Origin of the sequence: Thiorhodococcus mannitoliphagus (assembly GCF_010915725.1) — a bacterium.
Lineage (GTDB): Bacteria > Pseudomonadota > Gammaproteobacteria > Chromatiales > Chromatiaceae > Thiorhodococcus > Thiorhodococcus mannitoliphagus.
In genome coordinates this window covers 1-43,085 of record NZ_JAAIJR010000040.1, presented here as the reverse complement: position 1 = coordinate 43,085, position 43,085 = coordinate 1, and the positions used below count along the sequence as shown (strand labels likewise).

Here is a 43,085-nt window from a genome sequence, read left to right as displayed (position 1 = left end):
TCACTCCCGAACCACGCCACACTCGGTTCCGGTGGATGGCCAATCCTTACCGGCTCGGGACTTGCACCCGGTGGGCCACAACAAGGAGTTTCCGATTCGCTTATCCGTCCGCTATCTTCCTCTCCTTCCAGGCTTTGCCTGGCGCAACGAAACGATGATCAAGGCCATCAACAACTTCCCCCCTTTAACTTCCCCCCTTTCGCAAAGGGGCCAGGGGGGGATTTCGGACGGGATCGCTCACATCAGCAAACAATTGATGAGCGCTTTCTTAGCAAGTTATTGAGTTAAAAATGAAAATGGCTAAGCGGGATACCGACGAGGGCAACCTCCTTGTGCTGGCTGTGCTGGCAAGTCTGGTCGGCCTTGGTGCTGGGCTGACCGGCGGCCTGTTCCGGATGTCATTGCAATGGGCAGATAGGGAACGGAACGCGCTGATCGAATGGGCCCATGGGCAGTCGTGGCTCGGGGTCGCGGTCATCGTCGGAGGGGCTGCGACAGCCACCTGTATCGCTGCATTTCTGGTGCGACGGCTTGTGCCGACCGCAGCGGGCAGCGGTATCCCACATATCGAGGGCGTACTCAAGGGCGGGCTCACGCCTGCGCCGCTACTCCTTGTCCCGGTCAAGTTCGTCGGCGGCGTGCTTGCGATCGGGTCCGGGCTGGCCCTTGGCCGAGAAGGGCCGAGCGTTCAGATGGCGGTCAGCCTGGCGCATTGGGTTGGACAGACCTTCCGGCGCACCCAGGCTGATTGCCTGGTATTGATGGCCGGTGCGGGCGGTGCCGGGTTGGCAACCGCTTTCAATGCGCCACTGGCCGGGGCGATCTTCGTACTCGAGGAACTGGTCGGACGATTCGATCCCAGAATCGCTGTGGTCGCGTTGGGCGCCTCTGCCAGCGCCATCAGCGTTGCGCGCCTGCTGCTCGGGGACGCGACCGCCTTTGTGTTGCCCGACGTGACCGCCGGCGGCATGGTGGTCAAGCCGTTCTACATCCTTCTCGGCCTTTTCACCGGGGGGTTGGCCATTTTTTACAACCGAAGCCTGCTTGCATCGGTTGCAGCAATCGAGCGCCTGGGCTGGCAGCCCGAGACACGGGCGTTTGTGATTGGCGCCAGTGTCGGTGCCCTGGCATGGTTCGCACCGGACCTCGTCGGCGGCGGTGATCAGATCACGCAGCGGACCTTGAACGGCGCCGAAGTCATTTTGATGCTCCCCTTGCTGTTTCTTTTGCGCCTGGCGCTCGGAGCCGCCTCCTATTCAGCAGGGACGCCAGGCGGGCTGCTGGCGCCGATTCTTGTGCTCGGCGCTCAAGCCGGCTTGTTCTTCGGGCTCGCCTGCCGCCTCCTGTTCCCGAGTATCGAGATCGACCCCGAAGCCTTCGCCGCTGTTGCCATGACGGCTTTTTTCGCGGGCGTCGTGCGCGCACCGGTGACAGGGATCGCGCTGGTCACCGAAATGACCGGCAGCGCGACCCTGTTGTTGCCGATGGTCGCCGCCAGCTTCACGGCGATGGTGGTCCCGACATGGGTCGGAAATCCGCCGATCTACGATTCGCTGGGACGCCGCGCCGCGCGGTCAAATCCTTCACCGACGCCTCAATGATAATCGGCGCTGGATCCAGGCCGAATTCCGCGAGCAGGCTGCAGACGGGCAGGATCGGCGCCATGCGCAGCGCCCGCCGCACCAGCTGCGGATCACTCCATGTATAAGGAGGGCGGAACCTGCACTTCTTGCGTGAGGGGAGCGCCCGGCGGGCGCGTGCAAGCCCTCTACCTTTTTCGATGAAGCGTCCGACCATCCAAGACCATCGGGATCGGGATCGGGATCGGGATCGGGATCGGGATCGAACCGACGATAGCGATCCCGATTCCGATAGCGATTCCGATGGCATGAGTCGTCGGTCTGAGGCGCAGCCTGGCTAGAATCCTTGAGGGCGCAAAATGCTTGCAGATGAGTCAAATTTCGATGAAGCGTCCGACTATCCAAGACCGTCGGGATCGGGATCGGGATCGGGATCGAACCGACGATAGCGATACCGATTCCGATAGCGATTCCGATGGCATGAGTCGTCGGTCTGAGGCGCAGCTTCGCTAGGGATTGCGAAAGGCGGATTGCGAAAGGCGATCAGGGGATTCTTGGCGTCTGCCTCCAAATCGCTATCGCAATCGGGACCGAAATCCTTCACTTAGAAAGCGTCCATCAACAACTTCCCCCCTTTCGCAAAGGGGGGCTAGGGGGGATTTCGGGCGGCATCGCTCGCATCGGGAAACAATTGATGGACACTTGCTTACCAGCGGAAGGTCGCCCCCAGCGTTGGGCCAGTCATGCGCAGATCCACGTCATGCTTGTCGTTGAAATCATAAGAGAGGCTACGGATAGAGAGGTTGACATCGCCCCAGTCGAAGGCGTAGCCCAGGCCCAGCAGTGCCTGCCAGGTCCAGTTCGATGAGCCAGTGCCAACGTCCAGGTAGTAGGGCATGTACCAGCGACCCTCACCGAACCGGACCTGGCCCTTGACCCCGATGATGCCGTCCCACTCGGTCAGTTCGCGGGAGCTTCGCGCACTGGTATCGATAACACCGTCGGAGCCAATGATGTCCAGCTTGAGTTCGGTATCGATCCCGACGTAGCGAAACCCGGCCAACAGATCGAGGTTGAATTTGGGATCGTGCACCATGGTTCGGGCACCGGCCATCGTCCAGACGGTTGCCGAGAGGCTGGTGGTGGCGTTGCGGTCGATGCTGCTCAGGGACCGCCCCTCGAGACCGGTGATGTTGCGTACATGCGAGCGCTGATCGCCGAAATCGATGTAGATGATGTCGGTGAACACCGACCAATCGCCCTTGCGTACCTCGCCGGTGGCCATAGCGCCGAACTTGAGGTTTTGCAGATAGTCGTTTGGACCGATCTCGGTGCTGGCGCTGAAATCGCCGAGATCAGACCCGAGCACGTGTCCGTTGATCGTACCGTTGGCATTCGGCAGCCAGAGGTAGGGCGTTAGCGTGAAATGCCAGCCACCGTCGTAGGGATCGACCTTGTCCGCTGCTGGGGCGATGGCCGGAGACGCCGATAGGCCGAGCACCGCTAGGGCGGTTAGCGTCCGATGGAGGGGTATGGTTACGAGCATGACTTATTCCGTTAACGCGTGGATCAATGAGGCCGCCCCGAGCGCCAAGTGTTGCGCTATGCAGGCGTTGTCGCTCAGGGCTGGGATAGAAATTTGGAATCATCGCTATGATAGCCAGATGTCGACCAGATATGGTCTTAGGTTTCATCGCCTCGGTCTAACCATTTCACGACAATCTGCCGGGTGTCCCCGTCCGAGCCCACCACGGAGACAGCGACCTGAATATCCCCGTCGTACGGGCGCAGCATCTGATTCACGCGATCGGAGTCCTCCGAGACCTTGGCGTGCCGGTCGAGCGAGCGCTGGAGCGCTCGCGGGTCCCTGTTTTCATTGAACAAAGGCCCGACGCTTACGTCAGCTTTCCAGGCGCCCTCGACGGGGTTTGGCGGCCGTGTCCAAGCACATGCATCGGGAGAATCGCGCTCAGAAGATCATCGTAGCGGCCCCGATGGACGGGTGCAGGTGCGACTTCAGTCCCCGAGTTTCCAGACAGCTTCTAAAGTTGCTGCGCCCATACATGCTGCAGGATCACGAACAAGAACGCCGTCGAACAGCCGAACAACAGCACCCCGTGAATGGCGATCAAGGGCCCGAGTTGTCGCCAAGGCCTTGGCAGCACGACATCGCCATAGCCAAGCGTGGTGGCGGAGGTGGCGGCAAAGTAGATGCCTTCCAGCGTGCTCGGGAATAGCCGGGTCCAGCGCAGAAAAAGGCCCCATGCCGCCGCTTCGATGAAGTGGGCTGCGAACAACACAAAAAAGCAGCCGAGCAGGGCGGCCTCGCCAGCAAGGCGACTAAGATGCGCCAACAGCCATGCCTCGTGACCAAACAACTCGCCCACCACATCCAGGATCACGACAACGTGAAAAGAGAACAGCAGGAGCGCGAGCAGTAATGCGAGGAGATAGACGCTACCAGGCTTGCTTGGCGGAAAAGGGCGATTTCTGTCAAGGTTCGTTCCCCCTGACGGGTCTTGGCGCCCGCGTTCGGTATCGGGGAGGGAGGCAGTCTGCTTGCTGGGCTCACCCTTGGTTTCCTTGAGGGCAGGCGTCAACCCCGCGCCATCGATCACAGGGGTCTCCGTCAAGCCTTCAGGTTCTTCCTTGCCCATGCTCGCCTGAGGCCGATAGCGATCGAACGTCTGACGACGCAGCCAGCGCCAAGCCACGACGGAAATGGTGATAGACAACGCAGTCACCAACCAGAAGCCAAGCGGATTATGTTCTTCGGGGATACCTCCGATGTTCATCCCAAGCAGGCCGGTAATGAAGCTCAGCGGCAGGAAAACAGTCGCGACGATGCTCAGATCGAGACTGGAGCGTGTCATGGTGTCCGAGCGTTGCGCCTCGATCTGATCCGCCAGCATCTGTAACCGCGTGCGGCATTCATCCAACCCGCCCAAGTAGCGCGTCACGTGCCTCGACGCCCGATCCAGCGTTTCACGATCGTCGGCATCCAGCGCCAGGGCAGGATCGGTGGTCATGGGCGCGAGCACCTGCTGGGTGGAATTCAATTGCCGTCGGGTGCGAAAGATTCGGCGCCGAATCGCGCTCAGCGTCTGCGGGGCTGGCATTGAACCACCGTCGAGCAATGCATCCTCGAGGTTATCGATGTCTTGAGTCAGGTCGTAGATGACCGCTTCCATCCGGTTGGTCATTGCCGACACCATGAACCCCAAGAGATCGACTGCCGTCACCAGCGACCTGTCCGACAAGAGGTTCTGGCGTAACTCATCCACGGCGGTGAGCGCCCCGGATCTTACCGTGACCGCACGGCTGGCGCCGATCAGCAGCTTCAAGTCAGCGAGATCGATGACATCTTCAGTCGCACCGGGACGCGGGGTTTTCACGCGCAGCAAGGTGCCGTCAGGCACTTGTTCATAATGGTTGAAGCGCACAGGCTCCAACAACGCCTGTCGGGTCTGCTCCGTGATCTCCTGCCACGCCATCAGCCATTCGCGATCAGCGTCGACGGCCATATCGATATCGAACCAGGTGACGCCGCCGGCGGCGCCGTGATCTGCGGCTTTTCCGGGACCGAAACGGGTGATCTCAGGCATAGCGGATGATCTTGGGCTGATTGGAAAACAAAACGCTAGAGTTTGGTGTTGCCTTCAGGGCCGCGCTTGCCAACGCAAGGCAGCATCTGGGCCTCGGCCTCAGGCTGCGCCAAGAAGGCACGGCCGATCTATCGATGGTTTCCCGATGCGAGCGATGCCGCCCGAAATCCCCCTAGCCCTCCTTTGCGAAAACAAGGGGGGAAGTTGTCGATGGACACTTTCATCAGTCCCCGCATGGCCACGCCCGGTTGAATCAGAAGCACGCAAACGGCCGAGATTGCGAGAACTGACGGGACCATCAAGATCAGGGCAATTTGCCCTTACCCCGAATCAGCGCGCCCGGGTTGCGTTCGAGGTAGTCGGCAAGCACGCGCACCGAACGGGCGGCGCGTGCCACCTCTTGCAAGGCCTTGCTCAACTCTATCTGGGCGGGGGCATTCGGCCCGAGCAAAGTGGCATCGGTGTTATTCAACACGCGCTCGGCGGATGCTAGGGCGCGCCGGAACTCGACGAGGCCGGACTTCAACTCCGGGGTGACGCCGGTATCGATGTGATCCACGGCCTTGTCGATGTCCTTGATCGCGTTATCAAGCGTCGCTAGGACCTCTTTGATCTCGTTACCGATCGCCTCGAATGGGATCTTATCGACCTTGTCCAGAATACCCGTCACCTTGTCCTCGAGATTGGGTAGGGTACTTGGGACAGTCGGGATCACCGGCATCGGTACGTCCCAGTCGATCTCGACCTTGGGGGCATCCGGGACGTAGTCGAAGGCGATGTAGAGTTGCCCCGTGACCAGGCTACCGCTGCGCAAGTGGCCGCGCAGTCCACGCTCTTCGATCAGCCGTTGCAAGAAGGCGTGGCTTTGTTGCTCGTCACCGAGGATCTGCTTCGACTGCTCGGCCTGCGCACTGCGCAGGCGTGCGACGAGCCGCTCCGGATAGGCGACAACCTCGACACGGCCGCGCAGCACCAGGGTCCCGGGGTCCATCTCAAAGCCGACGTCGATTACCTCGCCGGCCTCCAGACCGAGCAAGGTCACTGGCGCACCCACGGACAGCCCACGTAGGGAGTCGTCGAAATAGAGCACATAGTGTCTGGCGATGGCATCCGGTTGCTTCATCGCGGTGGTCCGGTCCGCAAACAGGGGGAAAGCGCTGTCGGCGACGGCAGGCTCACCGGCGGTGAGGAAGGTCGGCGTCTCAAACGCAACCCCGCCGATCAGCAGGGACACCAGTGATTGGGTGCGCACGTCGACCCCATCCGCGCCGAGCGAGACGTCCAGGCCGCTGGCATTCCAAAAGCGTGTCTCCGCGCTGATGAATCGATCATAGGGGGCGTTGACGAAGACCTTGAACTGCACTGAATCGCCGTCGGCGGCAAGCTTAGAGGCAATGACCTGGCCGACCTGCAGGCGACGGAAATAGAGCGGCGAGCCAATCCCCAAGGAGCCCATGTCCGCAGCCGTCAGCTCAAATTGCTTGCCCGGCTGATCCATGGTGATCACTGGCGCGACCTCGAGCCCGATAAAGCGACGCTGGCTCTCTGTGGACTTGCCCTTTTCGAAGCCGATGTAGTTGCCTGATAGCAGTGTGCCCAGACCGGAGACACCGCTCAGCGTGACGCGCGGCTGAACCACCCAGAAACTGGCGTCTTGCACCATGAGATCCTCGGCATGCTTGTCGATCTTCGCCGTGACCAGCACCTTGGAGAAGTTATCGTGCAGTTCCACCGCGGAGACCTCGCCGATCTTCACGTCCTTGTACTTGATGAAGGTCTTGCCGGCCTCGACGCCCTCGGCGGACTTGAACAGGATGGTGATGGTCGGCCCCTCGTTCAGGATCCGATTGACCGCGATGCCGACCGCAACGAGCGCGGCAAACAGCGGAATGAGCCAGACCGCCGAGACCCGGCCACGCCGTTTGGGTGTCAGGGTTGCGCGCGGCAAGCTTTGGCCATCAATGACTTCAGCCAAGGTTGGACTCCTGTTGCGGACTGTTCTCTTCCAATGGGATCGATTCAGAACCGGCACCCGAAAGGGCATCCCAAATCAGGCGCGGATCGAAGGTGCTCGCCGCAATCATCGTCAGCACCACCACGGCGGCGAAAAACAGCACACCAGGTCCGGGCTGCACAGACATCAGCGGGTCCAGTTGCACCAGCGCGACCGTGAAGGTGTCGACGAAGACATCCAGCATCGACCAGCGGCCGATGAACTCTACCATGCGGTAGAGCCGGGTTCGCTCCCTGCTGCCCTGCATCGAGCCGCGCTGAACCGTGATCAGCAAATAACTCAAGGCAACCAACTTGCCCAGCGGAACCATGACGCTCGCGATCAAGACGATCAGCGCCAGCGGCCAGGACCCGGAGGTAAATAGGAACACCACACCGCCCATGATGGTGTCGTACTCGGTCGAACCGAGCGTGGTGGTACCAAGCACGGGCAGCATGTTCGCCGGGATGTAGCAGATTGCGGCAGCGATGACGAGCGCCCAGGTCCGCTCGATGGAGCGGTGACGGCGTGATTCGAGCGCGCTTCCACAGCGCGGACAATAGCCAGGCTCGGCCACGCTCGCCGGCTGGGCCAAGAGTCCGCAGGTCTCACAGGACAGCAATCCGGCCTTGTTCGCGGTCAGGGGGGCTGACGTCATGCAGCGGACCCTGCGGATGGGGTCTCACCGGTGCGGGGTTCTGAGCCGCCGATCACATCAGGCGCTGGCTGGGATGCGAGTTCCCCTTCGGGAGCGGGGCCGGATTCTGGATCAGATGCGTGCCAGGCCACCCTCGCCCAGAGTTCCTCGGTATCGACGCTGCTCAGGATCGCGGGAAAGAGCAGCATCAAGGCACCGACGGCATACATCCCGATACCGGCCTCCACCTTGGCCAAGTCCGCGATCTTGATCAGCGCCACCATGATGCCAAGCATCATCACCTCGGTCATCGCCCAAGACCGCGCCCGCTCAGCCCAGCGCAGCATGCCGCCGACCCAACTGGGGGCTGGCGGTCGACGCACCGCGAACAGCACGATCAACAGGAAAAGCAGATATCCGGCAGGGGCGATGACCGCGCAAAAGGCCACGATCACGGCGGTCACCTCCTGTCCCTCGAACCACATCTGATAGGCGCCGCCGATGATCGTCGTACTCGCATGCCGACCGACGGCAGACAGCCCCATCAGCGGCGTCGTATTGGCCACGACCAGGACCAGCAAGGCAGCCAGTCCGAGCGCGAGAGGGCGTTCGATCGGATCGGCTGGACGGGTGGCAAGCGTGCAACCGCAACGACAACAGCTTGCCTTGCCTCCAGGCGGAAGGTCGGGCAGCACCTGCAAGAGGTCGCACTCATGGCAAGCGACTGGCGTCATCTCGCCACCGATGCGACTACCCTCGGGCATGCTGCGGCCCGGTCGGCCCACGCTCGATCAAAAGTACCAAAATTGCAAAAACCACAGTCAAGACAGCGGGATCTCGATGGCTATAGCGTCTGACACCTCTGCAACCGCGACGCCTAGCAGATTGCTGAAGCTGAATCTATTGAAACTGCTCGCTCAACATTCTATGCCACATCGCCCAAACTGACACAAGCGGTGCGTCCATTTGCCCTGAAATGGTCGATCCTGACCGAGGACGGCACGGCAAACTCCAACCATCATTTTTGCAATCCAACCAGCTGATCGTCTCTGATGCGACGCTGAAACTCAGCGGCGGCGGGCACCCCATGCAGAACTCCTGACATGCGCTGCTGAATAATTCACAGCCAAGGTGTCTCCGTTTTCCTGATGCCACGAGCCGCATTACTGATGCGATGAAGGGTTTGCGATGGGTCTCGCCGGATTCCGCACGATCGCTACCGAAACGCTCCTCGACGATCGCTTTAGCAAGCGCCCGGCGGACGTTAGCGAAGGCATACTCGATGGTGCTGAGTGAGGAAGGTGAGACGGGGTCAGGCCGAGCAGGTACTTCGTTTATGCACCAGAACAAAGGATGCCTGCGTTCGATCTTGTCACCTTGCGCGACATGGCACTGGAACTATTCTCTCTAAGCAAGCGTCCATCAACAACTTCCCCCCTTTCGCAAAGGGGGGCTGGGGGGATTTCGGGCGGCATCGCTCGCATCGGGAAACAATTGATGGACACGTTCTAAGAGGATATCCGGTTCAGAACTTGCTTCTAAAGCACAAGCATCTGTAATTTCTTGAATATATCGCTGTACTCTAACACCACAACGATTCGGCGATTGATCCTTTAGATGTTGTAAATTATATAATTTCCAGGCTTAGGCATATTCTGTTCCGGATATCCTCTAAGGCAAGGGCTCACCCGCGCCTGCCTTCGGTTTGGAACCGCCCTGCTCGGAGCCGTCCTGCCGGAGTCACGTCGCTCGACGCTGGCCTGTCTTTGCGCCCTGAGCTTGCCCGCATTTGCTTCACGAGGGAAACGCCATGCATCAGCCGAATCCCATCAACATTCGCTCGATCGACCATGTCGTGATCCGCGTCACCGACCTCGATGGCATGATCGCCTTCTACAGGGACGTGCTGGGCTGTCGGCTCGAGCGCGGCCCCGGCGAACTGCGGCTTGCGCAACTGCGCGCCGGGCAGTCGCTGATCGACCTGGTCGATAGCAACAGCGCGCTGGGTCGACAAGGCGGTTCTGCGCCCGATCACGGGGCACCCAACATGGATCATGTCTGCCTGCAGGTACAGCCCTGGGATGCCGACGCCATTGGCGAGCATCTGCGGCGTCATGGCGTGGCAGTGGGTGAGGTCGTTACGCGCTACGGCGCCGCCGGTACGGGCCCCTCGCTCTATCTCCAAGACCCCGAAGGCAATAGGGTCGAGCTGAAAGGCTGAGGGGTCGATGTAGGCGATTGCTGCAGGGCCGTCGTCCACCGCGTCCGCGACAGCATGCGTGGCGGCCCGGTCGCGAGCCAAGGCTCAAGCGCCTCCGTCCATGACGCGAGCGCGATGCTCGCGCGGACTGATGCCGCGCACCCGCTTGAAGGCGCTGCTCAGCGCATACGGCGTGCTGTAGCCGACCCTCGCAGCCACCGAGCCCAGGGTTGCCTTCGGCGCGCTCAGCAGATCGGCGGCCAGCGCCAAGCGCCATTCGGTCAGAAAGGTCATGGGCGGCTGGCCGACCACCTCATGGAAGCGCCGCGCAAGGGCCGCCCGCGAGACCCCAAGCCGCTGCGCGAGACGCTCCAGCGTCCAGGGATGCGCGGGATCTGCATGCAGCAGCCGCACGGCGTGGCCCACCACCGGATCGGCTTGGGGCGGAGATGCCCCTGGTGTTGATGCCTCGGGTCGGGCAAACCAGGTGCGCAGCACGGCGGTCAGCAGTAGGTCGAGCAGGCGATCCAGCACGGCGGCTTGACCGGGCCTGTCCTCGCTCATCTCGTCGCAAAGCAGTGCGACCAAGGGCGAACTCCATTCATCCCGCGTCAGCGACAGCAGCGGCGGCAGCGCCTGGCGCAGACGCGCACTGATGTCGCCCGTCGCCTCATAGGCTCCCACCAGCATCAGCGTCTCACCCTGAGGATGATTGCCCCAGGTCCGCACGCCGAGCGTCATCCGCTCGGATAGCGATTCACCCTCCGGCGAGCGGCAGTGCTGCCCCGGGTGGATCACGACCCTGGTCGGCGTACTCGGGTCATCGGCGACGCTGTAGTGGTCGGGACCGCGGGTCACCGCCACGTCGCCCATCGCTAGCCGCACAGGCGCCCCCGCATCGGGGATCACCCAGGCATGTCCCCGCACGACGGCAAGCAGGGTCAGTGGCGACTCGGCCAGGATGCGCAGTGACCAGGGCGGCGACAGGCTGGCGCGCAGGGCAAAGGCGTCGCGGGCGCGGGGGCCGCCGAGCAGGCTGGTGAAGGGGTCCATGCGCGCAAGTTTAGACGATGGCGTATGAATCTGAGCCGCTCAGCCATGGGCCAAGCGGACAGCAGCGTCCAGACTTGTTCTCCAACAGATACGCGTTTGATCAACCCTCTGGAGGAGACCACTGATGACCCCGCACACAACGGCCGCACAGACTGGAACCACAGTCGTCATCGGCGCCGGTAGCAAGACCGGACGCCGGGTCAGCGAGCGCCTGATGGCCGCAGGGATGCGCTTGCGTCCCGCCTCGCGCTCGACCGCGACAGGCTTCGACTGGGAGGACCCGGGCACCTGGGATACCGCCCTGACCGGTGTTGCGGCCGTCTACATCACCTATCACCCCGATCTGGCGCTGCCCGGCGCCGCCGACACCATCGGCGCTTTCGCCGACCTCGCGGTGGCCCGCGGGGTGCGACGCTTGATTCTGCTCTCCGGACGTGGCGAGGCCGGTGCTCGGGCGGCTGAACGGCGCGTCCAAACCTCAGGCGCCGACTGGACAATCTTGCGCTGCGCCTCCTTCAATCAGAACTTCGAGGACCTCCTGCGCGAGGCGGTACGCCACGGGGTGCTCGCCATGCCTGGCGGGCAGACCTTAGAGCCCTTTGTCGATGCCGAAGACATCGCCGATGTGGTCTACGCGGCCCTGACCGACGACCGCCATCTCGGACAGCTCTACGAACTCACCGGCCCGCGCCTAATGACGCTCGCTGACGTCGCCACGGAGCTGAGTGCCGCCGTTGGACGTGCGGTAGGCTATGCGCCGGTCACGCCAGCTGGATTCGCGCAGGCGCTCACCGCTCAGGGCCTCCCCGGGGACCTGAGCGATTCCATCGCACAGCTGGTCGCGGAGGTGCTCGATGGGCGCAACGCCTATCTCAGCGACGGTGTTCAGCGTGCGCTCGGGCGCCCACCGCGCGATTTCCGCGACTATGCCCGTGCCACGGCGGCGGCCGGTGTCTGGGACCGAGACGAGGTGGCGGCGTGAGCGTCCTCGCGCCGGTCCTCGCCATCCTCTGTGCGCTGGGCGCGGCGACCGTGGCAGGAGTCTTCTTCACCTTCTCGACCTTCACCATGACGGGTCTCAAGCGCCTGAGCGCAGCGCATGGGATGGTCGCCATGCAAGCGATCAACGCCGCCGCGCCGAGCCCCGTATTCATGTTGCTGCTCTTCGGGACCGGCGCCGCCTGCCTGGCGCTCGGCGCACACGCGGGCCTGAATCTCGACCAGCCCGGCGCTGCGCTGCGGGTGATCGCGGCGGCACTCTATATCGCAGGCGTCGTGCTGCTGACCCTGGGCTACCACGTGCCCCGCAATAGGATCCTGGCCGGTCTCGATCCGGACAGCAGCGAGGGTGCCGCCTACTGGGCGCGCTATCAGCGGGAATGGGTGCGAATGAATCACGTGCGGACCGTCGCGCCGCTGTTCTCCGCGCTCCTGCTGATCCTGTCTTTGTAGCTCGGCTGGATCCCGGATTTCAGACAGCCTCTCAACACAAAGGGCAGACTCGAGCGGGACAGCAAGACGCAGAGGGTTCTTGCATTACAGCCATTGCAGCATTCCCAATCGGCCGTCGCAGGTTTCCGGGACTTGGCTGATTGACTTCCCCTGGAAGTGCCGGCTCTGCAAAGCGCTTCTCTCGGCCTTGCCTCGACGTGATCCGCCTCAACCTCCTCAACAGAGAGGGTCTGAACTGCTCACGTCGCGCTCGTCAGAGGTGATCGACGAGGCAGTTCAGGCCAAGATTCCGAGCGCGACGCGACCGCCGGGGTACGACGGATCGGCCGCGCCAGGCAACAGGTAGCCAGTTATGACTGAGACCGACGCCGACGCCAACCCATTGATGACCGGCCGGAGCGAGGAACTCTTTCCACAGGCCTGCACCCTCGTGATCTTCGGCGGCGCCGGCGATCTCTCGAAACGCAAGCTGATCCCGGCGCTCTACAACCTCGCGCTGGACGGCCTCTTGCCGACGCAGTTCGCGGTGATCGGGTTCGCCATCGATGAGCTGAGCGACGAGGCGTTTCGCGACTTCGCGCGTGACGGCATCGAACGCTTCTCGCGTCGCCAGCTCGACGAGGAGGAGTGGCAAGATTTCGCCGAGCATCTGTTTTATCAGCAAGGGGATTTCGGCGAAGCCGCCGCCTACGCCGCGCTCAAGGCAAGGGCCGCAGAGATCGAGCCGCGCTTCGGCATCGCCGGCAGCCGCCTCTACTATCTTGCGATCCCTCCGAGCTTCATCGACACCTGTGTATTCGGGCTCAGGGACAGCGGCTTGGTCGCACCTGCGGATCAGGATCTACCCTTCACCCGTCTCGTCGTCGAGAAGCCCATCGGGCGGGATCTCGAGAGCGCGCGCGGCGTGAACCGGTCGCTGCAGGCCTGCTTCGCCGAGCATCAGCTGTATCGCATCGATCACTACCTCGGCAAAGAAACCGTCCAGAACATCCTCGCGATGCGCTTCGGCAACTCCATCTTCGAGCCGCTGTGGAACTCCAAGCACATCGATCATGTGCAGATCACGGTGGCCGAGGCGGAGGGTGTCGGCACCCGTGCAGGTTACTTCGAGACCGCCGGGGTCCTGCGTGACATGGTGCAGAATCATATCCTGCAGCTGCTGTCGCTGGTGGCAATGGAGCCGCCCTGGAGCATGCGCGCCGATGTGATCCGCGACCGCCGTCTCGACCTGCTGCAGTGCCTGCGTCCGATGCTGAGCCACGAGGTCGACCGGCAGGTGGTGAGGGCGCAGTACGCCTCAGGCTTCTTTCGCGGCAAGGACGCTCCGGGCTACCGCCGCGAGGAGCGCGTCGCGGCGGACTCCACGACCGAGACCTTCGTCGCCCTGCGCCTCTTCATCGACAACTGGCGTTGGGCCGGCGTGCCGATCTACATCCGTACCGGCAAGGCGATGCCGAAACGCGTCAGCGAGGTGGCGGTGCAGTTCAAGGCGGTCCCGCACATGCTGTTCAACACCGACACCGACCATCCGTTGGAGCCGAACGTGCTCGCACTGCGCATCCAGCCGGACGAGGGATTGTCCCTGCGCATCGGCACCAAGCTGCCGGGCCCCAAGGTCAAGATCTATCCGGTGAAGATGGACTTTCGCTACGGATCGACCTTCGGCGATCAGTCGCCGGAGGCCTACGAACGCCTGCTGCTCGATGTCATGGCCGGTGACGCCACACTCTTCATGCGCGACGACGCGGTCGAGGCCTCTTGGCACTGGATCCAGCCCATCCTCGATGCTTGGGCTGCCAGTGGGGAGCGCTGGCTGCCGGAATACCCGGCGGGCAGTTGGGGTCCGATCGAGGCCGATCGGCTGATCGACGCCGACGGCCACGCCTGGCGTCGGCTCTGACAACGGCTGGAGTGTCATGAACCATTCCGTTGAGCACTACATAGACCCCGTCGAGATCGAGCGCGAACTCGCCGCGATCTGGGCGTCGATCAGCCGCCATCAGAAAGATGGCGGCACGGTGACACGGGCCTCGATGTCCAACGTGATGATGTTCTGCGATGGCGAGGAGCAGGCATTGGACGCTGCCGAGCGGATCCCTCGGCTGGTGCAACATCACCCGGCGCGGGTGCTGGTGCTGGCACTGATCGATGAGCACTCTACCGATGAGGTGCGGGCTTGGGTGACGTCGCACTCTCGACAGACCGGCGACGGCCAGCAGGTGTGCGCCGAGCACATCGAGCTTCGCTTCGGCGCGGGCGGCGCGGAGCGCGCGGCGTCGATCGTGCGCTCGCTCTTGATTAGCGACCTGCCCGCCGCGCTCTGGTGGCTCAGCCCGCGGCCGCCGGCGCTCACCGGCCCAGTGTTCGACGCCTTTGCCCCGATGGCTAACCAGATCATCTACGACAGCATCGGCTGGGCGGACCCACCGCGTGGCGTCCTGGCGATGACCCAATGGTCGAAGAACAATCGCACCGTGATCTTCAACCTGGCGTGGCGCCGACTGAAACCCTGGCGGCGGATTCTGTCCCAAAGCCTGTCCCCGACCATAGTCCCAGGCGCGCTGCAGCGTATCGATTCGATCGAGCTGCACCACGGACCACATGCGCTGCCGCTGGCATGGCTACTCCTTGGCTGGCTGGCCTCGCGTCTCGACTGGAAACCCCAAAAGGGCCTGGCCACATCGGGCAAGCAGCTGATCTGGCAGTTCACGTCGCCCAACGGGCCGATCCGGATCGCGGTGCATCGCCGTGACGAGGGGCCACCGCGCATCGATCGGATGCGGATCGCCTGGCGGAGTGGTGATGGTCAGCCTGCCAGCCATGCCGACTATCAGCATGAGGGCCATCACATCCGCCACTTCCCGGGAGACACCACCTTGCGTCCGTCATCGATACCCACCGTGGATCAGCGCCTCGAGCAGATGGTTGCCGCCCAACTCGCGCACCGCGCCGGTGATGCCCTATTCACCGCGTCGATTGCGTTCTCCGAAGCCATGGCCAAGGTCGTCAAATCGGCCAACGCACCGACAGCAAGCCAATAAGCCTGTAGGCGCCACCGCCTGACGCAAGCAGATCGGAGGGGTTGAGGCTTGCATGGTGTTGGCGAGATGAAGCCTAGGGCACTCTATGGTGATTGGGCTACAGCGGACATTTGCCTCGCGAGCGCGGCCGACCGCTGTTACGGCACGCCGGTCAGTCGGGTGGCCTGGCTCAGTGGCTGATCTGGGTCGGAAACCGTCCCTCGAAACTGAATGGTCGCCACTGCTATTTGCTCAAACCCTCGGAGGGAACAGACGATGTCGACGTCAAACACTCGGCACGCGCGTCCCACCGGCCATCTGCCGTGGAACAAGGGCAGGCAATCGCGTGCGGAAGAAGCATATGGATTTTCAGCGATCTAGAGTGTCAATGGTGGGACAACATATGCGCAGAAGGGCTTCGAATGCGGCCCCAAGGGCAGATGGAGCCAAGACGCCCCGGTCCCTGAGCGAAGTCGCGAGGACCGGGGAAGAAAGACCTAGCGCATGTGCTGTTGCATCAGGGCGAGAATGCGCTGACCGTTTGCCGACTGCTCAGGCTTGCCATTCTCATCAAGCACGGTCACGCGCGACTCCGCACCATCCCCCGTGACCTTGATTTGGTACTTACGCACCTTGTCGGGATCGTCATCCTTACGCCAGAAGGCCAGGCGAGAGAGCATACCCGGCTTCTTCTCGCCGCGCGGAGGTGGCCCGCCCTCGGGGCCACGCCGGCCGGCGTAGCGCACATAGTAGACGCCACTGCTCTGGTTGCGGTCCTCGACGGCAAAGCCCGCGCGATCCAGCGCCAGCCCAGTCCTGCGCCACGCGCTCCGATATTCCTCGGAGAGCACCAGCACTGGGACACCGCCCTCGGTCACCAAGCGTGCATTTGGACCCGCCGGCGCAGCACTGTCACCCGTCGCGGCGACGGCCGTCGAGGCACGCTGCTGCGAGGCACCGAGGTAGACCATCAGCCGACGCAGCATCTCGGCCTCTTTCTCCGTGTCTGTCCCGCTGGGCTCCCAGATGGTGCGACTGCCGTCTCCGATGGCGTTGGTCACCAAGCGCTCGGTCATGCCGCGCTGCGTCAAATGGATGTCCGTCGTCCCGGCCTTGACCCCTTTCTCGATCCTCAGCGTGTATTGATCCCGCGTCGACGTGGAATAGGCGCCCTCGACGACCTTGCTGACCATGCGTGTCACGAAGTCCTTGCGAATCTCCGCGCGGTTGTCCAGCCAGTCGGTCCGCATCAGCCCAATGGTTGGATCCTGCTCGACGAGGAGAATCCCCTGCTGACGCCAAAAGGAGACCGCCTTGGGCCAAATGGCTTGCGGGGAGGCATCGGCCTGGATCCAGCGATCGTTACCGCGCCGCTTCAGCTCGACGCTCGGAACCTCAGGCAGGACGTCTCCGCTGGTGGCGACGCGTTGGCGTTGCGCACGGCCTCCGCTGTACTCGGAGTATGTGGTCGGGGCACCGCTGCCATCCGGGATGTCGAGCGCGTCATTGTAAGTTCCCGCAGTCAGGTCTGGCGGGATCTCGAGATTGTCGGCGGCCTCGCGTTGCTGTTTGTACACGAGCCGCTGATCCGGCACGGCATCACTGATCGAACTTGAGCTACAGCCCATGAGCTGGGCGAGCACCACCAAGGTCGCGAGCAGGGTAAGGCGCTTGAAACGCGGTCTAAGAATCATGGTTATCTCAATGGCAGTGGCCATCCAGCGCTCATCAGCGCCCCAAGCCTCAGAGCAGACCTGCATGGCTCATGGCGCGGCGGACTCTTTCGTGGCAATCATCGCTCAGCCAGGTCAACGGCAGGCGAATCCCTTTCGAACACAGGCCCATCTCGGCGACTGCCCATTTTACGGGAATGGGATTCGACTGCACGAAGAGGTCGTGATGGAGCGGATCGAGTTTGGCGTTGATGGCTAGCGCGCGCTCGCGGTCACCACGCAGGGCGGCCTCGCACATATCCTGCATTTGGCGCGGCGCAAGGTTGGAGGTCACCGAGATCACGCCGTCGCCGCCGAGCAGCATAAACTCGCACCCGGTCGCGTCATCCCCACTGTAGATCGCGAAATCCGGACCGCAGCGCTCGCGGATCATCCGCACGCGGCTCAGGTCTCCCGTTGCCTCCTTCACGCCGATGATGTTGTCGACCTCGGCGAGCCGCGCCACGGTCTCCGGCTGCATATCACAGGCGGTCCGACCGGGAACGTTGTAGAGGATCTGGGGAATGTCGACGGCCTCGGCGATGGCCTTGTGATGGAGATAGAGCCCCTCTTGGGTGGGCTTGTTGTAGTAGGGCGTGACCAGGAGCGCGGCGTCCGCGCCTGCTTCTTTGGCGCAGCGCGTGAGCAGGATGGCCTCGCGCGTCGAGTTGGCGCCCGTTCCAGCGATGACCGGGATCCGCCCCGCAGTCAGCTCGACGGTCCGGCGAATCACCGCGCAGTGCTCGTCCTCGTCCAGGGTCGCGGACTCGCCGGTCGTGCCAACGGAGACGATGGCGACCGTTCCCTCGGACACATGAAAATCGACGAGACGTTTCAGGCTCGCGTCATCGACCTCCCCCTCTGCGTGCATGGGGGTAACGAGCGCAACGATGCTGCCGCGAAACATGCTCCAACTCCACTTATCGAAGGCGTAGAACGAAAGTGGCCATGGTAGCTTGCGCGGCTAGGCGGAGACAACTCGCTCAGGTGCTCGGGATCGGCGAGCGAGTTCCGCAGGCCTGCCCCTGAGCAGTGCTGAAAGCCCCTTGCCCTCAGGCAAAGGCGTCCTGGCAGAGCGTTAGCAAGGCCGCCGGAAAGACGCCGAGCGCGAGCAAGACAAGCCCGTTGATGGACATGGCGACACGTACGCCGCCGGTGGTCACCAGCAGGGGTGCGTCGTCGGCTGGCTTGTCAAAGTAGATGAACTTGACGACACGCAGATAGTAGAAGGCACCAATGATGGAGAAGAAGACGGCGACGAGCGCAAGCCACACCATATCGACGCGCACCACGGCCTCGAGCACCAGCAGCTTCGCCATGAAGCCAACGGTCGGCGGCACACCAGCCATGGAGAACATGACGAGCGCCATCATGGCTGCATACCAGGCATCGCGATCGTTCAGCCCCTTCAGATCTTCGAGCCGCTCCGCGTCGAAACCCTCGCGGCTGAGGATCAGCAGAATCCCGAAGGCACCTGCCGCCATGACGGCGTAGACGATGGAGTAGAACATCGCGGAGGCATAGCCTTGCTCCGACCCAGCCAGCAACCCCAAGAAGATGAAGCCGACATGAGAAATGGTCGAATAGGCCAGCATGCGCTTGATGTTCGATTGCGCGATGGCGACCAGATTACCCAAGCCCATGGAGAGCACGGCCAGGATGACCAGCATCTGATGCCAATCCGGATGCAAGCTGCCCAAGCCATCGACCAGCATACGGATGGCGAGTGCAAAAGCGGCGATCTTGGGCGCGCTGCCGAGGATGAGCACCGAGGGGGTTGGCGCGCCCTCATAGATGTCGGGGACCCACATATGGAAGGGCACGGCACCGAACTTGAAGCCAATCCCAATCACCAGGAAGGCGATGCCGAACACCAGCACCTTATTGGACATGCCCTGCTCCGCCACGGCCTGTGCGACAGGCGCGAACTCGATGGATCCGGTCGCGCCATAGATCATGGAAACGCCGTAGAGCAGCATGCCGGAGCCCAGCGCACCCAGCACGAAGTACTTCATGGCCGCCTCGGCGCCCTTCTTTGAGTCGCGGTCGAAGGCGACGAGGGCATAGAGCGAGAGGGCCTGCAGTTCCAAACCGAGATAGAGCGGCAGGAAGCTGTTGGCCGAGACCATGATGAGCATCCCGAGAATCGCGAAGAGGCCCAGCACGTAGAACTCGCCGACCAGCATGCCGCGATCCTGGAGCCAGGCGCGGACATAGACGAATGCCAAGAGGCTAACGATGAGGATGGCGCCCTTGAGCAGATCGCTGATGTCGTCGCGAATGAGGTTGCCGTCAAAGAAGACCTGAGGCTCACCCCCGCCGACGGCCCCGGTCAGGACGATCGCGATGGCGATGCCGATCAGTGTCAGGGTGTGATTGAGCCCCTTTTCGTGCTCCTTGAGATAGAGATCGACCATGAGGACCAGGCTCGCGGTGATCAGGAGCGTGATCTCCGGCAGGATCGGGATCAGATTGGCGGCGTCGAAATGCATGTTCTTAGTCCGATTCGATTAGGCTCGATGCGTCGGCAATGGCCGCGGCACTATTCCTGATTCAGGCTCAAGGCCACCCGTTCAGACACGGGAAGCACGCAGTCGCCGCGTTCGGCGGCGGGCAGTTTGCAGACCCTGACCTGCTCGACCAGGTTCTCAACCGTCGCATGCATGACATTCATCAGCGGCGCGGGCCAGAGACCGAGCGCCAGCACCGCGGCCGCCAGCACGCCCAGGTTGATCCGCTCGCGAAGATTGAGATCGCCTAGTGCGGCGACCTTGTCGTTCTTCACCTCGCCGAAGACGACCCGCTTGACCATCCACAGGGTAAAGGCAGCGGCCAGGACCAGCGTCGTCGCCGCGAGAACGGCCCACCAGAAATCGGCCCGGAAGGTCGCCAGGATCACCATGAACTCGCCGACGAAACCGGAGGTGCCGGGCAGGCCCGCGTTGGCCATGGCGAAATAGACCATGAAGGCGCCGAACCAAGGCATGGTGTTGATGACGCCGCCGTAGTCGGCGATCTCGCGCGAATGGACACGATCATAGAGCACACCGACACAGAGGAAGAGCGCCCCGGAGATGAAGCCGTGCGAGATCATCTGCACCATGCCGCCCTCGATGCCCATGACGGAGCCACCCGAGACATTGGGATTCATCACGATGGTGAAGACGATGAAGAAGCCCAGGGTCACAAAGCCCATGTGAGCGATCGACGAATAGGCGATCAGCTTCTTCATGTCCTGCTGCACCAGCGCGACGAAGCCGATGTAGACGATGGCGATGAGCGACAGGGCGATGATGAGCCAATCCAGCGAGGCACTCGCATCCGGCGTGATGGGCAGCGAGAAGCGCAGGAAGCCATAGCCGCCGATCTTCAGCATGATCGCCGCCAGGATCACCGAGCCGCCCGTCGGAGCCTCGACGTGCGCGTCCGGCAGCCAGGTGTGCACCGGGAACATGGGCACCTTGACCGCGAAGGCGAGTAGGAAGGCGATGAAGATGAGGGTCTGCGCCTTCATCCCGAGTTCCAGCGTATGGAAATCCAGGATGCTGAAACTGCCGGACTGGAAGTACATGTAGATCAGCGCGATCAGCATGAAGACCGAGCCGAAGAAGGTGTAGAGGAAGAACTTGATGGTCGCGTAGACCCGGTTCGGCCCTCCCCAGACCCCGATGATGATGAACATCGGGATCAGCATCGCCTCCCAGAAGACATAGAAGAGCACGGCATCCAAAGCAGAGAAGACGCCCACCATGACGCCTTCCATGATCAGAAAGGCCGCAAGGTACTGGGTCGGCTTATAGGTGATGACCTCCCAGCCCGCGATCACCACGAAAATGGTGATGAAGGTGGTGAGGACGATCAGCGGCATGGAGATGCCGTCGACACCCAAGTAATACTCGACATTGAAGCTAGGGATCCAGGCCGCGCGCTCGACGAACTGCATCTCGGCGGTGCTGGAATCGAAGCCGATCCAAAGTCCGAGACTGACGACGAAGGTCAGGATCGCGAAGGCCAGAGCCGTCCACTTGGACAGTTCCTTCTCCTTGTCGCCGCTGGCCAGGACGACCAGACCACCGATGATCGGCAGCCAAATCGTCAGCGTCAGCAGGGGAAGCTCATTCATGCTGGGTCGCCTCCGTTCGGCGTCAAAGCGTTACGAAGAGCGTCAGGAGGCCAACCAGCCCGACGATCATCGCAATAGCATAGTGATAGAGGTAACCGGTCTGCAGATGACGGAAGCGTTGCGCCATTCGACCAACCGAGCGCGCTGAGCCATTGACGATGGCGCCGTCGATCACTGCGCGATCGCCGGTGGTCCAGAGCACGCGGCCCAGGCTGCGGCTGCCGCCGGCAAAGACACGCTGATTGAAGTCATCGAAGCCGTACTTGTCCTGCAGGATGCGCGTCACCGGGCCGCCCAGGGCTTGGAGCTGCTCGTCGATGCGCGGATTCCACTTGTGGAACAGCCACCAGATGATCGTGGCCAAGGTCAGCCCAGTCGCGGCCAGGACGAATGGCAGCGCGCCGAGACCGTGATGCACGAAGGCCGCCTGCCCCTCCCAGTGCTCGCGCAGGTGGTGCAGGGTGTCGTGATCATGGGCGACGACGATGGGATTCCAATCGCCGGAGACCCACCAGTCGTTCACCAGCATGGGCTCGATGGTGTACCAGCCGATGAAGACGGACGGAATCGCCAGCAGCACCAGCGGCAAAGTGACGACCCAGGGTGACTCGTGAAGGTGGTGCTTGGTGTGCTCGTCCATCCGTTCCCGGCCGTGGAAGACCAGGTAGTACATCCGGAAGCTGTAGAGCGCGGTCACGAAGACCCCGGCGGTCAATAACAACGAGGCATAGCCGGACCCGGCCACATGCGAGGCCCCAACCGCCTCGATGATGGCATCCTTGGAGAAGAAGCCAGAGAAGCCGGGGAAGCCGATCAGCGCAAGGCTCCCCAGGAGCGCAGTCACCCAGGTCAGCGGCATGCGCCTCCAGAGGCCACCCATGTCCCGAATGTCCTGCTTGTGGTGCATGGCGATGATGACCGAGCCTGCCGCCAGGAAGAGCAGTGCCTTGAAGAAGGCGTGGGTCATGAGATGGAAGATGCCCGCGGCGTAGGCCGAGGCACCCAAGGCGGTGACCATGTAGCCAAGCTGGGAAAGTGTCGAGTAGGCGACCACGCGCTTGATGTCGTTCTGCACCAGGCCGATGAGGCCCATGAAGAAGGCCGTGGTCGCGCCGATGATGAGCACGAAGCTGAGCGCCGTCTCCGAGAGTTCGTAGAGCGGCGACATGCGCGCCACCATAAAGACGCCCGCGGTGACCATGGTCGCGGCGTGGATGAGCGCGGAGATTGGGGTTGGACCCTCCATGGAGTCCGGTAGCCAAACGTGCAGAGGAACCTGCGCGGACTTACCCATGGCGCCAATGAAGAGCAAGATGCAGATCAGCGTCATCAGCGAGACACCGCCGAAGACCTGGACCTGGGTATCCGCATGCTCGGGCGCGGCGGCGAAGACCTCCGCGTAGTCCATCGAGCCGAAATACATGCCGACGGCGGCGATGCCCAGGATGAACCCGAAGTCGCCAACGCGGTTGACCAAGAAGGCCTTGAGGTTCGCGAAGATGGCGCTCTCGCGCGTCGACCAAAAGCCGATCAAAAGGTAAGAGACCAGGCCGACCGCCTCCCAGCCGAAGAACAACTGCATGAAGTTGTTCGACATGACCAGCATCAGCATGGAGAAGGTGAACAGCGAGATATAGCTGAAGAAGCGCTGATAACTGTTCTTGCCGGAGAGCGCCCCGTGCGGCCAGTTGTGCTCGTCATCGGCCATGTAACCGATGGTATAGATATGCACCATGAGCGAGACGAAGCTCACCGTCGCCATCATGACGGCAGTCAGCTTGTCGACCAGGAAGCCGACTTCGAAGCGGATCCCGTCGGAGACCATCCAGGTATAGACGGCGTCGTTGAAGACGGCCGCATCGCCCCAGATGAAGCGAGACAGCACCCAGAGCGAGAGTACAGCCGCGACGGCCACACCGCCAATGGTGACCGAATGCGCGCCCCGGCGACCGATTCGGCCACCGAAGAATCCGGCAACGATGGCGCCGATGAGCGGCGCGAGCACAATGGTTATGTAGACGTTTTCCATCTTCTGGTATCGGCTCTTTCGCTAGCGTAAGTGGACGGGGCAAGAAGCCTTCGGACGCTCGGCTCGCTCCTCATCCCTTCAGCGCATCCAAGTCCTCGACGTTGATGGTCTTCCGGTTGCGGAACAGGACCACCAGAATAGCCAGGCCGATGGCGGCCTCAGCCGCAGCGACCGTGAGTATGAAGAAGACGAAGACCTGCCCCGTCATGTCGCCGAGAAAATGGGAAAAGGCGACGAAGTTCATATTCACCGCGAGCAGCATCAGCTCGATGCACATCAGCAGCAGGATGACGTTCTTCCGGTTGAGGAAGATCCCCGCGACGGCGATGGAGAAGAGCAGCCCCCCCAGGATCAGGTAGTCCGAAAGCGCGATCATGAGTTCTCCTCCACCCCAGGCTGAGCACTGCTAACTGCGGCCGGAACCGCGACTTCCGCAGCCATCTTAACGAGCCGGATCCGCCTGGGCCCCTTCTTGACCCGTACCTGACGCGACGGATCCACGAATTTGGTCTCCGGGCGGCGTCGCAGTGTCAAACGGATGGCCGCGACGATCGCGACCAAGAGGATCACAGCGGCGATCTCCACCGGGTACAAGTAGAGGGTGTAGAGCACGCGCCCCAAATCCGCGGCGTTGCTGGCATCTGCGGCAGCAGGCTCGGGCGCAGGGAAGGCCTCGAGACCGAAATTGCTTGGCCCGACGATGAGGAAGATCTCGACGGCCATGACCGCCGTGATCAGGATCCCGATCGGTAGGTAACGGATGAACCCGGCCCTCAGCGTGGCGATGTCGATATCGAGCATCATGATCACGAAGAGGAAGAGCACCATGACGGCACCGACATAGACCAGCACCAGGACGATGCCTAGGAACTCAGCCTCCAGCAACAGCCAAAGCGCCGCGCTGCTGACGAAGGCGAGCACCAGGAAGAGGACCGAATGGACCGGGTTCTTCCGCGTAATCACCATCCCCGCGGCCCATAGGGTTATTAGCGCGAAGACGTAGAAGAGGAATTTTTCAAAGCCCATATTTCTTCTCGTTTGGCGACAGGGCGCATCTAGCGATACGGCGCATCGGCAGCGCGGGCAGCCGCGATATCGGCTTCGTACTTGTCACCGATCGCCAGCAGTTTGTCCTTGGTCATGATGTTCTCGCCGCGGCTCTCGAAGTGATACTCGTAGACGCCGGTCTCGACGATGGAGTCGACCGGGCAGGACTCTTCGCAAAAGCCGCAGTAGATGCACTTGAAAAGGTCGATGTCGTAGCGCGTCGTGCGGCGCGTCCCATCCTCGCGCGGCTCGGCCTCAATGGTGATGGCAAGCGCGGGGCAAACCGCCTCACAGAGCTTGCAGGCGATGCAGCGCTCCTCGCCGTTCGGGTAGCGGCGCAAGGCATGCAGACCACGGAAGCGCGGCGAAATGGGCGCACGCTCCTCGGGGTACTGGACGGTGAACTTCCGCTTGAAGAGATAGCCGCCCGTCAGACGGAGCCCCTTGAAGAGCTCCGTCAACATCAGGCTTTGGAGGTAATCGCGTGTGGTTCTCAGCATCCTTCCTCTCCGGGTCAAGCGGACCACCAGGGCGGTAGCCGATAGACCACCGCGAGCGCCACGACCAGGATCCAGACGATCGTGATCGGGATGAAGACCTTCCAACCCAGGCGCATGATCTGGTCATAGCGGTAGCGGGGAAAGGTCGCCCGCAGCCACAGGAAGACGAACATGAAGAAGAAGGTCTTGAGCAGCAGCCAGTGGAAGCCGTCCTGCAGGACCCAGATGCCTCCAGTCCAACCCTGCGGCAGCGGCGACAGCCAGCCGCCCATGAAGAGCAAGGCGCTCAGGGCCGCGATGAGGATCATGTTGGCATACTCGGCCAGGAAGAAGACCGCGAAGGCCATGCCGGAATATTCCACGTGGAAGCCGGCCACGATCTCGGACTCGCCCTCGGCGACGTCGAAGGGCGCGCGGTTGGTCTCAGCGACGCCGGAGATCAGGTAGACCCCGAACAACGGCAGCAAGGGCAGCCAGAACCAGGTGAGGACATTGCCCTGCTGCGCCTCGACGATGGCGCCCAGGTTCAGGCTCCCTGCGGCGACCAGCACGCCGACCAGGGCGAAGCCCATGGCGATCTCATAAGCGACGATTTGAGCCGCGACACGCATGGACCCCAAGAGCGCATAGCGCGAGTTCGAGGCCCAACCGGCGATGATGACGCCGTAGACACCCACGGAACTCAAGGCCAGGATGTAGAGGAGTCCGGCATTGATGTCGGCCAGCACCAGTCCCTCATCGAAGGGAAAGACCGCCCAAACGGCCATGGCTGGCGCAATGGTGATCATGGGCGCGAGCAGAAAGAGCGTCTTGTCCGCCTTGGTGGGGATGACGATCTCTTTCATCATCAGCTTCACCGCATCGGCGATGGGCTGCAAGAGACCGCGCCAGCCGACGCGGTTCGGACCGATGCGGACCTGCATATAGCCGATGACCTTACGCTCGGCGTAGGTGTAATAGGCCACCATGCCCAGCAGCGGCAGGAGGATTGCGGTGATCTTCAAAAGGATTTGGATCACCAGCGGGAGCGCGTTCCAAAGCTCAATCATCTTTGTCGTCTCGTCACTTCTCGCGAGTGGCCTAAGGGTTCTTCACACGTTCGAGACTGACCGGACCCACCAGCGGCCCCAGTGACTCGCTACCGGCCAGCGCGCCGGAAATACGCGCGCAGCCCATGGGGACATGGTCGTCGAGGATCACACGCAGCCGAGCGCCTTGATGCCCCTGCTGCGCGTAGACGATGTCACCCGGACCTAAGCTGTCGGCCGCGGCCTGCTGCGGATGGAGATAGACCGCAAGCTCGCAGCGCGGCATCGGCATCTGTTGCAGCGGAGTTGATCGCCGCACCAATGGATCCGCAGCATAAATCGGGATGGTGCCGACGCGCATGAGACCGCTGCCGGATGCACTCGCCGGAGACGCATCGAAGTCCCCCCGAGGCGCGTTGTCGAGCGGCGAATCCGTGCAGAGCGCTGCCAGCTCGGCCTGCACCTCGGCACCGTCGCGGTACTCGAACCCCTCGAGATCAAGCAGATTGCCGAGCACCCGCAGCACCTTCCAGCCTGGACGGGCTTCACCGGGAGGCGCGACCGCACCCTGGAAGCGCTGCCAGGTGCCGTTCGCATTGACGAAGGTCCCAGAAGTCTCTGCGAAGGCGGAGATGGGCAGCAGGACGTCGGCCATCTCGTCCAAGGCTGCGCTGCGAAACGCCGAGCAGGCGACGACGAAGTCAGCCTTGCCGATCGCCTCCATGCCAGCCGCGGTATCGATGAGATCGCGATCGGGCTCGAAGCCCCAGAGCACCAGCGTCTTGGAGGTGCCGTCCAAGATCTCGGCGACCGCGCCGCCCTTGGTCTCACTCGGCTTGGCACCGGGCAACCGATCGGGGTGGGCCCCCGCCAGATAGGCACCCAGCGAATTTGCTGCCGCTGGCAAATAACCGATCCGGCATTCGGCGGCGGCTGCGATGGCGTGGGCGAGCCCCTTCACCAGCGTGAAGTCGGGGTGCGCTATCGCCAGCGCACCCAAGAGTACCACCCCGCCCCCTTGGCCTCCCGCTTCACGCAGCGCCGCGGCAGCAGCCGTCTGCGCATCGGTTGGCTCGGCCGCCCCGATGAGATCGTTGGCCGCTGAAGAGCCACGTGCCCCCAGCACCTTTGCAATGGCCGCGAGATCGGACAGCATCTGTGCCGGCGATCCCATAAGCTGGGTTGCCGGATGGTTCAGCTCCAACTTGATGGGGTTGACGCACACGACCTGGGCGCCGGCCAGGGCCGCCTTGCGAATGCGGTGCGCAAGGAGCGGCTGCTCGTGCCGGATGTCGGAGCCGATCAGCAGAATGGCCTGTTGACGCTCCAGCTCAGATGCGGTGACGCCGAGCCAAGGCAGCAGCGGGTCGGCGGCATCGCCACGGAAGTCTTGCTGACGCAGGCGGTGATCGATGTTGGCGCAGCCTAGCCCGCGCGCCACCCGCGCCGCGAGATAGAGTTCCTCAAGCGTCGCATTGGGGGCCATGAGCCAGCCCGTGTCTGCGGCGTCAGCGGCCTTCAGGCGCTCCGCCACCAGGGTCAGCGCATCCGTCCATTCAACCTCGCGCCAGCTCCCGTCCTGCTTGAGCATGGGCTTGGTCAGGCGGTCCTCGCTATAAAGGCCGGCGTAGCTAAAACGGTCACGGTCGGAGATCCAGGTCTCGTTGACCGCCTCGTTATCGCGCGGATGGATGCGCATCACTTGGTTACGACGCACGTGCAGCCGAATGTTGGAGCCGAGCCCATCATGCGGCGCGATGCTGTCGTGCATGGTCAGCTCCCAAGGCCGCGCCGTGAAACGGTAAGGCTTGGAGGTCAGCGCGCCGACCGGACAAAGGTCGATGACATTGCCGGACAGCTCGTGCTCGACGGTCTGGGCGATGAAGGTGCCGATACGCATCTCTTCGCCGCGGCCGGTTGCGCCCAGCTCGCGCACACCGGCAACCTCGGCGCCGAAGCGCACGCAGCGGGTGCAATGGATGCAGCGCGTCATCTCGGTCGCGATCAGGGGGCCGAGGTCTTCATCCTTCACCACACGCTTGCGCTCGGCGAAGCGAGAGACGTCGCCGCCGTAGCCCATGGCGACATCCTGCAGCTCACACTCGCCGCCCTGATCGCAAATGGGGCAATCGAGCGGGTGGTTGATCAGCAGGAACTCCATGGTGCCCCGCTGGGCCTCGATGGCCTTGGGAGAACGCGTCCAGACCTTGAGCCCATCGCCAACCGGCGTCGCACATGCCGGCACCGGCTTGGGAAAGGGACGACCGCCTTGTTCGGCCTCGACCAGGCACATCCGGCAGTTCGCCGCAATGGACAGCTTCTTGTGATAGCAAAACCGGGGGATCGAGATGCCCTCACGGTCCGCGACCGCGATGATCATCTCTCCCGGCGCCGCCTCACAGACGCGGCCGTCGATCTCGATGTTGAGCTTGTCCGTCATTTAGGTCTCTCGATCGGCACCAATTGCGCAGACCCTCCAGGCACGCCCAGCGGAGTCTATTGGACACCCGGCAGCAGCGACTGCGGCACCCGCCGTAGCGAAATTCTGCCTAATTGCGCGTTAAGTTGACGAAGCGCCATGCCATCGCGCGCTTCACCGCGAAAAGAACGGTCGAGCCGGGTCAAGCGGCCATCATGCTGCGGCCATGCTCGATCATGTAAGCGAATTCGTGCCGATAGTGTTTCAGGAAGCTCTGCACAGGCATGGCAGCAGCATCGCCCAAGGCACAGATGGTCCTGCCGCCGATGCGACCCGCGACGCTATCGAGCAGGCCGAGGTCTTCTAACCGTCCCTCGCCATCCAAGATGCGGTGCAGCACGCGGGCTAGCCACCCGGTCCCTTCGCGGCAGGGCGTGCACTGACCGCAGGACTCGTGCATATAGAAGTGCGACAGGTTGTAGAGCACCTTCACCATGCAGGTCCCCTCGGCGATCACGATGACCGCGCCCGAGCCCAGCATGGAACCGGCCTTGGCGATGGAGTCATAGTCCATGTCGACGTCCATCATGAGGTCGCCCGGAACCACGGGCACCGACGAACCACCTGGGATGACCGCCTTGAGCGCCTTGCCGTCCTTGACGCCGCCGCTCATCTCCAGCAGCGCGCGGAACGGGGTGCCCATGGGCACTTCGAAGTTGTTCGGGTTGTTGACGTGACCCGACACGGAAAACAGCTTGAGCCCGCCGTTGTTGGGCCGTCCTTGCTCAAGAAACCATTTACCGCCCTTCTCCAGGATGACCGGCACGGAGGCAAGCGACTCTGTATTGTTGATGGTCGTCGGCTTGCCGAAGAGACCATACTGCGCAGGGAACGGCGGCTTGAAACGCGGTTGACCCTTCTTGCCCTCGATGGACTCCAGTAGCGCGGTCTCTTCGCCACAGATGTAGGCGCCCGCCCCCATGTGGCTGTAGCAGTCGAAGTCGATCCCCGAGCCCTGGATGTCCTTGCCGATCAAGCCAGCCGCATAGGCCTCTTCCAAGGCGCCCTCGAAGCGCGCGATCGGCTCGTAGAACTCGCCTCGAATATAGTTATATCCAGCGGTCGCGCCGATGCAGTAGCCCGCAATCGCCATGCCCTCGATCAACTGATGCGGGTTGTAGCGCAGGATGTCGCGATCCTTGCAGGTGCCCGGCTCGCCCTCGTCCGAGTTGCAGACGATGTACTTCTGTCCCGGCGCGTTGCGCGGCATGAAGCTCCACTTCAACCCGGTCGGGAAGCCCGCGCCGCCACGGCCGCGCAGGTTGGAGATCTTCATTTCCTCGATGAGGTCGTTGGGATCCGGCCGCTCGCGCAGGATCCGCTCCCACTGGGCATAGCCTCCGATGCCGCGATAGCTCTCCAGCGTGTGGCGCACCGCCTCGTCCAGGTGCATCGTGCGAAAGCAGACGCTGTTCTGATTCTGGGTGTTCTGGCTCTCGACCATGCGCTTACTCCAAGTCGTCGATCAGCTTGTCCAGCGCATCCGGGGACAGTTTCTCATGGTAGGTCTTATCCAAGAGAACTGCCGGAGCATCACGGCAGGCGCCGAGGCACTCGACCTCTTTCAGGGTGAAACGCCCGTCGGCGGTGGTCTCGCCCGGTTTGACGCCGTACTTGTGCTCGACGTGCTCGATGAGTTCCTCGGAGCCCTGCAGCATGCAGGAGATGCTGTTGCAGACGCAGACTTTGTGACGCCCCTGAGGCTCGAGGTCGTACATCCCGTAAAAGGTCGCAACCTCGTAGACCGACATGGGAGGCATGTCCAGATAGACGGCGATGTCGTCCATCAACGCCTGCGTCAGCCAACCGCCGTTCGCGTCCTGGACCAGGGTGAGCGCTGGCATCACGGCGGACTGCCTCCACTCCGACGGATACTTGGCGATATGCTTGTCGATCGCGGCACGGATCTCCGGGGTGAAGAGGGTCGATTTGTCGCGCTCGTGATCAATGGCGAGGGGAAGGTTACGGAAGCTCATCAGCGATCGATCTCCCCGAACACGATATCCAAGGTCCCGATGATCGCGACGACATCGGCTAGCATGTGCCCCCTGGACATCTCGTCAAGCGCGGCCAGGTGCGGGAAGCCTGGTGCGCGAACCTTCAGACGATAGGGCTTGTTGGCCCCGTCCGAGACGATGAAGCAGCCGAACTCGCCCTTGGGCGCCTCGACCGCTGCGTAGACCTCGCCGGGCGGCGGACAATAGCCTTCCGTGAAGAGCTTAAAGTGGTGGATCAGGGCCTCCATGTCCTCCTTCATTTCCTCCCGCCGGGGCGGCACCACCTTGTGGTCGTCGATCGACACAGGCCCCGGGTTGGTACGCAACCAGTCCACGCACTGCTTGATGATGTGGTTGGACTGGCGCATCTCCTCCATGCGCACCAGATAACGGTCGTAGCAGTCGCCGTTGACGCCAACCGGAATATCGAAATCCACTTTGTCGTAGGCCGCATAGGGCTGCTTCTTGCGCAGATCCCACTCGACCCCCGAACCACGCAGCATGGGGCCGGTGAAGCCGAGCTGCAGGGCGCGCTCCGCCGAAACGACGCCGATATCGACCGTGCGCTGCTTCCAGATGCGGTTGTCGGTGAGCAGCGTCTCGTACTCGTCGACGAGCTTGGGGAATCTCTGCGTGAAGTCCTCGATGAAGTCGAGCAGCGATCCCTCACGCGCGACGTTACGCTTGGCGATCGCCCGCTTGGAATGCCACTTCGACTTGCCGGCGTATTGCGGCATGCGATCGGGCAGGTCGCGATGAACGCCGCCGGGACGATAATAGGTCGCATGCAAGCGCGCACCCGAGACCGCTTCGTAGCAGTCCATGAGATCCTCGCGCTCGCGGAAGCAATAGAGGAAGACGCTCATGGCACCGATATCGAGCGCGTGCGCACCCAGCCACATCAAGTGATTTAGGATGCGGGTGATCTCGTCGAACATGGTGCGGATGTAGTGCGCGCGCTCCGGCACCTCGACGCCTAGCAGCTTCTCGATGGCGCGCACGTAACCGTGCTCGTTGCACATCATGGACACGTAGTCCAGACGATCCATGTAGCCGATGCTCTGGTTATAGGGCTTGTACTCGGCCAGCTTCTCGGTCGCGCGATGCAGCAGACCGATGTGCGGGTCGGCGCGCTCAATGACCTCGCCATCCATCTCCAGCACTAGACGCAGAACACCGTGCGCCGAAGGGTGCTGAGGCCCAAAGTTCAGGGTGTAATTACGGATCTCAGGCATCGCCCGCCTCCTTGCTCACACCATCCCCGACATAGCGACTGTCATCGCGAATCACCCGTGGCACCAGGACCCGCGGTTCGATGGAGACAGGCTCGTAAACGACGCGCTTTTGCTCGGGGTCATAGCGCATCTCGACTTGACCGGTGAGCGGAAAATCCTTGCGAAAGGGATGCCCCACGAAACCGTAGTCGGTGAGGATGCGACGCAGGTCCGGATGCCCCTTGAAGAGGATGCCGTAGAGGTCGAAGGCCTCGCGCTCGAACCAGTTCGCGGCGGCCCACACAGGAATCAGCGAGTCCACCATCGGCTGATTGCCGCCAACATAGACACGCAAACGCAGGCGGCAGTTGTAGGCGAGCGAGAGCAGATGGACGGCCACTGCAAAGCGTTTGGGATCGTCGGCGGCCACGTCCAGATCGCGATCGACGCCGCGACCGAAACCACTGAAGGAAGCCTCATCCGTCTCCCATTCGGAATGGCCGTAAGCCGCATAGTCGACGCCACAGAGGTCGATCAGCTGCTCGAAGCGAAAGGCCGCGTCATCGCGCAATGTCCAGCAGACATCGAGCAACTGCTCCGCAGGCACGACCAAGGTCAGCTCGCCGAAGCCGTCGATGAGTTCGCAGTCATGCGCCGCGAGCTTCTCGCGGATCGCGGCGGCGAGCGCGTCCAGCCTGGCATTGCGAGTCAGGGAATGTTTCACCATGTTCTCTGGGTACTACTCAGCGGGCGATGGTATTGGTTCGGCGAATCTTGCTCTGGAGTTGCAAGATACCGTAGAGCAACGCCTCCGCCGTGGGCGGACAGCCGGGAACGTAGATATCCACGGGCACGACACGGTCACAGCCACGGACGACAGCGTAGGAGTAGTGATAGTAGCCGCCGCCGTTCGCGCAAGAGCCCATCGAGATCACCCAGCGAGGCTCGGCCATCTGGTCGTAGACCTTGCGGAGCGCCGGAGCCATCTTGTTGACCAGCGTGCCGGCGACGATCATCACGTCCGACTGACGCGGACTGGGCCTGAAGATGATACCGAAACGGTCTAGGTCATACCGCGCCGCCCCGGCGTGCATCATCTCAACGGCACAGCACGCAAGCCCGAATGTCATCGGCCACAAAGAGCCGGTGCGCGCCCAGTTGATGAGCTTGTCAGCCGAGGTGGTGACGAACCCCTCTTCGAGAAGACCTTCTATTCCCATTCCAAAGCCCCCTTTTTCCACTCGTAGATAAAGCCAACGACCAGGATGCCTAGGAATACGACCATGGCCCAGAAGGCATAGATCCCGAGTTCTTGGAGCACAAGTGCCCAGGGGAAGAGAAATGCAATCTCTAGATCGAAGACGATGAAGAGAATAGCGACCAGGTAGTAGCGGACGTCGAACTTCAAACGTGCCGTTTCAAATGCCTCGAATCCGCACTCGTAGGGCGAATCTTTTTCGCTATCCGGGCGACGTGGTCCGAGGAGGTAACCGATCACGAGTGGCCCAACCCCTACCAGTATCCCGACCAGGATAAAAATCAGGATCGGCAGATAGTTGTCTATCACTGTCCCCTCTCTATCGTTTTTCTAATATAAGCCAGCAGCGTTGGGAGTCTAGTGCACCCTTCCGCACAGTGTCAACCTAACGAGCAATTCAAACTATTATATTTTTCAAAGCCTTAGACACAAACTCTAGGCGCAAAAAAACGGCATGCCACTCGTGCGGCATGCCGTTTGCTGTTGGTGCCGACGGCCAGACTCGAACTGGCACGGCTTTCGCCACTACCCCCTCAAGATAGCGTGTCTACCAATTTCACCACGTCGGCGTAAATCATTCCGAACTCTCTTGACCCTTCTCCGCCCCCGACTCATCAACCGCAGCCGGAAGGCTCTGATCTGCGGGCTCGCCCTCGACACCCGGCCCGGGCGCAGCTTCTACGGGCGCTACCGGCACATCCGAGCCAACCACGGCCTCAAGCGCACTTGGACCGCCTGGCACGACCGGAATATCGGTCGGCGCAGTCGTCACCGGAGGCTCAACTTCAGGCGGCGCCATGATGGTCGCGCCATCCACTGCATCCATCAAGCCCGCAGGCTCTGGACCCTGCGCCGCAAAGAAGGCCAGGCCCATGCTCGTCAGAAAAAATAGGGTCGCAATAATAGCAGTCAGGCGGGTCAAAAACGACCCCGAGCCTTGCGCACCGAATACCGTCGAAGAGGCACCGCTTCCGAAGGCTGCCCCAGCGTCCGCACCTTTCCCGTGCTGCATCAGAACCAGTCCGATGAGCCCCAACGAAAGAAAGACTTGGAGTACTGTTAAAATCGTTTGCATGTATCACTCACAGGCCAGGACATCAGCCCGCAGCGGCTTCTCCGGCCCGGCAAATCGCTAGAAAATCTTCAGCGGCCAAGGCAGCACCACCAATCAAGCCACCATCGATGTCCGGCTGGGACAGCAGATCGCTTGCGTTACCGGGCTTCATACTGCCGCCATAAAGAATCCGAACCTTGGCGCCAATCGCTTGATCCTGACCAGCGATCCGCTGCCGAATGAAATCGTGCACTTCCTGCGCCTGCTCTGGCGTAGCCGTCTTCCCGGTCCCAATCGCCCAGATGGGCTCGTAGGCGATTTCAAGCTCCGCGAACGAAGCGATACCGTTTTGCGCGATAACAGCATCGATCTGCTGAGCAATGACCTCCTGGGTCTTACCTTGCTCCCGCTGATCAAGCGTCTCTCCAACGCAGAGAATCGGCTTCATGCCATTCTCGACGACGATCGCCAATTTCTTGGCAACGATCGCGTCGGTCTCACCGTAGTATTCGCGCCGCTCAGAGTGACCGCAGATAACATAACTGCAACCGAACTCTGCCAGCATGGCAGCGGAGACTTCACCGGTATAGGCCCCGCTCGCCTCCGTGCAAACATTCTGCCCGCCAAGACGCACTGAGCTGTTGGCGACCAGGCGCTCCCCAGCCTCCAAGAAAGGGAAGGGCGGACAGATGGCGATCTCCGCCTTGCCGAGCTTCTCCGCACCCTCAAGCACACCCTTGATCAGCGCTTCTGCGCTCGATCTGGTGCCGTTCATCTTCCAGTTACCTGCGATAAGAGGCTGACGCACAACGGTACTCCTTCAGGTGAGCTGCGCATCATAGCCATTTCTGAGCGGATTTCAAGCCCAAGTCGTGACCGAAAACGGAATCCGCACCACAGACCCAGCTGCCGAGACGGCTAGCGGCGGGCAGACCAAGGCGGCGACAAGGGCTGCCCCACGACTCGTGGGCCTTAGCCGGTCCGGCGCGCTTCAGGCTTATTCCAATCTCCGCTTTCCGCTAAACTGGCGCAATGGCCAAGAGCAGCAAGAAAAAGCCCAACAGCGGGTCGACCATCGCACTCAATAAGAAGGCGGGGCACGACTATTTCATCGAGCAACGGATCGAAGCAGGCATCGCCCTGGAGGGCTGGGAGGTCAAGAGCCTCCGCGCCGGGCGCATCCAGCTCAAGGAAAGCTATGTCAAGATCCTGCATGCCGAGGCATTCCTGATCGGCACCCACATCTCCGCATTGCAGAGCGCGTCGACCCACGTCAACCCGGACCCAACCCGAACACGCAAGCTGCTGCTCAAACGCTCCGAACTGAGCCGACTGATCGGCTTGACCGAGCGTTCCGGATACACGCTCGTTCCCACGGCGATGTACTGGAAGCGCGGCAGAGCAAAGCTCGAGATCGGCCTCGCCAAAGGTAAGAAGCAGCACGACAAGCGGGCCACTGAGAAAGACCGCGACTGGCAACGCGAGAAAGAGCGCATTTTCAAAACGGGCTGACCTTGCCGGGGAACCAATGCTCCCCTATAGTGACCAATCCAGTACCTGGGGGCGACATGGCTTCGACGTGGGTTACGAAACCTGAGGTGCATGCCGAGGTGCGGTTTACCTCGTAAATCCATCCGCAAACTTATAGTTGCCAACGACGACAACTACGCTCTCGCTGCTTAACCCAGCGGGCCTCTGACCGTCTCTTGCCTATGGGCGGCGGATTCCAGGGGTAAAATCACATGGGATCGCAGTGACGGGAGTCCGGACCTGATCTGCTAAAACCTAACGGAATCGCTGACTGATCGCCCTGCCCTTCGGGCGGCGGAAGGCTAAAAAAAATAGAACGGGCTAAGCATGTAGGACCAATGGCAGAGGACTTGCGGACGCGGGTTCGATTCCCGCCGCCTCCACCAATACAGCATCCGCGACAATCCGCGAAGGACTTCAGAACCCGCCTAAGTGCGGGTTTTTTATTGTCTTGATTTGTCTGCACAGGGGTAACCTCGTCCGCGAGCATCCACGTGTAGACAGGGGTAACTTTTCGGGGTAACCGGGGTACCCCCATCGGTAGTTACCCCCATGCCGCTGACTGACACCCAGATTCGCAACCTCAAGCCAGCCTCAAAGGACTACAAGAAGGCCGACAGCGACGGTCTTTACTTGCTGATGAAGACCTCGGGCGCGAAGTGGTGGCGCTTCAAATACCGCTTCGACCGACTGGAAAAGCTCTTGAGCCTAGGTGTCTACCCCGAGGTGAGTCTGAATGAGGCCCGCACAGCGCGAGACGAGGCACGGCGCCTGCTGGCCCGAGGGATCAACCCTAGCGAGCACAGGAAGGCAAATCTTGCGGCCCGCGAGGAACGAGCCGCCAATAGCTTCGAGGTCATTGCTCGGGAGTGGTACGCCAAATTCGAGCCGACATGGGTACCGAGCCACGGGACGCGGATCATCCGCCGTTTGGAGCGTGACATCTTCCCCTGGATTGGGGGTAAGCCTATCGCCGATGTTACCCCCCCCGAGCTACTGCAGGTTATCCGACGAATCGAGCAGCGCGGCGCCCTAGAAACGCCATGGGCGGCTACCGCCGAGTGTGAGTTTGTGAGTTCCGACGAGTTATTTTCCGGTCCTCGCGAAATGGGTCAGGCCGTGGAGGGTGAGCTATGACCGCCGCCGCCCTCCTCGCCAACCTGGCCGCGCAGGGGATCGAGCTGACACTCACCGAGCGCGGCACATTGCGCTACCGGGGCGACAGAGCCGCCGTGGATGCCTGGCTGCCTGAGATCCGCACCCACAAGCCCGAGTTGATCGGGCTGTTGCGGGATCGCCAGCCTCCCGCTATCCCGTCGCTCACCGCCGAGCAGCGGGCTGACGTGACCGAGTCCCTCGCGGAGCGTGCGGCCATCATGCAGCACGATGGCGGCCTCCCGCGCCAGCAGGCCGAGGTCCAGGCCGCCCGTGCGATGCGCGTCTACCGTTGCCGTGTAACGGATCATCCTAATGATTGGCTGACCATGATCGCGCCTGGATGCGACCTGGAAGAAGCCCGGCGAGAGCTGATCTCGCGCTTTGGCCCCGAGCGATTGATCGATGTGTTGGAGCATGGCGACAGAGGCGTGCCCAAGGCATGATATTGGGCTATTTGTGCGACCGGAGTGGAAAATGGCGGAGTTGACAGGCTCAGGAGCCTCCTTAGCGGACTTCATTTGGAAGAACGCCGAAGACTTGTGGGGTGATTTCAAGCATACGGATTTCGGCAAGATCATCCTGCCCTTCACCTTGCTCCGGCGGTTGGAATGCGTGCTCGAGCCGACGCGCGTGGAGGTGCGCGATGCCTACCTGACACACCGGGACAGCGGCTTGGACCTGGATCTCATCCTGCGCCAGGTCACCCGCTATCCCTTCTACAACACCTCGGAGTATGTGCTCGGGACGCTGGGCGGGACCAAGACACGCCAGAACCTCCAGGACTACATCGCCCGCTTCTCGGACAACGCCCGCGTCATCTTCGAGCAGTTCGATTTCGCCAACACCATCATCCGGCTGGACAAGGCCAGGTTGCTGTTCACGATCTGCAAGAATTTCGCCTCCATCGACCTGCATCCCGACGCCGTGCCGGACCGGGTCATGAGCAATCTCTATGAGCACCTGATCCGGCGATTCGGTGCGGCCGTCAACGAGGCGGCCGAAGACTTCATGACGCCCCGCGATGTCGTGCATCTGGCGACCACGCTCTTGCTTGACCCGAACGACGCCCTGTTCGAGTCGAATCCGGGTCTCATCCGCACCCTCTACGACCCCGCTTGCGGGACCGGCGGCTTTCTCACCGATGCCATGAACCATGTCGCCGACCACGGCAGCCGCTTCCAGGTGCCGCCGGCGCTCATCCCCCACGGACAGGAGTTGGAGCCCGAGACCCACGCCGTCTGTCTGACCGCCATGCTGTTGCGCACCCTGGAGACTGATCCGGGGCGCGATCTCTCCAAGAACATCAAGCTCGGGAGCACGCTCTCCAACGATCGGTTTGCAGGCGAGCGCTTCCATTACTGTCTCGCCAATCCGCCCTTCGGCAAGAAATGGGAGAAGGATCAGAAGGCGGTCACGCGAGAGCACACGGAGAAGGGGTACGACGGCCGCTTCGGTCCTGGTCTGCCGCGCATCAACGACGGCTCCATGCTCTTCCTGCTGCACCTGGCCAGCAAGATGGAGCGTCCCGAGCATGGCGGCGGGCGCGTGGCGATCGTGCTGTCAGGCTCGCCGCTGTTCAACTGCGGGGCGGGCTCCGGCGAGTCCGAGATCCGCCGCTGGCTGCTGGAGCGGGATCTGGTCGAGGCCATCATCGCCCTGCCCACTGAGATCTTCTTCCGCACCGGCATCGGCACCTATCTCTGGATCCTCTCCAACAAGAAGCCAGCCGACCGACGCGAACGGGTACAGCTCATCGATGCCACCGGTCTCTGGACCTCGATCAAGAACGAAGGCAACAAACGCCGCCTCATCAGCGACGACCAGATCCGGCAGATCGCGCAAGTCTATGCGGCGGCCGAGACCGCGGGCATCAGCCGTCTGCTCGACTACCGCACCTTCGGCTACCGACGGATCAAGGTGCTGCGCCCACTGCGCATGCGGCTGCACATCGACGCGGATTCGCTCGACAGGCTCAGGGAAGAAAAGGCATGGGGCAAGCTCACCGAGAGCCAGCAGACGGCCTGGGAAGCGGCCTTGACCCCACATCTCGGGCAGATCCATCCCTTCGCCTGGGCCGAAACCTTCGCCACCGAGGCCGCAAGCGCGTCTCCCGCGATCGGCAAGGTCGGCAAGACCTTCATCAAGGCGCTGATCAAGGCTCTCGGCGAGCGCGACCCGGAGGGCGAGCCCGTCACGGACAAGGACGGCCAGCTTGTCCCGGATTCGGAATTGACCGACTACGAGAACGTGCCGCTCACCGAGCGCATCACCGACTACTTCGCCCGTGAGGTCTTGCCGCATGTTCCCGACGCCTACATCGACGAGGACTTCCGCGACCAAGGCGACGGCGAGATCGGGCGCGTGGGCTACGAGATCAACTTCAATCGCTATTTCTACCAGTACAGGCCGCCGCGTCCGCTGGAAGCAATCGATGCCGAGCTGAAGCAGGTCGAGGCCGAGATCGCGGCGCTACTCGGGGAGGTCACCGAATGATCGGCACCGGTCGTCTGCTGCCCACCGAGGCGCGAGCCTTGCCGTGCCGCATTGGCTCATCTATCCTATGTTGCAACAACACCCGCCAAGGCTATGTCCGCAAGGATACCCTCAAACTGGCGGGTTTCTCGTTTCTGGGGCGGGCGGATGAAGTTTGACAAGGAGCCGAAGTCTGTCGACGCGCAGATGGACGTGCTGAGGTCGCGGGGCATGCTGATCCCGGACGAGGCGACCGCCCGACACTATCTGCTTCACCTCAATTACTACCGTCTCACCGGTTACTGGCTGCCCTTCGAGGAGTGCCACGACCCGCACCGCTTCAAGCCCGGCACCCGCTTCGAGGAGGTGCTGAACCTCTACGTCTTCGATCGTGAGCTGCGCCTGCTGTTGCTCGATGCCATCGAGCGCATCGAGGTCTCGGTCCGCACACAGTGGGCCTATCATTTCGCCCTGCATGGCGGTGCGCATGCTTATCTGAATCCCCAGTATGCAGACTCGCAGCGGAAGCTGATCCGCCAATCCGCCACCCTGGCCAGCGAGTTCGAAAGCTCCCAGGAGCCGTTCGTCATCCATCTGCGCGGCAAGTACACCAAGCAGCCGGACATGCCACCGATCTGGGCCGCCTGCGAGGTGCTGTCACTGGGGCAGCTCTCGCGCTGGTATGCCCTGCTGCGGCCAATCTCGCTGAGATCCAAGATCGCGCGGACCTACGGACTCGACCAACAAGTGCTCCAGTCCTACCTCCACCACCTGACCTATGTACGGAATCTGTGCGCCCACCACAGCCGGGTCTGGAATCGCGAGCTGACCATCACGGCACCGCTGGTCCAGAGCAAGCCACCCGTGCTGGCACAAACGATCTCACGGACCGACAAACGCAAGATCTACAACACCTGCTGTTTCATCCAGCATCTGATGAACACCATCACCCTGGATCATCACTGGCACCGACGGCTCTTCGCATTGCTGACCAAGCACGGCATCGCCACGCGCGCGATGGGCTTTCCCGCTGACTGGTTGTCGAGGCCGCTTTGGACCGCCATTGAGCATGGCTCCGATGACCGTTTCCCGACACAAGGGCCAACGCCATGAATGAGGCATTCCTGAAACCCCGACTCCTGGGCCGACGTTTCGCGGAGCACACGATCCCGCTTGACCTGCTCAAGGATTTTGCCGCGCTCGAAGTGATGCTGGTCGAGGTCGCGAAGCACGAATACCGGACGTTGAATCCAGATAGATCCCGTGTTTCCAAAGGTTTTCCAAAAGGGCTCGAGTTTCATCTCTCGGGGATCGAAGAGGGAAGCACCATTCCGATTCTGACGTTTGTCTTCTCTGGCCTGCTGCCACCGGCGGATGTTCTCTACTTTGAGCGCGCCAAGGACCAGATCATCGAGGCCATTGCCAGCGTTGAGCAGGACTGCCAACCGAGCTTACCCCCTAAGCTACTGCGCTATTTCGACCGTTTTGGTCGCGGGCTACGCGAAGGGGAAGCTATCGAGTTCACACGCGCGCAAGGCCAAACGACCGCGCTGACCCCCGCGATTCGCGAACGATTATTGAGAGCCTCCCAAGCCGAGGAGTGGACCGAGGAGGTGATCCTGAAGGGTCGAATTTCAGAGATGGATCAGGCGGATTTGAGCTTCGAGCTGGAGCTGCGCACCGGTCCCAAGCTGAAGGCACCGCTGGACGAGCAGCACCGGGAGACCGTACTCCAGGCGTTCGGAGACTATCGCCAGGGGCAGATCGTTGCAGTGCAGGGCGTCATCCGGCGCGATCGTGCCGACCGCCCGAAGTCGTTCGAGTCGATCGAGCATATCAGTCTGCTCGATCCCTTGGATGTCGAAACCCGCCTGGAAGAATTAGCGACACTGCCGGCGGGCTGGCTCGACGGCAAGGGCGAGCCACTTGCCCCCACTACCCTGCGTGCCTTGGCGCAAGACTTCGACACCTATTTCGACCCGGATCTGCCGCTTCCTTATCTGTATCCCACGGCGGAAGGCGCGGTCCAAGCCGAATGGACCCTGGGCGACTGGGAGGTCTCGCTAGAAATCGAGTTGACCGCGAGAACCGCTCAATATCAGGCATTGCATATCCCTACCGATCAAGTGGATGAACAGGTCTTCTTGTCGTTGCAGGGACAGGATGCGTGGAGCAGGCTCAATGCCTTGCTGAAAGGTCTGTCGGAGGGCACAGCATGAGCCCGGAGACTTTATTGCTGCGTCAGATCCATCCCAGCTTTGTGCAAGATGGCCGCGTCTCGTCCCAAGCCTTCCGCCCCACCCCGAAGGATGAACACCGCCTGTCCGTGGACAACGGTGACCGGATTCAGCCAGAAGTGGCCTGCAAGCGATTCAAGAGTCGGCCCAACTGCTCGTCCATCGGAGTGATGGCCGTCTCCCATGCGGAATGCGAGTCCCAGTGCCTCACCGTGATCGAGGATGGTGATCCCTACCCCGAGCATTGTTCCATTGATTTTTCGGCCTTCGGGACAAAGGCGATCGAGCGCAAAGCAAAACAATTATCGTGTCAGGCCAGGGAGCGGGATTGGCTGTTTCAAGATGGAGGAATGGAGTGATCCATTACAAGCGTTATCCGGCATTGAAGGATTCTGGCACGGAATGGATTGCACGCATTCCAGAGCATTGGAGTCTAGGCCGAATTGCTCAACTTGGCCGGTTGTCGAAGGCGAACGGCGGGAGCAAGAAGGACGAGAAAGAAACAGGCATACCCTGTGTGAGATATGGAGACCTCTATACGACACACAGCCACTTTATCCGAGAAATCAACTCCTTCGTTGATTCTGAAACTGCGACAGAATATACCCAGATTCATTATGGAGATGTTCTATTCGCGGCATCTGGAGAAACACTCGAAGAAATCGGCAAGTCAGCGGTTAATTTGACAACAGATAAGGCGTGCTGCGGCGGTGATTTAATCGTCTTGAAACCCGCAAAGGCTATAGATGATCCTGTCTTCTTGGGCTATGCGCTGGATTGCTCCATTTCTGCGGCTCAAAAAGCAACGATGGGACGCGGATTTACAGTCGTCCATATTTATGCAGACCAACTCAAGAACCTTACGATTGCTATTCCGCCCGCTCAAGAGCAACAACTGATCGGCGCTGCGCTGGAGCGCGAAACCGCCCGCATCGACGCACTCATCGCCAAGAAGACCCGCTTCATCAAGTTGCTGAAGGAGAAACGCCAGGTGCTCATCACCCAGGCCGTTACGAAGGGACTCGATCCCAAGGTGAAGATGAAGGATTCCGGGGTGGAGTGGATTGGGGAGGTGCCGGCGCACTGGCAGGTTATGCGGCTTACAAAATGCATTGGGCCGATAGTGGATTACAGAGGTCGAACACCCACAAAGGTGGACAAAGGACAATTTTTGGTGACCGCGAAAAATGTTCGCGGAGGCAAAATAGATTATGAGTGCTCTAAAGAATACGTAGCTCCACACTCTGCAAGGCAACTCTTGGAAAGAGGGGGGCCAGAAATTGGTGATCTACTATTCACCATGGAGGCTCCATTGGGGCAGGTCGCCCAAATTGATCGAACGGATATCGCGCTGGCTCAAAGAATCGTTAAGTTCCGGGCATTGGAAACATTACTAAAGAACGAATTCTTGCTTTTCTGGATCATGGGGTCTTACTGCCAGGCTGTTCTCGAAACACTTGCCACCGGATCGACTGCGCTTGGAATAAAGGCTAGCAAGCTTGGAATGATTCCGGTATTCCTCCCCCCCTTAGACGAACAAGTTGGCATAATCCGGTTTCTTCAAGTGGAGTGTGGTGGACCCCAAGTCAAGGACAGTTTTAGCCAGAAATTAAGTTAGTCCGCCTCTGCTATTGCAGCCGTTTGTGGCTGCCCGATGTTGCCGCTAGAACTCGTGGTGGTGTTGAGTGACTTACCCCCCCGTTTCTG

At 61.7% G+C, this 43,085-nt stretch carries 39 protein-coding genes, 1 tRNA gene and 1 other RNA gene; 16 read left to right on the top strand and 25 right to left on the bottom strand.

What is annotated here, in order from left to right; all coding sequences use genetic code 11:
* A partial coding sequence (locus G3480_RS27865) for a hypothetical protein (protein ID WP_206171679.1) occupies positions 1–283 on the top strand: 283 nt, incomplete at its 5' end.
* Between the two features lie 7 nt (positions 284–290).
* Positions 291–1,601 carry a ClC family H(+)/Cl(-) exchange transporter gene (locus G3480_RS11650; protein ID WP_164654060.1) on the top strand — a complete coding sequence of 437 codons (1,311 nt, stop codon included), beginning with the start codon at positions 291–293 and terminating at the stop codon, positions 1,599–1,601.
* Positions 1,602–2,286: 685 nt separating this feature from the next.
* Here the strand turns inward: G3480_RS11650 and G3480_RS11640 are convergent.
* The 5 genes from G3480_RS11640 to G3480_RS11615 all read right to left on the bottom strand — a co-directional run bounded on the left by G3480_RS11640 (position 2,287) and on the right by G3480_RS11615 (position 8,579).
* On the bottom strand, positions 2,287–3,126 hold the full coding sequence (locus G3480_RS11640; protein ID WP_164654059.1) for a hypothetical protein: 840 nt from the start codon (positions 3,124–3,126) through the stop codon (positions 2,287–2,289).
* Positions 3,127–3,622: 496 nt separating this feature from the next.
* On the bottom strand, positions 3,623–5,185 hold the full coding sequence (locus tag G3480_RS28325; protein ID WP_240905765.1) for a CorA family divalent cation transporter: 1,563 nt from the start codon (positions 5,183–5,185) through the stop codon (positions 3,623–3,625).
* A 304-nt stretch (positions 5,186–5,489) separates the two neighbouring features.
* Positions 5,490–7,160, bottom strand: a complete 1,671-nt coding sequence (locus tag G3480_RS11625) for a PqiB family protein (protein ID WP_164654058.1) — start codon at positions 7,158–7,160, stop codon at positions 5,490–5,492.
* Positions 7,153–7,836 (bottom strand): paraquat-inducible protein A, encoded by a 684-nt coding sequence (locus tag G3480_RS11620; RefSeq protein ID WP_164654057.1) that lies wholly within the window; start codon positions 7,834–7,836, stop codon positions 7,153–7,155. Before G3480_RS11620 ends, G3480_RS11625 begins: the two co-directional genes overlap by 8 nt.
* On the bottom strand, positions 7,833–8,579 hold the full coding sequence (locus G3480_RS11615) for a paraquat-inducible protein A (protein ID WP_240905764.1): 747 nt from the start codon (positions 8,577–8,579) through the stop codon (positions 7,833–7,835). The genes G3480_RS11620 and G3480_RS11615 overlap by 4 nt, the downstream gene beginning before the upstream one ends.
* 1,046 nt (positions 8,580–9,625) lie before the next feature.
* Between G3480_RS11615 and G3480_RS11610 the strand changes: the two genes are divergently transcribed.
* The gene (locus G3480_RS11610; protein ID WP_164654056.1) at positions 9,626–10,036 is read left to right on the top strand and encodes a VOC family protein; all 411 of its coding nucleotides are present in this window, start codon (positions 9,626–9,628) and stop codon (positions 10,034–10,036) included.
* A gap of 84 nt (positions 10,037–10,120) precedes the next feature.
* Here G3480_RS11610 and G3480_RS11605 read toward each other — a convergent pair whose 3' ends face one another.
* Positions 10,121–11,068, bottom strand: a complete 948-nt coding sequence (locus tag G3480_RS11605) for an AraC family transcriptional regulator (RefSeq protein WP_164654055.1) — start codon at positions 11,066–11,068, stop codon at positions 10,121–10,123.
* Positions 11,069–11,192: 124 nt separating this feature from the next.
* Between G3480_RS11605 and G3480_RS11600 the strand changes: the two genes are divergently transcribed.
* From G3480_RS11600 to G3480_RS11585, 4 genes are all read left to right on the top strand, one after another.
* Positions 11,193–12,050: an NAD(P)H-binding protein gene (locus tag G3480_RS11600; RefSeq protein WP_164654054.1), complete on the top strand. Its 858-nt coding sequence runs from the start codon at positions 11,193–11,195 to the stop codon at positions 12,048–12,050.
* On the top strand, positions 12,047–12,520 hold the full coding sequence (locus tag G3480_RS11595; RefSeq protein WP_164654053.1) for an anthrone oxygenase family protein: 474 nt from the start codon (positions 12,047–12,049) through the stop codon (positions 12,518–12,520). Before G3480_RS11600 ends, G3480_RS11595 begins: the two co-directional genes overlap by 4 nt.
* 352 nt (positions 12,521–12,872) lie before the next feature.
* Complete coding sequence (gene zwf / locus G3480_RS11590; RefSeq protein WP_164654052.1) at positions 12,873–14,420, top strand: glucose-6-phosphate dehydrogenase; 1,548 nt, start codon at positions 12,873–12,875, stop codon at positions 14,418–14,420.
* Positions 14,421–14,436: 16 nt separating this feature from the next.
* The gene (locus G3480_RS11585) at positions 14,437–15,561 is read left to right on the top strand and encodes a glucose-6-phosphate dehydrogenase assembly protein OpcA (protein WP_164654051.1); all 1,125 of its coding nucleotides are present in this window, start codon (positions 14,437–14,439) and stop codon (positions 15,559–15,561) included.
* A gap of 476 nt (positions 15,562–16,037) precedes the next feature.
* Here G3480_RS11585 and bamC read toward each other — a convergent pair whose 3' ends face one another.
* From bamC to tpiA, 19 genes are all read right to left on the bottom strand, one after another.
* Complete coding sequence (bamC, locus tag G3480_RS11580) at positions 16,038–17,234, bottom strand: outer membrane protein assembly factor BamC (protein ID WP_240905763.1); 1,197 nt, start codon at positions 17,232–17,234, stop codon at positions 16,038–16,040.
* A 49-nt stretch (positions 17,235–17,283) separates the two neighbouring features.
* Complete coding sequence (dapA, locus tag G3480_RS11575; protein ID WP_164654049.1) at positions 17,284–18,159, bottom strand: 4-hydroxy-tetrahydrodipicolinate synthase; 876 nt, start codon at positions 18,157–18,159, stop codon at positions 17,284–17,286.
* Positions 18,160–18,304: 145 nt separating this feature from the next.
* On the bottom strand, positions 18,305–19,744 hold the full coding sequence (gene nuoN, locus G3480_RS11570) for an NADH-quinone oxidoreductase subunit NuoN (RefSeq protein WP_164654048.1): 1,440 nt from the start codon (positions 19,742–19,744) through the stop codon (positions 18,305–18,307).
* 50 nt (positions 19,745–19,794) lie between these two features.
* Positions 19,795–21,375 (bottom strand): NADH-quinone oxidoreductase subunit M, encoded by a 1,581-nt coding sequence (locus G3480_RS11565; protein ID WP_164654047.1) that lies wholly within the window; start codon positions 21,373–21,375, stop codon positions 19,795–19,797.
* A 22-nt stretch (positions 21,376–21,397) separates the two neighbouring features.
* A complete protein-coding gene (gene nuoL, locus G3480_RS11560; RefSeq protein ID WP_164654046.1) occupies positions 21,398–23,404 on the bottom strand; it encodes an NADH-quinone oxidoreductase subunit L in 2,007 nt (668 codons plus the stop codon).
* A gap of 70 nt (positions 23,405–23,474) precedes the next feature.
* Entirely contained in the window at positions 23,475–23,780 is a 306-nt protein-coding gene (nuoK, locus tag G3480_RS11555) for an NADH-quinone oxidoreductase subunit NuoK (RefSeq protein WP_164454280.1), read from the bottom strand.
* Positions 23,777–24,430 (bottom strand): NADH-quinone oxidoreductase subunit J, encoded by a 654-nt coding sequence (locus G3480_RS11550; protein ID WP_164654045.1) that lies wholly within the window; start codon positions 24,428–24,430, stop codon positions 23,777–23,779. Before G3480_RS11550 ends, nuoK begins: the two co-directional genes overlap by 4 nt.
* 29 nt (positions 24,431–24,459) lie before the next feature.
* Positions 24,460–24,951 (bottom strand): NADH-quinone oxidoreductase subunit NuoI, encoded by a 492-nt coding sequence (nuoI, locus tag G3480_RS11545; protein ID WP_164654044.1) that lies wholly within the window; start codon positions 24,949–24,951, stop codon positions 24,460–24,462.
* A 14-nt stretch (positions 24,952–24,965) separates the two neighbouring features.
* The gene (nuoH, locus tag G3480_RS11540) at positions 24,966–26,000 is read right to left on the bottom strand and encodes an NADH-quinone oxidoreductase subunit NuoH (RefSeq protein WP_164654043.1); all 1,035 of its coding nucleotides are present in this window, start codon (positions 25,998–26,000) and stop codon (positions 24,966–24,968) included.
* A gap of 31 nt (positions 26,001–26,031) precedes the next feature.
* Positions 26,032–28,419, bottom strand: coding sequence for an NADH-quinone oxidoreductase subunit NuoG (gene nuoG / locus G3480_RS11535; protein ID WP_164654042.1), 2,388 nt, complete (start codon positions 28,417–28,419; stop codon positions 26,032–26,034).
* Positions 28,420–28,600: 181 nt separating this feature from the next.
* Positions 28,601–29,902 (bottom strand): NADH-quinone oxidoreductase subunit NuoF, encoded by a 1,302-nt coding sequence (gene nuoF, locus G3480_RS11530; protein ID WP_164654041.1) that lies wholly within the window; start codon positions 29,900–29,902, stop codon positions 28,601–28,603.
* 4 nt (positions 29,903–29,906) lie between these two features.
* On the bottom strand, positions 29,907–30,434 hold the full coding sequence (nuoE, locus tag G3480_RS11525) for an NADH-quinone oxidoreductase subunit NuoE (protein WP_164654040.1): 528 nt from the start codon (positions 30,432–30,434) through the stop codon (positions 29,907–29,909).
* Positions 30,434–31,690, bottom strand: coding sequence for an NADH-quinone oxidoreductase subunit D (locus tag G3480_RS11520; protein WP_164654039.1), 1,257 nt, complete (start codon positions 31,688–31,690; stop codon positions 30,434–30,436). Before G3480_RS11520 ends, nuoE begins: the two co-directional genes overlap by 1 nt.
* Positions 31,683–32,396 (bottom strand): NADH-quinone oxidoreductase subunit C, encoded by a 714-nt coding sequence (locus G3480_RS11515; RefSeq protein WP_164654038.1) that lies wholly within the window; start codon positions 32,394–32,396, stop codon positions 31,683–31,685. The genes G3480_RS11520 and G3480_RS11515 overlap by 8 nt, the downstream gene beginning before the upstream one ends.
* 16 nt (positions 32,397–32,412) lie before the next feature.
* Positions 32,413–32,889 carry a NuoB/complex I 20 kDa subunit family protein gene (locus G3480_RS11510; protein ID WP_164654037.1) on the bottom strand — a complete coding sequence of 159 codons (477 nt, stop codon included), beginning with the start codon at positions 32,887–32,889 and terminating at the stop codon, positions 32,413–32,415.
* Positions 32,880–33,236, bottom strand: coding sequence for an NADH-quinone oxidoreductase subunit A (locus G3480_RS11505; RefSeq protein WP_164654036.1), 357 nt, complete (start codon positions 33,234–33,236; stop codon positions 32,880–32,882). Before G3480_RS11505 ends, G3480_RS11510 begins: the two co-directional genes overlap by 10 nt.
* A 175-nt stretch (positions 33,237–33,411) precedes the next feature.
* Positions 33,412–33,496: transfer RNA gene (locus G3480_RS11500), tRNA-Leu, on the bottom strand.
* A 5-nt stretch (positions 33,497–33,501) separates the two neighbouring features.
* Positions 33,502–33,939 (bottom strand): preprotein translocase subunit SecG, encoded by a 438-nt coding sequence (gene secG / locus G3480_RS11495; protein WP_240905762.1) that lies wholly within the window; start codon positions 33,937–33,939, stop codon positions 33,502–33,504.
* An 85-nt stretch (positions 33,940–34,024) separates the two neighbouring features.
* The gene (gene tpiA, locus G3480_RS11490) at positions 34,025–34,789 is read right to left on the bottom strand and encodes a triose-phosphate isomerase (protein ID WP_164654034.1); all 765 of its coding nucleotides are present in this window, start codon (positions 34,787–34,789) and stop codon (positions 34,025–34,027) included.
* A gap of 224 nt (positions 34,790–35,013) precedes the next feature.
* On the opposite strand from tpiA, the gene smpB reads away from it, so the two are divergent.
* From smpB to G3480_RS11445, 9 genes are all read left to right on the top strand, one after another.
* Complete coding sequence (gene smpB, locus G3480_RS11485; RefSeq protein WP_164654033.1) at positions 35,014–35,493, top strand: SsrA-binding protein SmpB; 480 nt, start codon at positions 35,014–35,016, stop codon at positions 35,491–35,493.
* A 47-nt stretch (positions 35,494–35,540) separates the two neighbouring features.
* Positions 35,541–35,897, top strand: a transfer-messenger RNA (tmRNA) gene (gene ssrA / locus G3480_RS11480).
* 166 nt (positions 35,898–36,063) lie between these two features.
* On the top strand, positions 36,064–36,648 hold the full coding sequence (locus tag G3480_RS11475; RefSeq protein ID WP_164654032.1) for a tyrosine-type recombinase/integrase: 585 nt from the start codon (positions 36,064–36,066) through the stop codon (positions 36,646–36,648).
* Complete coding sequence (locus G3480_RS11470; RefSeq protein WP_164654031.1) at positions 36,645–37,112, top strand: hypothetical protein; 468 nt, start codon at positions 36,645–36,647, stop codon at positions 37,110–37,112. The genes G3480_RS11475 and G3480_RS11470 overlap by 4 nt, the downstream gene beginning before the upstream one ends.
* Positions 37,113–37,143: 31 nt before the next feature.
* Positions 37,144–39,162 carry a type I restriction-modification system subunit M gene (locus tag G3480_RS11465; RefSeq protein ID WP_164654030.1) on the top strand — a complete coding sequence of 673 codons (2,019 nt, stop codon included), beginning with the start codon at positions 37,144–37,146 and terminating at the stop codon, positions 39,160–39,162.
* 147 nt (positions 39,163–39,309) lie between these two features.
* Entirely contained in the window at positions 39,310–40,254 is a 945-nt protein-coding gene (locus G3480_RS11460) for an Abi family protein (protein ID WP_164654029.1), read from the top strand.
* Positions 40,251–41,360, top strand: a complete 1,110-nt coding sequence (locus G3480_RS11455; RefSeq protein ID WP_164654028.1) for a hypothetical protein — start codon at positions 40,251–40,253, stop codon at positions 41,358–41,360. The genes G3480_RS11460 and G3480_RS11455 overlap by 4 nt, the downstream gene beginning before the upstream one ends.
* Positions 41,357–41,737 carry a hypothetical protein gene (locus tag G3480_RS11450; protein ID WP_164654027.1) on the top strand — a complete coding sequence of 127 codons (381 nt, stop codon included), beginning with the start codon at positions 41,357–41,359 and terminating at the stop codon, positions 41,735–41,737. The genes G3480_RS11455 and G3480_RS11450 overlap by 4 nt, the downstream gene beginning before the upstream one ends.
* Entirely contained in the window at positions 41,734–42,996 is a 1,263-nt protein-coding gene (locus G3480_RS11445; RefSeq protein WP_164654026.1) for a restriction endonuclease subunit S, read from the top strand. Before G3480_RS11450 ends, G3480_RS11445 begins: the two co-directional genes overlap by 4 nt.
* Positions 42,997–43,085 lie beyond the last annotated feature (89 nt).

Excerpts from the sequence above, each read along its gene's own strand:
- G3480_RS11610 (WP_164654056.1), top strand. The coding sequence starts at position 9,626 with ATGCATCAGCCGAATCCCATCAACATTCGCTCGATCGACCATGTCGTG.
- G3480_RS11455 (WP_164654028.1), top strand. The coding sequence starts at position 40,251 with ATGAATGAGGCATTCCTGAAACCCCGACTCCTGGGCCGACGTTTCGCG.
- G3480_RS11520 (WP_164654039.1), bottom strand. The coding sequence starts at position 31,690 with ATGCCTGAGATCCGTAATTACACCCTGAACTTTGGGCCTCAGCACCCT.
- nuoI (WP_164654044.1), bottom strand. The coding sequence starts at position 24,951 with ATGCTGAGAACCACACGCGATTACCTCCAAAGCCTGATGTTGACGGAG.
- G3480_RS11465 (WP_164654030.1), top strand. The coding sequence starts at position 37,144 with ATGGCGGAGTTGACAGGCTCAGGAGCCTCCTTAGCGGACTTCATTTGG.
- smpB (WP_164654033.1), top strand. The coding sequence starts at position 35,014 with ATGGCCAAGAGCAGCAAGAAAAAGCCCAACAGCGGGTCGACCATCGCA.
- G3480_RS11615 (WP_240905764.1), bottom strand. The coding sequence starts at position 8,579 with ATGCCCGAGGGTAGTCGCATCGGTGGCGAGATGACGCCAGTCGCTTGC.
- nuoL (WP_164654046.1), bottom strand. The coding sequence starts at position 23,404 with ATGGAAAACGTCTACATAACCATTGTGCTCGCGCCGCTCATCGGCGCC.
- G3480_RS11550 (WP_164654045.1), bottom strand. The coding sequence starts at position 24,430 with ATGGGCTTTGAAAAATTCCTCTTCTACGTCTTCGCGCTAATAACCCTA.
- G3480_RS11460 (WP_164654029.1), top strand. The coding sequence starts at position 39,310 with ATGAAGTTTGACAAGGAGCCGAAGTCTGTCGACGCGCAGATGGACGTG.
- G3480_RS11470 (WP_164654031.1), top strand. The coding sequence starts at position 36,645 with ATGACCGCCGCCGCCCTCCTCGCCAACCTGGCCGCGCAGGGGATCGAG.
- nuoK (WP_164454280.1), bottom strand. The coding sequence starts at position 23,780 with ATGATCGCGCTTTCGGACTACCTGATCCTGGGGGGGCTGCTCTTCTCC.
- nuoG (WP_164654042.1), bottom strand. The coding sequence starts at position 28,419 with ATGACGGACAAGCTCAACATCGAGATCGACGGCCGCGTCTGTGAGGCG.
- G3480_RS11515 (WP_164654038.1), bottom strand. The coding sequence starts at position 32,396 with ATGGTGAAACATTCCCTGACTCGCAATGCCAGGCTGGACGCGCTCGCC.
- nuoE (WP_164654040.1), bottom strand. The coding sequence starts at position 30,434 with ATGAGCTTCCGTAACCTTCCCCTCGCCATTGATCACGAGCGCGACAAA.
- G3480_RS11620 (WP_164654057.1), bottom strand. The coding sequence starts at position 7,836 with ATGACGTCAGCCCCCCTGACCGCGAACAAGGCCGGATTGCTGTCCTGT.
- G3480_RS11510 (WP_164654037.1), bottom strand. The coding sequence starts at position 32,889 with ATGGGAATAGAAGGTCTTCTCGAAGAGGGGTTCGTCACCACCTCGGCT.
- secG (WP_240905762.1), bottom strand. The coding sequence starts at position 33,939 with ATGCAGCACGGGAAAGGTGCGGACGCTGGGGCAGCCTTCGGAAGCGGT.
- dapA (WP_164654049.1), bottom strand. The coding sequence starts at position 18,159 with ATGTTTCGCGGCAGCATCGTTGCGCTCGTTACCCCCATGCACGCAGAG.
- G3480_RS11585 (WP_164654051.1), top strand. The coding sequence starts at position 14,437 with ATGAACCATTCCGTTGAGCACTACATAGACCCCGTCGAGATCGAGCGC.
- G3480_RS11650 (WP_164654060.1), top strand. The coding sequence starts at position 291 with ATGAAAATGGCTAAGCGGGATACCGACGAGGGCAACCTCCTTGTGCTG.
- zwf (WP_164654052.1), top strand. The coding sequence starts at position 12,873 with ATGACTGAGACCGACGCCGACGCCAACCCATTGATGACCGGCCGGAGC.
- nuoN (WP_164654048.1), bottom strand. The coding sequence starts at position 19,744 with ATGCATTTCGACGCCGCCAATCTGATCCCGATCCTGCCGGAGATCACG.
- G3480_RS11450 (WP_164654027.1), top strand. The coding sequence starts at position 41,357 with ATGAGCCCGGAGACTTTATTGCTGCGTCAGATCCATCCCAGCTTTGTG.
- G3480_RS11475 (WP_164654032.1), top strand. The coding sequence starts at position 36,064 with ATGCCGCTGACTGACACCCAGATTCGCAACCTCAAGCCAGCCTCAAAG.
- nuoF (WP_164654041.1), bottom strand. The coding sequence starts at position 29,902 with ATGGTCGAGAGCCAGAACACCCAGAATCAGAACAGCGTCTGCTTTCGC.
- G3480_RS28325 (WP_240905765.1), bottom strand. The coding sequence starts at position 5,185 with ATGCCTGAGATCACCCGTTTCGGTCCCGGAAAAGCCGCAGATCACGGC.
- G3480_RS11640 (WP_164654059.1), bottom strand. The coding sequence starts at position 3,126 with ATGCTCGTAACCATACCCCTCCATCGGACGCTAACCGCCCTAGCGGTG.
- bamC (WP_240905763.1), bottom strand. The coding sequence starts at position 17,234 with ATGATTCTTAGACCGCGTTTCAAGCGCCTTACCCTGCTCGCGACCTTG.
- G3480_RS11605 (WP_164654055.1), bottom strand. The coding sequence starts at position 11,068 with ATGGACCCCTTCACCAGCCTGCTCGGCGGCCCCCGCGCCCGCGACGCC.
- G3480_RS11600 (WP_164654054.1), top strand. The coding sequence starts at position 11,193 with ATGACCCCGCACACAACGGCCGCACAGACTGGAACCACAGTCGTCATC.
- nuoH (WP_164654043.1), bottom strand. The coding sequence starts at position 26,000 with ATGATTGAGCTTTGGAACGCGCTCCCGCTGGTGATCCAAATCCTTTTG.
- G3480_RS11565 (WP_164654047.1), bottom strand. The coding sequence starts at position 21,375 with ATGAATGAGCTTCCCCTGCTGACGCTGACGATTTGGCTGCCGATCATC.